The organism is Streptomyces sp. NRRL WC-3626, assembly GCF_000718785.1.
GTDB classification, from domain to species: Bacteria; Actinomycetota; Actinomycetes; order Streptomycetales; family Streptomycetaceae; genus Streptomyces; species Streptomyces edwardsiae.
Map to the genome: position 1 here is coordinate 55485 of NZ_JOCA01000003.1, position 56113 is coordinate 111597.

Here is a 56113-nt window from a genome sequence, read left to right on the forward strand (position 1 = left end):
GACAGGCTCTAGAAGGAGAGAAAGTGATCCGCACACGCGAAGTGATGTTTCCGGAGAATCGCTGAATATATTCTCCCAAGCTAGCACGGCGTCCACCAAGGCATCAGACGGATCCGTGCGCGAACTCGCCGCGGAAAGGATTCGACGCATTGCAACCCTAAGGGATCGCGGATGGTGAGAAGTCACTTGCTCGACCCAATGCGCGATTTCACCCACTCTACCGGCTTCGATCTTCAGCTCGGACGCAGTTGTATAGCTGTTTCCGTCATTCCATGAGATGGAAACGTGCCCCTGTAGCGGATTAATTGCCGCCTGTAGTACTTGGATGACTCCAGACCGATGAGTTTCTCTATCTGCGAGCATGAATGCCAACCGGTGACAGTCAACATCCCATTGCTGAGACTGTCGCCATTTTTGCATCATTTCAGAAGCTCGACGCCATACATCATCACTGTGGCCTTCGCTATCATTTGGATGCTTACCTTTATGCGCGATCTTCATCGGCGCATCCAGCACAAGCAGGGCATCTACTTTCACGTGAGGCGGAATGAATGCTTCATCCCCGGGAAGCACTTTCCTCAGCAATCCGCCAGGTAGGTCGATGGAATCAGTGCCGGAGATAGAAACGTTCGACAACCCGAGGATAGCCGGAACCTTCACCACTCGCCCAGCCGCAAGGCACCGAGCATCGGAAAGATTTTGAGCGACAGCTGCGATATAGGCCTCGAAGCTGTCATCGCCCGCAACTACACAGCGACTGTAGGCCGAGTTAAGCAGGTGAAAAGCAAACAGCGGTAGCTGAAAGCTGCCGCCCTGGCCGACCTCAAAGTAGACTAGCGATGTAACTTCACGTAGTGCATTTAGATCGAGCGCCTCCGGATTTTTATCCAACTCCTCCGGGAACAAGTATTTGAGTTGGGGGTCCCGTAGAACGGCTCTATAGAAGTCAACATTGCCACCTTGTTCGTCAGGAGTAGCGAATGAACTCCCTGGCATTCGGGCTTCTCCTGGGTGGTCAATAAGGAATGCGGGATAGACATCCCGAGCATACTCGGCGAGTACGTTGAAGACTTCGTCGCCTTCACGTCGCGGCACTTCTGTTCGTCCGCCGCACAACCCCCTGAAGAAAGAAGCGTTCGACTGCTTGTCGCTCACCATGCGTCGAGTCGCCAAAGATACCAGGTTGATCCAGCGATTCGGCGGATCCATTTCCTGAAATGCTCGATACCAGCTGTACAAAGCGCTTGCGGCATTGGATTGCTGGGTGTCGATTCTGTCTCCGACTTCCCAGGATTCGGGCAGCGCCAATACGAAACGCAAGAATCGGAATCCATAAACTTCGCCAAGTTCCGAAATGAGTTTCGCAGAGTCCGAGTGCGTGAAGTTATTACCCTGGTGTTCTTGTTGCATAGCCTCCCCTTGCCGACGTTATAGTACGTCGGCGGGAACCTGTACTCACGGTTTCTGCAGTACTCCAACCGACGAGCGCATCGTGGGCACTCCATCGGTCGGAGCTAGCAAAGGGCTTCCTGCAGACAACCGGCATCGTGAGAGCTTCAGCAACGCGCAGCGGGACAGCGCCGTCGTGGGCTACGACGACTGACAAGGCGCTGCCGTTCTGCGAAGTGACATCAGTGGATGACATCAACGTCCCCGGACAGCGACGGACCGGAACAGCCATAGGAGCGGCGGGAACTGTCAGCGTCATGAGCGCGGAGCAGGTCGCACGGCCTGGTGATCGAACTCCTAAAGCGGTGGTCACACAGCAGCACCACCGACGGCAGAAGCCCACGGCATCCGAACTGGTCGGAACCGTGGGCTTCGTCAGGCCCGCTGGTCAGCAGGAAGAGCGATCAGTAGGCCGGCTGTCCAGGCGGTGGCCGCGGCTGGTCGCCACGCGGAGCGTGTCCCTCAGGGCTCCGGTCAGGTTCTTCGCCAGAAGCCGCATGTCGTCCGGGGCCGTGTCGGTGGCGAGCATGCCGATCGCCTGGCCCAGTAGTTCGGTTGCCGTGCCGAGTTGTACTGACTCGATGTTGTCGGCCAGGCGGGACATGTAGCCGCTGCTGTCATCGGTGCTGAGGAAGCACGGCTTGCCATCGGGCCCCGTCCAGGGGAGGAGCCGCAGTTCGTTCGACGTCGTCATGTTTTCGCCGACCTCTCGTCGATCACGTGTGGTGAGTGGTGAACACCGCGTCGGCGCGGTCCCCCGGTAGCACGAGGAGAGCCGCCTCAACCACGCGTCCAGCGGCGTCGGCCGTCTGGCGTGTGATGGTGAGGACTGCCAGGGCGGAGCTGATCCGGAGGGTGGATGCTTCCTCCTGTGTCGGGAGGCGGACGCTGATCTCCTCCCGGACTTCAGCCAGTGGCGGGCGGAGTTCCATCAGTCGCGACACCAGCGCTTCGTACGGCAGTGCCTCGCGAAGTGCGGCGGCCGGCGCCAGGTCGCAGGGGACGTAGATGCGCGCCAGACTGTGAGGCCTCTCGCCCTCATGGCCGAGGCAGAGGATCTCCGTCAGAGGACTGCCGGTCGGCAGCTTCAGCAGGGCCGCGAGATACCCACGGGCCCGAACCCTGGTGGTACGGACGGTGACGCTCAGGGGCGCGAGATCCACGATGTGCGTGCCCGACGTCCGGCCCCCTCCCACGTACGTGATCCTGCGGACCGGACGGCGAACGAAGTTCCCCTTGCCGTGGACCTTCTCGACGAGGCCTTCCGCCTGGAGTGCGGCGAGGGCGTTCCGCAGCGTCGGCGTGCTCACCATGTACTGCGCGGCCAAGTGCGCCTCAGAGGGCAGGCGGTCGCCGGCCTTGAGCCGACCGGTGACGATCCGGTTCCGGAGGTCATCGGCGATGGCGTCGCGTCGCGAGGGCACGGGCGGGATCACCGCCTCTCACTCGCACGAGCCGCAGGGCGACGAGCCGGGTCCCCGTGTGGATGGTCAGCAACTCGCCTGAGTCGAACACGAGTCGTTTGGCTCCGCCGGGAAGTTGGAAGAGGTCGGTCACCCGGCACTGCTGGCCCCCGACCTGGATGACGTCGCCGAGCTGCACGCTGGTCGAGGTGATCTCGACAGGGGAAAGCACCGCGCCGCTGAGTGCCGGCCCCCTCACCGTGCTGCCTCTGTCGGTACTGGGGACTTGGCGATGGTGTGGCACGAGCAGTCGCAGGCTTCATAGATCACCGGCACGTCGACCGGTGCGGTGACCGGAGACGATTCCGCACAGGCGTGGTGTGTGCCGATGCGGCAGGAGGTCGACCGGTAGGAGTCGGGCCCGGGTTGGGTGGTGTGCGGTTGTTGGCGGGAAGGCATCAGCGGCCACCCGCCGAGGCGTACCAAGGGTCGGCGAGGGGAGCGCAGCTCACGGCCGCTGAGCGGTGCCGTGCTCGCGCCTCACTGGCCAGTACGTACGGGCGGACGAGCGCCGTCTCCTCCCCCACGAGAACGCCCGTGTGCTCGCGGTGCCGACGCAGGAACAGCACGGCGCCGTAAGCGACTTCCGAGGACACGGCCACCGGCCGCGCAGGCGTTTCGGAGCGGCGGTGCCGGCCCTTGTAGAGGTACCGCTCCCTGAGGTGCGAGGCGGTACGGCGGATACGATTGAGCACGGTGTTCAGCCCCTATCGCTGATGGCCCGGTCCCCCGACATCGCCCGTCGCGGGGACCTTTTGCGTACGACCGCCCAGAGGGTGCGGTCGTTCGAACTGGTGGCGAGGAGGCCGAAGCGGTCGGCCGTGGCCACCGCTTCCAGGACCTCCCGCCATGCCTCCGCGGAGAGTGGTTCCGGCACCTCCGCCTCGATGGCCGTGCAGTCGTCACGCTCCTTCACGCGCGTGGCGAGCCCGACGGCCGATAACCGGGCTGCGATGGCCTCCGCGCGCACCTTGGAAGCAGGCACAGGGCAGCCCTCCGGTTAGCGGCGATCACTTTGAGTGAAGCTAGTTAACTAGATTAGAGCTAGTGGACTAGATTTTCCATATGTCTGAGCAACCGCCCTATCTCCGCATCGCCGACGAGCTACGGCGGCGGATCGCGGAGCACGAGTGGGAATCGGGGGTCCGGCTCCCCTCCCGCGCCCAGATCGGCCAGGAGTACGGCGTCGGCGACAACGTGGTCCGCCGGGCACAGGAGTTGCTGATCTCCCAAGGCGTGCTCGAAGGCCGCGCCGGTTCCGGCACCTACGTCGCCGAGCCCCGGCAACGCGTTCGCGTGGTCCGGTCATCCGCGCGTGAGCAGCCCAGCGGCTCACCGTTCCGCGCGGACATGAAGGCCGTAGGCAGGCAAGGCGACTGGGAGAGCCGGACCGAGGCCAAGGTGCCGGCGCCAGCGGAGATCGCGGCGCGTCTCGGTATCGCCGAAGGTGAGATGTGCGTGCGGACCGCGTACGAGTTCCTCGCCGACGGCCGGCCGGTGCAGTTGTCGACGAGCTGGGAGCCCTACGACCTCACCGCCGGCACGCTCGTCGTCCTCCCCGAGGGCGGGCCGCACGCCGGGGCAGGGGTCGTGAACCGCATGGCGGAGATCGGCATCACTGTCAGCCACGCCGTGGAACAACCGGAGCCGAGGCAGGCGACCGCCGAGGAGGCCTCACTCCTGGGCATCCAGAAGGGCGCGCTCGTCACGCACATCCGGCGGACGTACTACAGCGACCAGGGCCGCCCCGTGGAGACCGCGGACATCGTGGTGCCCGCCGCGCTCTGCGAAATCGTCTACGAGATTCCGATCCCCCGATAGCCGTTCACGCGTGCCCCGACCCGTGCCAGGTGCGTGCCAGATCCTGCGGGAAACCACGGGGAACACCGGGGAACCAGTCGACCGCCCACCGGGCGCCGACGCCGCTTCACTGCAGGTCAGCTCCTTAACAAGCCCAAAGTGCCCCTAGCTTCCCAAGCTGAGAGCGCGAGTTCGATTCTCGTCACCCGCTCCATGCGAAACCCCCAGGTCATTGACCTGGGGGTTGCTTGTTGTCTAGTCCAATTCGGGAGCGCCGTGCCCTCCGCGTGCCCTAACCCGCAACAGCGGATCCATCCAGGCGACCCGGAGCTCCACTTCGAAGGCAGCACCACCGAAGCTTCTCAAATAGCGAGATGCATTTTATATGATCTGCACCACTCAGCGACTGGGTGGGGGCGAAGTCGCTCTCGCAATCGGGGAGTTTGCAGCGGACCAGAGATGCCGCGTCCACGTTGCCTTCCACGACCGCGGCGAGGCGGGCAGTGGTAGATAGCCAGGCGTATTTACGCAGGGTCGGCGACGTGACTATCGCGGCCAGTAACGAGGCGGCTCCTTGGCCGGGTCGACGCGATCGAATCGCTGCTTACTGCCGGGGTTCAAGCCTTTGATGTGGATGAGCTGCTGGCCGTGCGCCGTATCGAGCTCACGGACGATCAGAGGCATCGCGGCGATCACAGCGCCCATGGCCAGCCCCAGACCGGCCATGCCCTTGTGACCGTGGCTGAACCGGATGTGGTGCATGCCGGACTTCTTGATCGCGGACGTCTCCGACGGATCCTCCAGCTGACGCCCGTCCTTGGTGAGAAAGACTTCGAAGCCTCTCTTCGCAGCATCGGGGAGGAGCGCGAGATCCTTCTTCCCCGCCCACTTGATCTCACTGACGTGGCGCACGTCGTGCCCGGGCAGCAGCCGCCGGAGCATCTCCAGCATCTGTACCGGGACGTTCTCGTCGATGAGGATTCGCATCAGGCAGCGCGCGGTCCCGGGCTGTAGCTGTCCACATACAGTGCGAAGGACACCGCATCGCGGGCGGCCTCCACTGTCACGCCGGGGTAATACGCGGCGATCTCGTCAAGCGGGACGCCGTCCTCCACCAGCTCCGCGACGGCGTCGAACGGGACGCGAGTGCCGGTGATGACCGGCTGCCCCCCTTGCGTGTCCGGGTCCACACTGACGTGTTGCTTGGGCCGCAGAAGGTGTGGGACGACAACGCCGGCGCGGGGCGCGAACTCCTGGAGGATATCGTCCATGGTCGCGATGACCCGCTGCCCAGGATGCTTGACGAGATCAGTTGCGTGATCGTCCTTGCTATCGCCCACAAGGACGATCGAGTCGCCCTCGGCGACCAGGGAGTAGCTGGACAGGTGCTCGAACTCACCGAACCGCTTCAGTGTGGCCAGAGCCTTGCGGATCTTTTGCAGCGACACGTCCTGTCGAAGAATGGCGAACGCGCGCAGCGCCAGGACATCCCGGAAGGAGTACAGAGCAGGCTTGGCCGCCAGCTCAGGGCAGAGAATCGGCCCATTGCCTCGGTCCTGCCGCCACGAGCGTAGTTGTCCAGTGGTGGCTCCGGAGAGAGCCGCAGCCATGCGAGTCGAGTACGCCACGGTCCACTCCCTCCAGTCGTCGCGAAATCCTCAGTCCCCAGCATCCCAGCTGCGCGCCTCAGGACGCTACAGGAAGTACGGACCGGCAGTGCCGAAAGCGGCACAAAACCCCGTAACACGCTGATGGTCGTTGCCCAGGTCGAAAGCGCGGGCAGACGCGAAGGGGCGGATCGCCTGCCCCCCCCTCGGCCGGGGTCCGTCTGAAAGCCGGTCCCGGGGCGGGTGGCAGGCGACAATCATGCCTCGCGAGCACTTCTCCGTACGCCTGCCGGTGCTTCGCCGAGCCTCTCCCTCACCTCAGCATCAATACCTCGGGCCAGCCTCCGCTGATGCTTGGCCGTCGAGTGCTGGTAGATCAGCTGGGCCCGCTCCGAGGACTGGCCGGCGCGCACCATGAGGTCCTTCAGCTTGGCGCCGGTGTCGGCGGCAAGGGTGTTTCCGGTGTGCCGGAGGTCGTAGAAGCGGAAGTTGTCGGGCAGCCCCACCTTCGTCCTGGCCTTGCGCCATTTCCGTCCGAACGTCGAGCGGCGGAACGGGGCCCCCTTCTCCCCGATGAAGAGAAGGCCGTCCGGCTCCTTCTCGGCGAACCACTGCACGTGGCGACGCAGCTCGGGCAGGAGGAAGTCGGGCAGGTACACGGTGCGCTTGCCCGCTCGGGACTTGGGATCGCCGGTGACCCTCCTGCCGTTGGTCAGCTCCGGTGACGCATGCGTGATCCGCAGGGAGCATTCGTCGAGATCGACACTGCGGCGGCGCAGTTCGGCCAGTTCCTCGGGGCGGAGCGAGGCGAAAGCGCCGAGCAGGACCATCAGGCGCCAGCGCGGCCCCAAGGCGTCGGCGAGGTCGAAGACCTGCTCCACGGTGGCGGTCGGCCGCTCGTCGGCTTCCTCCCAACCGGCACCCTTGATCCGGCACGGGTTGGTCCGCAGGAGGTCGTCGTCGACCGCGGTCTGCAGGATGGCCTTCAGCAGCCGGTACGACTTGGCGACCGTCGTGGCACCCGTTGCCTTGAGCCGCTCGGCTCGCCAGGTGCGGACGGAAGGCGGTGTGATCTCGTCCAGGTCCTTGCCGCCGAAGGCCGGCAGGAGGTGCAGGCGTAGCAGGCCGTCGTAGCGGTCGACCGTGGTCGGAGCCAGTCCGCGCTCCTTCACCCAGCGGAGGGCGTACTTCTCGAAGTTGATCGCGCCGGCGTCCGGGTCACGCCAGTGGTCACGTTCGATGTCGGCACGGACCAGGTTCAGCCAGTCCTGCGCGCCGGTCTTCGTGCCGAACGTCTCGGGGGCCTTGTGACGCTGCCCGTCCGGGCCCAGGTAGCGGGCCTGCCACCGACCGGACGGGAGCTTGCGTACGGTGCCGAACTCCCGACGACGCTGGGGCTTGCGTGTCGGCATCAGGCGGCCCTCCCGTACCGGGTACGGGTGCGCCGGGTCGGCTCGACCGTGCGCGCCTCGATGTACTCGGTGACGGCGCTCTCGGGGACGCGCACGGGACGGCCGAGCTTGACGTAGCGAATGCGGCGCTCGGCGATCAGGCGGCGGATGAACCGTTCGCCGGTACCGAGCTGTTCGGCGGCTTCGGCCACCGTCAGAAGGCGATCAGTCATGGTCGACCGCCCCCTTTCGGCTGTGCTGCTGAGGGCGACGAGCCGGGGTTATTGCGTGTCGGTGCAACGGTGAGGCTTCCTTACCGAGGTCGGGAACTGGAGCGGGCACGGCGGACCAGGGGTGGCTTCAACAGGTCGCGGAGTCCTGGAGCAGGGCGCGGGCCGGGACGCGAAGTGCCTGCGCGAGGGCGAGCAGGTCGTCGATGTCGCAGCGGCGCTGTGCGCGTTCGATGCGGGACAGCATCGTGTTGGACATTGGCCGGCCGAGGGCGGTGACGCGAGCGGCCAGCTCTCGCTGGGAGAGGCCGCGCTCGGTGCGGAGAATTTCGATCGTACGGGCGGTCCTTATCCCGGCCGGGCCGATTTCCAGTGAACGTGCTGCCATGACTCCAATTCTCGGCTGTGTTCGCCGGTTTGGTTAACCGGCGATCGTCGGCTATGTTGCGCCGCCCTGCGCTTGTCGGGCGGGTGGCCATTTCGTCGATATGTTCCCCGTGACAGCGGCCCGAGCAGTGCCCGACAGCGTCTCTGACGTGGGATGTTGTGTTGTAGCTTCGTCACCCACCGGACGTCAACGCCTTGCCGATGTGATCCTTGTGGCTTGACGCCCAGAACAACTATTTGGTCAACCGCCGATCGTGACCTACCGTTTTCACACCGCCCTCGCCGCCCCGATTCCCGACGGCCTTTCTGCCGACAGAGATTCGACAGGTCAGGGCTGGACTTGTGCCGCTCGGGTGTGGCTATGTTGACGACACCCCCGGAAAGGCGCGACCGGCTCTCAATCAGCCCCGCGTCAACGGCCGGCCAACTCCCCCGCCTTTGCCGTCACGACCGACGGTGAGCCATGGGTGCCCGCCCATCGGCCACCGAGTGAGGAACACTCCGCTCTTGGCACGGATCCGCACCATCAAGCCCGAAGCCTTCGTCTCCGAATCCCTCGCCGTCGTCGCCCTGACCGCCGAGCGCACCTTCTTCGGTCTGCTTACCCAAGCCGACGACCAGGGCCGCTATCGCGACCACGCGGCGATCATCGCCGGTCAGCTGTGGGTTCTACGCCCGGAGCACACTCCCGCCGAGGTCGAGAAGGATCTCGCCCAGCTCGCCGACGCCGGCCTGGTCTGCCGGTACAAGGGCCCGGACGACAAGCGCTACCTGCACATCGTCACGTGGCACAAGCACCAGAAGATCAACCGGGCCAGCAAGAGCCGCATCCCGGCCTGCCCTCGCCACAGCGGACCGAACAGTGGCCCGGGCGGCACCGAGGCTGTCGCGGCCGTGGCACCCGCGCCGGCCGTAACGCACGGAGCCGTCGCGGACCATGCGCCGAACCCTCACGGAGGTGGCAGTGAAGGGGCACGGCACCCGCACGCCTCCTCGGACCAAATGAACACCACCGGCAAACCCGCAGGTCAGGAGGAATTCAGTGAGCCCTCACGTGAGCCTCAGGGACGCGTACTTGAGGCCGCAGTGACACCTCACGGTCCGGATCTAGGACCTAGGATCATGGATCTAGGATCTACCCCTTCGGGGGGCGCAAGCGCCCCCGCTGCCAACACCGTCTCGGCCAAGCAGCTCATCGCCGAATACAGTGCGGAATGTGCCCATCGCCCGCCCCAGGACGTCCTGGGCCATCTCGGCCGAGAGGTGCGCAAGCTGCTCGCCGAAGGCATCGCTCCCGACCACATCAGGGCAGGGCTCGTCCTCCACAGGACCAAGGGCAAGCACCCCAGCATCCTGCCGAGCCTGGTGCACGAGGCCATGAACGCGGCCCTCGCCCAACCCGTCATCCACAGGGCGTGGACAAACCCCGCCGACGTCGAATCCGCCTACGGAGAACAGCTCTGACCTCCACCCTCACCCGCGAACCCCAGCACGTCGGCCCGCTCGCCGACCGTCTGAACGGCATACTGGCGGGCCGTGGCATCGATCCCGGTGCCGTAGCCGCGGAGCCGCCCGTCGAGCCCGTCACCGCCCTGGAGCTGGCCGACGCCCGCATCCCGGCCCGCTACCGCCGCGCCCTCGCCGACCACCCTCAGATCATCGCCTGGGCCGACCACATCGCCCATGCCGGACGCCCCGGTCCCGGTGGGCCCGGCATCGCCGAGGGTCCCTCCCTGCTGATCGCCGGCCCCACCGGCACGGGCAAGACGCATCAGGCGTACGGCGCCGTCCGGGCGCTCCTCACCCGCGGGGTCCGCCTGCGCTGGGAAGCCGTCACCACCGCCGACCTGTACGCCCGCCTGCGTCCCCGCGCCGGCCACGATGCCGAGCGCGACCTGCGGACCCTGGCCCGCAGCCCACTGCTGCTTCTGGACGACCTCGGTGCGGCCAAGACCAGCGAGTGGACCGAGGAGCTGACCTACCGGCTCATCAACCACCGGTACGAGCACCTGCTCCCCACCCTCCTCACCACCAACCTCCCCACCGCCGAGCTGCGCACCACTCTCGGTGACCGCGTCGCCTCCCGCCTCGCGGAGATGACCGACCGCGTCATCCTCAAGGGCCCTGACCGACGACGTCGCCGCTCCTCCTGACGATCGAGGGGGACCGGATGGCGGAAGGTCAGTCCGCGAGCGCGCGTCCTTTCACCAGGAGGACCGGCCTCGTGCCGCGTCGAGGACCGAGCGAGGGTGTCGGGGACCGGTCCTCAATGGCCGGGGACCGGACGGCACATGCAGGGACCGGGCATCCCGGTCCCGGGACCGTGACCACCCGAGGTGGGGGCCGGTCCTCACCAGACACCGGGACCGGTCCCGTACGTCTCGGGGACCGGTCCCCGACGGTCCCGTCGGATACCGGAACGGATCCAGGGAAAAGCAGCAGGTCACAGCCTTCAGGTGAGCAGAAGCAACGGTCCTGCACCGCAGATGAAAGACAGTCGTGAGGGGGACCGAGTCCAGCTGGGTCCTTGTCCTGTCGAGGACCGAAGACCCGCAGAACGCGGTCCGCGGACCGCGGACCGCGAGTGTGATGCGCAGAGGAAGAGAGGACCGGCCCCCGCGGATCGCTCCAACCTGGAGCCCACCACCCCACGCGGTCCCGTAACGAGCCCGCCGGATGCCGGCCGCGTACGGCCGCCACTACGGGTTCTCGCCGTAGAAAACCCATCCAGAAAGCACCCATGCACCAACCACATCAGCACACTCCCGACGACGTGCGTCAGGATGCCACCATCTCAGCCTCCGGCGGAGCAAGTTGGTGCAAGAGCATTGCTCCCGAGGGGAGCAATGCTCTTGCGTCTCCTGCCCCGAGAGCGGCAGGAATGGATCGGCTCCTGGAGGCGCCGATCCATCCGGTTGCGACCGAGGACGGATCGCAAACCGGTGGGGAAGAGCCACACGCGAACCACAGCATCGACTGCGCGCGCAGCTCTCCGTCGCAGCCCCGCCTACAGCAGCGCGAACGCCTGCGCGACGAGAACAAGCGCCTGCACCAGCCCAGCTGCCGCATGAACGATGCCGAGTACCAACTGCTCGCCCGAGCAGCCGCCACGTGCCACATGAGCGTCGCCGGCTTCCTCGCCCGCGCCGCGCTCGACGCCGCCCGCGACCTCGGTCGCACCGCTGCGGACGTAGCGGGCGAGCGAGAGATGCTGCAGGAGCTGTTCGCGCTGCGGCGCCATCTCGGGCAACTCGGCAACAACCTCAACCAGGTGGCCAAGGCGCTGAACTCTGGCGCCGACGCACCGCAGGCAGAGGCGGTCCTCGCCGCCGTCCAGCGCACCGCCAAGCGCGTCGACGCCTTCACCCAGCACCATTTGGACAACAGGACGGCCGGGTGATCCCCCGCGTCCACACAAGAGGCACGCGCACGATCGGCCTCCTCCACTACCTGTATGGGCCCGGCACGCACGAAGAACACACAGACCCGCACCTGGTGGCCGCCTGGGACAGCCTCACCCCTGATCCAGGGCGCGATCCCGACGCCACGTACGGCGATCTCCAGCGGCTGCTCGACCAGCCGGTCAACGCCCTGCCGAAGAGCCGCCGGCCCGCCGAGCACGTGTGGCACCTGTCGGTACGCGCCGCTCCTGAGGACCCGGTCCTGTCGGACGACCAGTGGGGCGAGATTGCGCGCCGAATGGTCGCCGCCACCGGCATCGCTCCCGACGGTGACGACGCCGCCTGCCGCTGGGCAGCGATTCGGCACGCCGACGACCACATCCACATCATCGCCACCGTCGTACGAGAGGACGGCCGCCAAGCCCGTATCCGTGGGGACGGCAGGCGCTCCCAAGCCGAGGCCCGCGTGATCGAGATCGACTACGGGTTGCGCCGCCTCGCCACCGGCGATGGCACCGCGGCCCGTCGTCCGTCCAGCGCCGAACGGCACAAGGCCCAGCGGGAAGGCCGGGAGCGCACCGCGCGGGAGGAACTCCGTGAGTCCGTGCGCCGGGCAGTGGCCGGTGCTGCCTCGACGGACGAGTTCTTCGACCGCCTCGCCGCCACCAGTCTGCTGATCCGCAAGCGTCTCGCGCCCTCCGGCGATCTCCTCGGGTACAAGGTCGCCCTCCCTGATGACCGGAACAAGGACGGCGAGCCGGTCTTCTACTCAGGCTCCAGGCTGGCGCCCGACCTGTCCCTGCCCCGTGTCCGCGAACGCTGGAGCCGGCCCTCGGAGACGCCCACCGCCATCGACCGCTCATGGCCGGATCAGCCTGCACTGCCGCCCGTGACAGGCCCCGCCTTCGCGCGGCGGCGGGCCGCGGCTGCCACGTGGCAGACCCTGATGGTGATCGACCACGGCGACGACGGCACTGCAGCAGCCCAGATCGCCGCGACCGGAGAGGTCCTTGACGCGCTGGCCAAGACCTCCGCCGCCCACACCCGGGCTGAACTGCGCGATGCAGCCTCCGCGTTCGAGCGCGCGAGCCGCTCCCACGTGAAGGCAGTACGCGGGCACGACCGGGCCCTGCGACAAGCCGCCCGTGATCTCGTCCACAGCGGGCCGGTCCTGGACCGGGGCGAAGACGGCGCCTCCACGGCCATGCTCATCGACATGGCCTTCTTCGTCGTGACCGCCGCAGCGAAGTGGCACGCCAGGAAGCACCACAGCCAGCAGGCCGCCGCCGCCCGGCAAGCCGCCGAGCACCTCCGCGCCGCCTATCAGGCCGCCGCAGTCCAGCCCATGACCGCACTGAGCCAGCGAGGCCGGCGACTGACTCCACGTGTTCGGCAACAGCAGGCGAACCTGCTCCACCAAGTGCTGCCGGCGCTGGCCGACCAGATCCAAGCTGAGTCCGGCTGGCCCGCCCTGGCCGCCACACTGGACGACGCCCGAAGGGCCGGTCATGACCCGGCCGCCCTGCTGACCGAAGCCACGGCACGGCGCGAACTACGCTCCGCCGGATCCATGAGCGACGTCCTCGTCTGGCGCCTGCGCCGCAGCGCTCACCTGCCCGCTCTACCCGACGACCGCAACGCCACGGCCCTCCGAGTCAACCGGCACGCCTCGCACTCGGCGCCCACCACGCAGTCGGCGCCCGGCCCGACAGGGAACGATCCCCGCCGTGGGCGCTGACGACCGCGTCCTGATCACCTGTACCGGGCCACGGTGTACGCGGTAGGCCCGTGCAACGTGTTTGCTCCGATCCCGTCGGTGATCTGGAGGACGTCGAAGCCGGCGAGGGCCGCGTACAGCTCCAGCTCACGCGGTCCGAGGACACGTCGACGGATCACGTCCCGTGTTTCCTCGCCTGAGTCGAACACCCAGTGCCGACGCATGGTGTTCATCTGGGCCCGCAGGTCCCACTCGTAGGTGATGGCCACTTGGGCCGTGCCCGATCCGGTCTCGACCTCTGTTTCCTGCGGCTCATCACGCTCGATCGGGGCTACGGAGCAGCAGAGTACGAGGAGCGTCCCAGGACGGGCGTGCGCTGCGAAGGTCCGGAAGACCGCCCGGATGTCCTGGTTGTCGTGCACGTAGGAGAGGGAGTTTCCCAGGCAGGTCAGCACGTCAGCGGTGTGGTCGAGGCGGATGGAGCGCATGTCGCCGAGGCGGATGTCGAGGCCGGGCCGCGTGCGGCGGGCGTAGTCGACCAGGCCGGGCTGGAGCTCGACGCCCATGCAGTGGAAGTAGTGGGCCAGCAGCTCCAGGTCCCTGCCAGTCCCGCAGCCCAGGTCCAGCAGAGTGCGGGCGTCCGTGCAGTGCCGGTCGACGAGCGCCCGGCAGGTGCTCGCGCTGGTGCTGTCGGACTGCACTCTGTCGTACAGGGCGGGATCTCGGTAAAAGAGGTTGGAGGCTGCTAGGTGTCTGGGTTCGGCGATGTCCAGGCCGCTCATGCGAGGCTCCGCAGTCCGACTTCCAGGGCAAGTGTGTCGCACAGCAGGTCAGGCACCGCGGGAGTCCGCTCGGCGTGGTCGCGGGCCCGGCTGAGGGCGTCGGCATCAACGTAGCCGAGATCGATCAGCAGGGAATCGGTCAGCATCTCGTCCAGGAGAGGGAGCCCGTAGGTGCGCAGTCCCGACTCCATGACCGCAAGGAAGTTCTCCGGCTCGGTCGGAGCAGCGACGGACTCGGGCAGACCCGCCCGCCGAAGCCGGTCGCGGAACATCCTCTTGTCGCGTTTGTACTCGTGCGGCAGCTGCTCCATGAAGCGGATCATCCGGGGCTGGACGAGCGGTGCCACCGGCCAGATACCGAGTCTCACGTACGCCGGGTTGTGCAGACCGAAGGCCATGAGCGTGGGCACAGGCAGGACCGGGATGGGAGCGAGGTTCTCGTTCACCTGGGCCAGCGCCACAGTGGCCTTGTCGCCGAGCCACGGCACCGGCTCCCTCGGCGTAAGTCCGGATTCCGTACGCGAGTGGTGGGCGTTGACCTCGTCCCCGCCGCCACCGGTAAAGATCAGCTCGCAGCCATGTGCGGCCACGTGCCCGCGCACGACGTCGAACGCTTCCTGGTAGAAGGCGCCTGCCGGATCGTGCGGCCGTCTGCGTTCCCTCACGCCTCCAGGCACGAAGGGCGGGTGCTGCATCGCCGGCACGGCGGTGTCGCGCAATCCCAGGTGGTCCACCAGGGAGCGGTGCCGGTCTCGTTGGAGCTGGCCTATCCGACCGCCCATGAGCAGTCCGAAGGTGTGCACAGAGCCGAAACCGGCCGCGCCGGCGGACAGTGCCACGTTGGCCGAGTCCGCTCCGCCGGACACCTCGACGCCGATGCGGTCGGCCGTCGATCGCCACTCGGCCACGTCCTCGGTGAGCAGTGCGTCGAACGCGGTCACGGGGTCCACTCCGCTACGGAGGCTGCGGGGTTCCAGGACGTGCTGGGCGGGCTCGGGGTAGAGGATGGAGAGCCCTGCTGGCGTGAAGACCGCGGTAGCGCGTTCGGTGAGTCGGTACACGCCGTCGAAGAGGGTGTCGGTGCTGTAGCGGTGTTGGCGACTCAAGGTGCGGGCGACCGCTCGTGGATTGAGCCGGTCAGGCCGCAGGTGCGGCCGGAGGTCGACGATGTCCCACGACCCGAAGACCTCGTCGCCGACAGCGGTGAGGTACAGCGGGACGATACCCAGCACTCCCGCCGAGACCTGGATCTCGTCGGGCCGGACGAGCAGCGACGTGTAGTCGGCTTCGCCGTCTCTATCTTCCCGCACCAGCGCACAGACGCTCGATCCGTCGCCCGGTATGAGGTCCGCGAACAGGACGGTTGCGTGAGCGGGCCGGATCCAGCTCTCCCCCTTGGCCCAGCGGTCTGTGTCCCATCGCCAGCCGGCGTCCCGGGTGTCTGCCAGTCGCACACGAAACGAGAGCACTCCGCTCCCCTCCTCTACGGAGCGGCGGAGCAGGACACCAGGCCCTGCTCCGCCGCGTTCACCGGCCGGTCAGCTGCAGTGGTCCCCGTTGTTGTCGCCACCACCGGGCATCTTGTCGCGCAGCGCCGCGTCCATGCTGGGGACGCCGGTGACCAGGTCTCCCGTGAAGAGTTCGTCGATGATCATGGCGATTCCTTTCCTCCTGCGGAGTGGGTGGACGGTCCCCGCGAGCTGCGGAGCCCGGACCCGTCCCTGCCGCCGGCGTTCACGGCGAACTGGACGGGAGCGCGTTGGGTGGGGGCCCGCTCTGGCCGAGGGGGAGAGCGGCTGAGCCCTTCCCCGGTGGGGACCGGGTCTTCCTGAGGGCTCGCTCGGCCAGAGCGGGAGTCGGTAGGTCGGGAACGGACCGGTGGTCTCTCAGCCGGGGGCGAAGTGCCACAGAGCCCAGGCGACCGGGGTAGTGGAGACGATGATCAGGGCCGACAGCAGCCACTGCCGCCAGCCATAGGGGCGACCTCGCCTGCTGCGTCGCCGGCTCACCATCCCCGGGACACCGCCACCACGATCGATCCCCCGAGCGCCAGGACACACGCGATGTACATGACCTGGACCGTGGCCTGGCCTTTCACTGCACGTCCTGGCCCTCGCCACGCTGTTGCCCCACGGTCGGCGCAAGGCCGGGGCGGCCGATGAAGACGCGTCGTGCTCGTTCCTGGTCGGGCAGGGTGGCGCCAGGCGAGCGCACTGGCAGCTCGCTTGGGGGTTGGTCAGCCATCGTCCTGGTCCTTCTTCCGGGTCGCGCGGTAGACGTCGGCGAAGCGTCTGGTCAGCGCGCCGACGTCGCGCATGTACTGGTAGGCGATGAAGTGGGGGGACTGCTCCGTCGGCCGGCGCGTCAGGTCGAGGACCCGGTAGCCCTCTCGGAACAGCGCCTGGACGGCCGGGTCCTCGTCAAAGCCGAGTTCCTCGGCCATCAGCACTCTCAGGTGACCGACCAGGTCTCGGGTCGTGGCGTCGATCACCGGGCGTTCGGGCATCATCAGGCGAATGGCCAGCGCAGTGTCCACGGCCTCGTCGACCGCCTCCAGGACGATCGACACTCCAGCCGCCTCGGACGACGTGACGCTTCCTGCTGCCATATCGCACCCCTTCTCCGGTCTCCACCGTTGTCGTGCCTGACAACGTCCAGAAAAGCGGCTCGCGGTGGCGCGGACCACGGCATCCACGGGGCAGTCCTGGGACACTTCTGGGACAGCCCGGTGCCGTCGGGTTAGACGCGGGTTGATGCGTGGAAAGGGGGCGGCATGGGGCTTGCGGAGAGGCGCAGGGCGCTGGGCTACAGTCAGGAAGAGCTCGCGCACACCCTCGGCGTGGACCGACGAACCGTCGGCCGCTGGGAAGGCCGCACCACCACCCCGCAGCCGCCACTGAGACCACGGCTGGCCGAGTTGCTCCACCTCGACCTTGACGAACTCGACGCCTTGGTGGGACAGCCACGAGCAGCCCGACCGGAGTCGGCAGGGCCGCCGCCTCGCGACCACCACGGCTCAGGGGACCTCGACGACATGATCCGACGCCAGTTCCTGCGCGCCATCACCGTCACCAGTGCCCTGGTGGCCCTATCCCCCGACGAGGGCGCAGCCCTCGCGGAGGGCGCGCTGCGCGGGATGTCCGACGACTTCCTGCGCATGAACGGACACCTGTGGCAGGTCTACCAACTCGCCCGCGCCAAGCGTTCCGTCTACCCCGTCGTCCGCGACCAGCTCACCGCCCTGAACGAGACCCTTGACGGGCGGCCCGAGGCCGAAGCACAGGCTTTGTGCGGCGCGGCCGGCGATCTCTTCCAGCTCGCCGGAGAACTGGCCTTCGACGGCAACCGCTACACCGACGCCGCCGCCTCCTACACGCTCGCCGCCTCTGCCAGCCAGGAGGCGAAGTCCTACGACCTGTGGGCGTGTGCCCTCGTCCGCCACGCCTACGTCGATCTGTACGAACGCCGTTACGCCGACGCAGTCGGCACGCTGTCGGCCGCCGAGAAGGTGGCAAGGCGCGGGGACGGTTCCCTGTCCACCCGCTACTGGGTCGCTGCCGTCCAAGCCGAGGCGTACGCCGGACTCGGCGACCTCTCCGCCTGCGAACGCGCCTTGGACGAGGCGGAGAAGGTGACTGGCCTGAGCGGGGCGGCCCACAACGGTGGCTGGCTGCGTTTCGACGGCTCCCGCCTCGCAGAAGAGCGTGGCGCGCGCTATCTCCAGCTTGGACGCCTCGACCTCGCCGAGAAGGCACTCAGCAGCGCGCTCAGCCAGGACATCCTCGCTTCCGGCCAGTCCTTCCGCCGACGCGGTGCGGTACTGACCGACCTCGCGGCCATTGGCGCCCGGCGCCAGGACCCCGACCAAGTACTCGCCTACGGCGGGGAGGCGCTGCGACTCGCCCACACGACCTCCTCGGGTTACGTCGCCCATAAACTTCAGGGGCTACGAACCGACCTCGGCCCGCTCTCCCGCGACGCTCGTGTGGCGGAGCTGGGCGCCGAGATCGACGCACTGTGCACGACGTGACGAGAGGGGAAGGCATGTCGCAGTCCGAGGGCGCCCGACTGTTCCGCGAGGCTTGGATCACCGGAGTGCGCAAGCACTTCCCCGGCGAGCCCAAGCCCGGCTACGTCACCCCCTGGGAAGAGACCCCTGAGTGGGAGCGCCAGGCCGCCGGCGCCGTCCATGACCAGGTGTGCCAGTTCCTCGACCTCACCAACAGCCACGCCTCCCGCCTCACCCGCGAGCAGAAGAGCCGCTTCGTCGCCACCTGCTGGACCGCGCAGATGTACAAGCACTTCGAAGACCCGAAGCCCGGTTACGTCGCCGACTGGCCGGACTTGCCCGACTGGCAGAAAGAGACCGACGCGGACATCTTCGAGGCGATCGAGGACGCCATGAAGTAGTCGCACGCCGGGATTCCCGTTCGAGTCGGCCTGCGCAACCGCCGGGCCTCCCGCAGCGTCGGTCGGCCCCTCCCTTCGTGGCTCGTTCCGGCCGCCGCGTCGCGGCTCAGCGCCTGCTGGACCGGCGCGGCGAGGAGGCCGGTCAGCGGGCGGACCCTGCTGAGCATGCGCGCGTTCCGCGGGGTCTCTGGCTGTCCCTTTTCGGGACGGGCGTCATGTCCCGACTCGGGACAAACCTCTTGTCCCGACTCGGGACGGGCTTCCTCCCCCACGACCGCCGAGGCTTTGACTGTCATCATCGCGGCCGGCCCCACAGCCGCCGCAACACCGTCGTAATCGTGAACAGCGTGCTCGCCGTCCTGACGGTCAGCGACGACGTCTTCATCGTCTACACCAGCAACGCGTTCACCATTCTCGGCCTGTGGCCCTGTACTTCCTCCCCGTCGGCCTGCTGGACCGGTTCCGCTACCTCAGCAGGGGCCAACAGCATCCCGGAGATCCCGTCGCCTGCGACCTCGCCGTCCTCGTCACGGTCCTGGCCACGTCCGTCGTCCTGAGCATCCGACGCCCGTGCCCAGGCCGGGCCGCGCTCCTCACGGACCGGGGCGAGGACGGCGCGGGGTACGGCTCTCCGCAGACGAGCCGACCAACCGCCCGGGAGACCCGGCGTCTGGACAGACGGCGGGATGACGACTGCCCCTGGTCCGGACATACCTGGCTGGCCCGTGGGCCGTGCCCGCGCGGTGTGCGCCGACTGCCCCGGTGTCGTGCGAGCAGGACCGCGTCGGAGCACCATCGACGGGAAGGCAGCCTCTGGAGGGTCCGTGCGCGATGCGGTGGGTGATGACGTGGGGGCGTGGCCGGTGGGCGAGCCGGATTTCTGGCGGCAGGTCGTCGAGCGGCTGGGCACGGCGGTGCTGGTGCTGGACACAGCCGGACGGGTGATCGCCGCGAACCCGGCAACCGAGCGGCTGCTGGGCCGCACGACCGCGGCGATGCGGGGCGCCGACGCACACGATCTACTGCACCGGGACGCGGACGGCAACAAGGTGCCGCGTGACCGGTGCCCACTGCTCCACGCGCTGGCCGAGGGGAAGGGTGCGCAAGGGGAGGGCGGCACATACCTGCGGGCCGACGGGCGCCTGCTGGCCGTCACTTGGTCAGCGTCCCCCTTGATGGAGGACGGCTCCGTCAAGGGCATGGCACTGCTGTTCACGGATGTCACCGGGGACCGCCGCATCCACCGGGAGCGAACGGCACGCACACGCGCCCTGGAGGACCTCAACGAGCGGCTGTCCCTGGTCGCGGAGATCACGGAAGTCCTGGGGCAGACCCTGGAGACCGACGAGGCGCTGGCCCGCCTGGTCCGCCTGCTCGTGCCCCGTCTGGCCGACTGGGCGGCGGTGGACCTGCGGACCGGTTCCGGCGAGGTCCACCGGGTGGCGGTGACCGGTCCGGAGGGACGGGACGCCGGATTCCAGGGCCGGAGCGTACCCGCCGCGGAGGAGGCCGGTGAGGAGGAGGACTCGCCGCTGGGCCAGGCGCTGACCAGTGGCGAATCCGTACTCCAGGAACGGGTGGCTGCCGTCACCCCGGCCGCCGGACACCCTCCTCTGGCCGCTCTCCACCATGGCTTTCTGACCGCGGTGGGCGCCAGCTCGGCCGTCACGGTGCCACTCGGCGCCCGGGACCGGATCACCGGAGCGCTGACGGTGGTGCGCACCGACCCGGCGCACCCCTTCGACGAAGGCGACCTGGCGGCAGTGAGCGACGTCGGCCGCCGGGTCGGCGTGGTCATCGACAACACCCGCCGCTACGGCCGTCAGCGTGCCGTCGCCGAGGCCATGCAGCGCAACCTGCTCGCCCCGCTGCCCCGGCCGGGCCGCCTCCGGCTGGCCGCCCGCTACCAGCCCGCACCTGCGGGCTCCCAGGTCGGCGGAGACTGGTACGACGCCTTCATCCTGAAGGACGGCGCGCTCGCCCTGGTCATCGGTGACGTCGTGGGCCACGACCTGACCGCGGCGGCTGGCATGGCCCAACTGCACGGCATCCTGCGTTCGCTGGCCTGGGACCACACGGGACCGCCCGGCGCCGTCGTCGACCGCCTCGACGCCGCCATGCCGGTCATCACCACCGTCCCACTCGCCACCCTGATCCTCGCCCGCGTCGAGGGCGACCCGGACACGGGACCGTGGACGCTCCGATGGACCAGCGCGGGGCACCCGCCTCCGCTGCTCCTCTCCCCGGACGGCACCGCGTGCTACCTGGAAGCCGGCCAGGGACTGCTCCTCGGCACCGGGCCCGTCAGCGGCGCGGGCCGACCGGACGCCACGCATCCCCTGGAACCCGGCTCCACCCTGCTGCTGTACACGGACGGACTCGTCGAGACACCGGGCAGCGACCTCGACACGGGCCTGGAGGAGCTGCGCCGGCACGCCCTCGCGCTCGTCCACGAACCGCTGGACAGGCTGTGCGGAGACATCCTCGCCCACCTGCCGCCCGGCAGCACCGACGACGTGGCCCTGCTCGCCCTGCGCGTACCGCCGCCATGAAACGCGGTGGCCGTCGGTCCGGGCCCGCGCCGCGGAGGCGCCCACCGCCGCTCCCACGGCACCGATGACCGGCTGTCACGCCGTCTTTACGCACCGAGGAGTACGCTGACGAGGCCGAGGGCATCAGGCACGCCGGTGGCGGACCGGCTCCACCCTCGGGTATCCACCGGCGTTCACCGCGCGGGAGGGTCTCCCCCTCCACCGCGTATACGCCCGGCGACTCGCTTCCCGCGAACCCGCGTTGGTCGTCGGCGCCTTCCTTCCGGCAAGAGCGGCCAGGCACGACCTCCAGCACCCGGATCCCCCGGCCACCTCCGGCGCTGCCCCGGCAGGGCAGGCGGACCGCAGGCCGCCGTGCCCCGCCGAACAGGCGGGCAACCCACCTCGTCAGAGAGAACCCACGTGATCACCACAGTCCCCACCGCACCGCCCACCCTGCCCCTCCCCCTCCCCCTCGTCCGCCTGCGTCTCGCGCCGCACGGCGCGCTGCCGCGCCGGATCGACGGAGTGTGGTGGCCACACTCCCGCGACCTTCTGACACAGCTCCCGAAGATGCTCGCCGCGCTGCCGAGCGCGTGGGGGGACATCACGGGCGTCACCGTGAACGCCGCGGCCTGGTCGGCGGCACCGGGGCGCATGTTCGTCGCCAACCAGGTCGTACGCCTGCACAAGGCCCCCGCCTCTCCGCACGCCCCGGACCGGGTCGTCCTGCTCTCCCCCGGGCTCGGCCGTTGGGACCTGCAGGTGATCCCGCCGGATGCGACGGAGGAAGCGGCCGCTCTCCTCACGGCCGCCGCCCTGGACGACCGACGGCCCGGCGCCGGCGCAGAAGCGCGGCCCCCGTCCCCGACGACGGCGGCAGATCCGCGCGGCCGTGTGAGACCCGCCGGGCGGGGAACCCGCGCCCCTCGGTGGTAGGAGCCGCCGCGGGCACGTCCGTGTACGCCCCCGCTCCCGTGCCCGACTCGCCCTGGGGACCGACCCGAGTCATCCGCCCGCTTCTCAGAGAGACCTCCTCATGACCACGGCCACCACCACCGCCACACGTTCCGACACTCCCGGCAGCGACTTCGCCCAGCTGTCGAAGAAGATCGCGGATGCCGGACTGCTGAAACGCCGCCCCGGCTACTACACGTCACGGATCACTGCGGTGACCGGGCTCTACGCCGCCGGATGGACCGCGTTCGTCCTCGTCGGCGCCTCCTGGTGGACCTTGGCGATCGCCGCGTTCCTGGCCGTCATGTACGGACAAGTCGCTCTGGTCGCCCATGACATGGCCCACCGGCAGGTGTTCCGCCGCCGTCGGGCCAGCGAGCTGTCCGGACGGATCGCCGGCGCGTCGATCGGCATGAGCTACGGCTGGTGGCAGGACAAGCACACCCGTCACCACGCCAACCCCAACACCGAGGACCTCGACCCCGACATCGGCCCCGACCTGCTCGTCTGGTCCCCGGACCAGGCCCGTGCCGCCACCGGACTGCCCCGCCTCCTCGGCCGCTGGCAGGCGTTCCTGTTCTTTCCCCTGCTCACGCTGGAAGGCTTCAACCTGCACGTGGCGAGCGGCAGGGCCATGGCCAACCGTCGGCTCAAACACCGGACACTGGACGGCACTCTGCTCCTCGCGCACTGCGCCGTCTACCTGACAGCCCTGTTCTGGGTCCTGCCGCCCGGCATGGCGATCGCCTTCCTCGCCGTCCACCAGTGCCTGTTCGGCGTCTACCTCGGTTCGGCCTTCGCACCCAACCACAAGGGGATGCCGATCCTGACGGCCGACGACCGCCCCGACTTCCTCCGCCGCCAGGTGCTCACCTCACGCAACGTCAACGGCGGCCGGTTCACCGACCTGGTGCTCGGCGGGCTGAACCACCAGATCGAGCACCACCTGTTCCCGAGCATGCCCAGCCCCAACCTGCGCAAGGCCCGCGCCATCGTCCGGCGGTACTGCCGGGACCTGGGTGTGGACTACGCGGAGACGGGCCTGGTCGCCTCCTACCGGCTGGCGCTCACCAGCCTCCACGAAGCCGGCGCCCCGCTCCGACGGACCCGCGCCCGCGCCTAACGCGCCGATACGCCGTGGGTACGGCGCCGAGGGCGCAACCGTCCGCGTCGGCCGCCCCCACGGTCCCGGCGTTCGCCGGCGTCATTCGCGGCCGAGCCCCGTCGGCGTACGGTCGGCCCTTCGTCGGTCTTCCGGTCGGGCGCGACGACACCGCCACGGCCGTAGTGGAAGGCGGCGCCCCTGTCCCCGTGCTGAGAGTTCAGCCGGTGGATGAGGAACGCGCCTGTGGCGATCACTGCCAGCAGCACGATCACCGTCACAAGGATGTCCACGGTCCTCACGCCCTCTCCGGCAGGTCAGCCGACGCCGCGGTGACCGCCCGGTCCCGCGGGAAGAACCAGAGCACCGGCTCCGTGTCCCCCTTCGGACTCCCACACCGCTTCCCCGGTGCGGTCGGCCTCGGCGGTCACCGTCAGTCGCGCGGCCTCCGCCACCAGGCTGCTCGCGGAGGAGGTCCGGCGCGGGTCACTGGCCGCCGCCATCAGCCACATGGCCGCGGCCGGATCCGTCCGCGGGGGGACGACCAGCAGGTTCCAGCGACCCACGTGGTAGGAGAGCAACAGGAGTTCGTGCTCGTCCTGCTCGAAGCGGAACCAGCCCACCTTCACCACGTGCCCGGCGACAGCCACCTTGCGCGGGACGACCGGCCACTGGGCGGGATTCACCGTGACCCGCGTGATCCGCCCCCACAGCGGATCGAGAACGGACGCCAGGGCAGGCAGTTCGGCGGTGAGATCACGCGAACGCGGCCACCAGGCGCCGTCCAGCAGGGCGGGTGCGGAACCGGCGGGAGCGAGTGACAAACGCACAGGCGACGCGGGGCGCCGGTCTTGGGACGTCAGCGGAGGGGAGACGGTCGCAGTCATCACGCGAACCTGACCCGGGCGGGCCTGAGCCGACCCGGCGTATTCGATCACCGAGAACGGCACAGGCGCGTATGTCCGTGCGCGGAGTGTCCCCGGTGGGTTCAGCGTACTCTTCGCGGCGCCCGAGCGGGTCGTACGCCGAGGGTCGTCATGACGTCCTGGAGGCCCCCAGGCACACGTCACGTGTGGCGCACCCGGCCCGGTCGTGCTGGAGTCCAGCCGATGAGGCCGATGCCTCTTGTCCGGGCGCATCGAGGAGTAGCCTGAGACGTCGAGGGCTTTCGCGCACCGGCGCCGCCGGTCCCGCCCTCGATCACCCACCACCGGGCGCTCCGTCGGTCGACGCAGGCCCGCAGTCAGGCTTTTCATCATGACCTTGAACACCACGCCGCTCCGTCCGCACACGGCACCGTTCCGGCCACGTGCCGCGCGCCTCGTCCTCGGATCCGCCAGCTGTTTCGGCCGCCCGGACGGCGCCTGGTGGCCACGGACCCGCGACCTGGCACGGGAACTCGGCGAACTCGCCGACGTGATCGATCCGCTGTGGGGCCGGCTCACCCACGTGGCCGTCAATCCCCGCCACTGGCAGCCTGTCCCGCACGGTGGGGTCGTCGTCAATGGTTACGAGGTGGCGGTCGACCGTTTCGCCGAGCTGCTCAACCCGCACAGGATCCTGCTGCAGTCCTACACCGCGGGCCGTTGGGATCTCCTCGTGGTGCCGCCCCCGACGAGCGCGTCGTCAGCGGCCCGGCTCATGGCGGCCGTGGTGTAGAAGAGCGTGGGGGGCCTGCCCCGGGCCCACGCCTTCCGTACCGGTGTCGATGAGGATCTGTTCCGCCGGCGTCTGACTGCCGGCGCGCACGGCCGCGGCCATGGCGGCACGCGCCGCGTCGAGCGCGGTGTGCGGCGGAACCACCAGCAGCGAGAAGAGATCATTGGCGCCCCGGGTGATGAGGACGGTGTCGTCTCCGACCGGGAAGGAATCGATGTGGACGACGCGGCCGTCGATCGTCATCCGCGTCGGCAGTCCGTCCCAGGCGTCACTGTCCAGTCCGACACGTGTGATCGGCCCAAGATACTCGGACAGCGCGGAGACGAGACTGGGAAGTTCGCCGGTGATGTCGCGGGAACGGGGCCACCACGCGCCATCGAGCGCACCCTTCCGGTCACGGGTTGTCTCAAGCCGCACCACCGCGCTTCCCGGTCGTGGAACGGCCTGGTGCACGGCGTCGGGCAGGAGTCTGGTCACCCGCGGGGGGTCGGGGTCGGACATCGCACTCGCCTGCCTCCCAGGAATGGCAAACCGTCCTCCTGCTTTCACGGTACTCCTCGGCTGACAGCGGCCGGAATCCCAGAATCACCGAGGTCCTCGCCGTCACGGCCGCGTGCGCGTTGTCGCGACGTTCTATACATACCGTGTCCTTCAGCATGGACGAACACCGTCGAAACAGGTATCGCCAAGCACTCACGCCCATCGCCGCGCAACAAGACCTGCGCAGGTCAACTGTGGTGGGCCGCCTCAAGTTCCTCGCTCGCCGAGCCGAGAGCCTGAGTTCGCCCTGCGCACCCCAGCCCGCACTCGCGGGCTCGCAGGTCGGCGGGGGCTGGTACGACCTCCTGACGCAGCTCCCCGAGATGCTCGCCGCGCTGCCGAGCGCGTGGGGCGACATCACCGGTGTCATCGCGGACGCCGCGGCCTGGTCGGCGGCACCGGGGCGCATGTTCGTCGCCAACCAGGTCGTACGCCTGCACAGAGCCCCTGCCTCGCCGCACGCCCCGGAGCGGGACGCCCTGCTCTCCCCCGGTATCGGCCGCCGGGTTCTGCCCGTGGCCCCCCGGACGCGACCGAGGAAGCCGCCGCTGTCCTCATGGCCACCGCGCTGGACGACCGCGTGCCCGACAACGACGGAGAAGTCCGAAGCCCGCGCCCGACGACGGCGGCGGGACCGCGCGGACAGGTGGGGCCGATGGGCGAGGGACCCGTACCCAACGGTGACAGGTGCCGCCACAGGCACGAACCGGTGTAAGGACGGGCACACGTCCCCCCGGGGCACCGCCGTGCACGCGCCGGTCCCTGCTCGCACTGGCGCTCCGTGTCATCCGCCCACTGATGAGGAGTTTCGCCCCCGCATGACCACGTCAAACCACCTCGCGCAACGTCGACGGCGGCCAGTTCTCGGACCTCGCGTTCGGCGGCCTCGACCACCAGATCGAACACCATCTGTTCACCAGCATGCCCAGCCCCGACCTGCGCGAGGCCCGCGCCATCGTCCGGCAGTACTGTCGGGAACTGGGCGACGACTATGCCGAGACGGGCTGGTCGCCTCGTACCGGCCAGTGCTCGTCAGCCTCCACCAGGCCGGGACACCGCTGCGGGGGACACCTCTTCGGGCCTACTGGGCGGCGGCTGTGCTGTGCTCAGCGACCGCCCCCGGCCCCGGCCTCCGGTGAGATGCGGGCGCGCGGATGTGGGAGGAGGGTGGGGATAGGGGTCGCGGCTGTCCAGCCGGGGCGCAGGGCGGGGGCGCTCACGGGCCGAACGGCAAGGACGCGTGCGACCTGAACAGCATGATTCGCTGACCGTACTTGGGGCCGTTCATGGATACCGAGACGCAAGCCACGCTCGCCGCCGCCCTCGCGGCCGGATATGCGTTGGGTCGCACCAAGAAGGGCAGAGTCGCCATCGGGGTCGCCTCCGTACTCGCCGGACAAGGACTGCTGAGTCCCAAGGAGCTGATCAACCGAGCACTGCGCAAGGCATTCGGAAGTCCGCAGGCCACGCAGCTGCTGGACCAGGTGCGCGGGGAACTCAAGGACTCGGCTCGGTCCGCCCTGTCTGCGACCGCAGACCGCCGCTTGGGTGCGCTGGCCGACTCGTTGAGGCAGCGCACCGACTCTCTGGTGGGCCGGCCCGGCGACGAGGACGAGGGACCGTCCGAGGAAGCGGAACCGGACGACGAAGAAGGGCAGGAAGAGGGCACCGGAGGAGAGGAAGGGGACGACCCCCAGGTGCCGCCCCGTCGGACCCGGGCGAAGAAGAGCCCGGCGAAGGGGTCCGCATCCCGGACCCCTTCGGCGAAGAAGGCTCCCGCCGGGAGGAAGAGCGCCGCTTCGAAGCCCGCGGAGAAGAAACTCGCCTCCGGCAAGGCATCCAACCGAGGCGGCCGAAGGAGGTAGGTCATGGCCAAGACGGCGGAGAAAGCCTCCCATGCCGGCGCTTCCGGCATGGACCAGCTCAAGGAGCAGTTGTCCGCGTTCGCTGCGGCGCAGGGCCAGCGTCTGGTGGACAAGGCCGGTGACAAGATCAGCGATCTCGCGCAGGGCCTGGGGGACGTGGGCGACGGCAACAGCACGTTGCTCAACGTCGGCAAACGCGTACTCGGCGAAGGGGAGTCGCCGGTCAAGGCGTTCCTCGGCGAGAAGGCCGGCGACGTGAAGGACAAGGTGGCCGACACCGTGAAGGGCGCGTTCGGCGGCGGCGGCAAGGCGGGGAGTGTGAAGGTCACGAACATCGTCGAGGTCGTCGACGTCGGCAAGCCGCTGCGCACCGTGTACGACCGCTGGACCCAGCTGGAGGAGTTCAGCTCCTTCACCAAGGGCGTCCAGAGCGTCTCGCAGTCGGACGAGACCGAGAGTGACTGGAAGGCCAAGATCGCCTTCTCCAACCGTAGCTGGAAGGCCACCGTTCAGGAGCAGGTGCCCGACGAGCGCATCGTCTGGAACTCCGAAGGCGGCAAAGGCACCACGCGCGGGGCCGTCAGCTTCCACGAGCTGACTCCGGACCTCACACGGGTCGTCGCCGTGGTCGAGTACTACCCGTCCGGCTTCTTCGAGAAGACCGGCAACATCTGGCGCGCACAGGGCCGCCGCCTGCGCCTCGACCTCAAGCACTTCCTGCGGTACGTCACTCTCTCCGACGACGAGGACCTGGAGGGCTGGCGCGGCGAGATCCGCGACGGCGAGGTGGTCCGGTCGCACGAAGAAGGTCTTGAGGACGACGAGGAGCAAGGGGACGGGGAGCAGGACGACGAAGGCGACGCGGACGACGCCGACGCTCCGTACGAGGACGAGGACGAGGAGGACGAAGACGAGGAGGACGAGGAGCAAGGCCGGTAGGCGATACCGGACCGTACGGGACTGCGCGCCATCGGCCCCGGTCGGGCGGCCCGTGCTCGACGACGAGGAGGCCGTCCAGGAAGCATTCACCAGTGCCTGGCGACTTTCGGCCGACTGGTCATCGACCAGTTGCTGACCCGGTGCCCCGCTGATCACATCGTTGCCGCGGTGCGCAATCCCAAAGGGGTCGCCGATCTCGCCGCTCGCGGGATCGGCGTCCGCCGCGGTGACTACGATGACCCGGCAACGCTGCGCACCGCGTTCAAGGGAGCCGAACGGCTGATGCTGATCTCCTCTCCGGAGCTCGACCCCTCCCGCCGCGCCGACCAGCACAAGGCAGCCATCGACGCGGCCCGCACCGCCGGAGTCGGGGCGATCACCTACACCAGTTTTCTATGCGCCGACACTCAGGCCCACGGTGTCACCGCCGCTCATCACGCCACCGAGCGCACCCTGTTCGCAAGTGGGCTGCCCCACACGCTGTTGCGCCACCCCTACTACAGCGAGGCATTCCTCAACGCGGGCCTGCGCGCCGCCGTCACCTCGGGTGAACTGGCCAGCGGCACCGGCGGACGTGGCATCAACACCGCTTTCCGCAGCGAACTCGCCGAGGCCGTCGCCCGCGTCCTCACCGAGAACTGCCATCTCGGCCGCGCCTAGGACTTCACCGGCAACCTGTGGACATACACCCAGCTCGCCCACGCACTCAGCCGTATCTCCGGCAGACCCGTCGTCCGCCGAGACCGGCACGGCCGCGCGCCCGGTGCCCAGGGCTGGCTTGAGGACCAGGTCCGTGCCGGCGCACTGGAGCGACAGACCGACGATCTCCAGCACGTCCCCGGTCACCCAGCCGCCACCCTCGACCAGGCGGTCACCGCAATCCTCACCCACTCCGCCCCACCAGCCGCCGGGCCTGCCCCGGAGTGACATTCCGGCCCTCCGCGATGATGCCGCATGGGAGCAGGAGTGGAGGATGTGCATGCTCCGACAACCCGGCGAACCTGTGCGGTCACAGCATTGGCGGTCCCCGTCTCCCGCCATGCAGGACCGCAGGAGAACCCTGTGCGGTTCCAGGCCGCGAGGGAGCCGGTCGACGACCACCTCGTGGCGGTCGTCGATCACGAGGTCGTACGAAGCGGCGGACCAGCGGCGGGGGTTCGCTACGACGCGTGTGAGCCGAGAGTGATCCTCCGGGCCATCGTCGGCACGCCGCTCGTCCGCCTCACGGCGTCGTGCCCAGGGCGTGCGCTTCAGCGCGGACAACCGGGGTCAACAACAGTGCCGCCAGGCCCTCACACCTGCCGCAACACAACGAATCTGCCCCGGTCAGCGCCATACGGCCACGCACGCGACGTCACTTCAAGGTGTATGACGCCACCGGCGGCAGCACCCAGCAGGTCGCCGACATCTGGGCCCAGCCTGGTCAGCCGGGGCAACGCCTGCGCCGTGGCCAAGACCGTGCGGGTGGACGGGACCTGGAAGCTGGAGGTCGTCAACGAGACGGGGAAGATCAAGCAGGGCGACGAGCACACCCTGATGCGGCTCGCTGTCGGCCAGTGGCCCGGACCTCCGGGCTTCAGCCCGTCGGTGTGGAGTGTCGGCTCTCAACGGTCATTGTGTGCTGCCGCAACACCATAGTCCGCGCCGAGTTTCCCACTGCGCGTTTCGACGACCATCCGCCGCCGGAGAGAGCGATCGACCACCTCGTCGAGCGGCGTGCCCTCGGCGTGCCCATAAAGCCGGTCAGGCACGGTCAACAAGGGTGTGCCACGAACCACCGCGGCGGCCCGCAACAACCATCTCCGCAGGTCAGGAGTACTCGGCGTCCGCAAGCGCCGTCGCTTCCCAAGCTGAGAGCGCGAGTTCGATTCTCGTCACCCGCTCCAGAGAGAAACCCCAGGTCAGCGACCTGGGGTTCGTTTGTTGTCTAGACTAATTTAATGGCTCCGCGCCCTCCGCGTGCCCTAAGTCGCGGGCGAGTAACGCACAGAAGGGCCTTCGAGTGGGTCACGCGGTGCGCGAAGGTCGACCAAGTCGCGTAAGCAGAGCAGCAGTTGTCAGGTGGGCCAGTGCCGCTGCTCACGCGGTCGTCGCGCTCAGGAGCCCCTCACCGGCCAGTAGCTCTCGACTCTGGTGATGAGGAGCGCCCCCACTGCATCTGCCTCCCACACCAGCCTGACCACAAAATCGGGCGTCTCTGCCCGTTGGCAAAGTGGGTGGATGCTTCGAGCAGCTCCCTTCGGACGGGGACTACCTCCTGCCCCTGGACGAGGGTGATTCACCCTCGTCCAGGGGCACGGTCCGGCAACGGAGGCTCAGTGCACGGCGCGGCGGGCCAGCGCCCCACGCGAGCGGGTCACCAACGCGGCCAGCAGGGCGGCACCGAGGGGCACGGCCACCAGGAGAGCGGCGAGCGTCTCCCAAGGGACGATGATCGGCACGTACGGCGGGGCGTCACCGGCGCCGCCCCAGCCGTTGTCGAGGGCCTCCTGGTAGAAGCGCATCTGCTCGCGCTCCTCGGTGAGCCGCAGCCCGACCGCGGGCAGGACACCGGCCGCCGAGCCGAGGACCACACCCATCGCGGCGACCACACCGCACTGGAAGCCGCTGAGCATGCGGCGCACCCCGGGCGGGGCTCCGACCGCGGCGAGCGTCTTGAGATCGGCCTCCGCGTCGGCCTGGGCGAGACCGGTGGCGATGCCCGCCGCACCGATGGTGACCAGGCCGGCGAAGACGGTCAGCGCGAGCAGGACGAGCTCGTTCTCGTCGACCCAGCCCTGCTCCACAGTCAGCTCGACGTTGCTGCCGAGCTTGGCGATCTCGGCGTCGAGCTTCTGTCGCTCCTCGGTGCTGGGGATCCGGTCGGTGCTGAAGAAGGCGCCGAGAGGGACGGTGGTCAGTCCGGCGGCCTTGGCGGCGGCGGGGCTGAGCACGCTCTGCACTCCGTAGGAGTCGGGCGAGCCCGGCACCTGGTAGGCGGTGAAGGACTTCAGCTCGCCCGGGACCGGCTTGTTCTGCTCGGCGGCGCGGTCGGCGGCCTTCGGGTCGGTGATCAGCTTGATGCCGACGGCGCCGTCCCTGTCGACCTGGGGCTTGCGGAAGCTGAGGAGCTTTCCATCGGCGAGGGCCCTGGCCGCGCCCGGGTCGTCGATGCCGAGGACCTTCAGGAGCGGGGCGTCGGCGATGAGGAGACCGCCGTCGACGTAGATGCCGTTGCCGTCGGGCGAGAGGCAGCGCCAGTCCTTGGCGAGCGCGCGCCGCTGCTCCTTGCTGTACTTCTCCGCGGGGTCGGAGCCGTCGGGGGTGCTGACCCACAGCGGGCACTCGTTGGCCGGCGGGGTGACGACCTCGAAGCGGCCACAGCCCTCGCCCTCGTCATACGGGGCGCAGCCGGGCTTGCCGACGGCGATCCGGAACACGTCAGCGCGGACGTCGACGGGCAGCGTCCGCTGCACGGCGTCGCGGACCTCGGGGACGTCCCGGCCGCCCTCCTCGGTGACGAGCGCGGCGACGGCCCCGTACGGCAGGCTGGCCTCGTACGCGGCCAGACTCTGGGCGTCGCTGCTCGCGGCGTACGTCGAGACGGCGACGGTGCCCGCGACGGCGGCCAGGACGGCGGCGACAGCGGGTGCCGTACGGCCCCGGTTGCGGACGGCGTCCCGCAGGGCGAGGCGCGGCGAGAGCGGCAGCCAGCGGCTGGCCCGGCCGAACAGGCCGACCAGGGCGGGCGTCATGGCGACCACACCCAGCTCGGCGATGGCCGAGCCACCCGCGACCAGGACGAACTGGTCGGAGACGACCGAGCCGTACAGGGCGATGGCCGCGCCGAGCAGGACGGCGCCGAAGCCGATCAACGGCAGCACACGGTTGCTGCGGCGCACGCCGCGCCGGCCGGTGAGGGAGGCCAGGACGGTCTGCCGGGAGGCGGTGACGGCCGGGACGATCGCGGAGAGCAGGCCGGTGAGGATGGCGAGCGCGGCGATGGCGAGCAGTTCCAGCGGCCTGACGGTGAAGCCGCCGAACCGCTGCCCCATGTAGTCCTCGAGGAGCGGCCGGAGGGCGAAGGTCAGGACCAGGGCGAGGACCATGCCGACCAGGGCCGCCGCGATGCCGATGACGAGGCCGCCGCTCAGCACGATGGCCCGGATGTGGCTGCGGGCACCGCCGTTGGCGCCGACCAGGCCCAGCTGGCGGCGGGAACGACGGGCACCGACGGCGAAGGCGGGACCGGCGAGCAGGCAGATCTCCAGCATCGCCAGGCCGACGACCGTGCCCACGGCGGCGAGCGCGGCGGCGTCGGCGCCCCCGCTCTCGTAGTTGGCCCAGCCTTCCTTCTGGTAGAGCGGCACCTCGGAGTCGGCGGGCGGGTCGAGGGCCACGGCCCGCGAGGTGACCAGGACGCCCTTGGCGTTGATCGCCTGGACCGTGTTCCACGTGAAACCACCGGACTTCTTCACCAGGTAGGTGGTGGAGTCCTCGGGTTTCGGCAGTCCGGCCTTCTCGACCGCCTTGGCGTACGGCGCGAGGAAGGCCCCCGGCAGGGCGTTGACCTGCTGTGCCTTGAGGTCGCTGGGCAGCTCGTACGAGCCGCTGATCACATAGGTACGGTCGAAGCCGCGGGCGGTGAGGGTGGAGCCGACGGACAGCCCGCTGCTCTCCAGGAACCGGGTGGTCGCGGCGATCTCGTCGTCCTTCTCGGGGAAGCGGCCCTCCTGCAGCCGCATGATGCCCCGGGCGACGGGATCGGCGGCGGCCAGCTCACGGACCTCGGCCTGGAGCAGACCGTGCCTGGTGGTCAGCTTGGCGCTGCCCCTGCTGTCGGTCAGTACCGTCGAACCGGCCGGGATGCTCTTGGTGACATCGGTCGGGCCGTCAGGCCAGGACTCGCCCGGCGAGTCGTAGTCCCCGGCCGGGATGTGCTGCTCGCCCGCGGGGTCCTGCAGGATGGCCACGCCGGCCGCTCGGGCATCGGAGAACCGGGCGTCGGCGGCACCCAGGGTGCGCTCCATCCGCTGCGCGGGGGTGAGTTCGGCGCTGCGCAGGGTCAGGTCCAGGGCGCTCACGCCCAGGATCGGCAGCGCGATCATGGCGAGGACGAGGAAGCTGCGGCCCTTGTAGCGCCAGGCGTCACGGCGGGCGATGCGGACCGCGGCCCGCCAGGAGTGGAACCATGTCGTCACCGCTGGGCCGCCCGGCCGGTCAGGAGCGAGTCGGCGTCGCTGCGTACGGTCTGGTCGACGACGGCGCCGTCCCGCAGGAAGACGACCCGGTCGGCCCAGGCGGCGAACCGCGGCTCGTGGGTGACCATGACGCCGGCGGCTCCGGCGTCGCAGCGGGAGCGCAGCAGGGCCAGCACGGACTCGCCGGTCTCGGAGTCGAGGGCGCCGGTGGGCTCGTCGGCGAGGACGAGTCGGCGGTCGCCGACGAGGGCGCGGGCGATGGCCACGCGCTGCTGCTGGCCGCCGGACATCTCGTCGGGGAACCGGTCGGCGAGATGGCCGAGGTCCATCTCGGCGAGGGCGGCGAGGGCCTCGGTGCGGGCCTTGCGGGCCGATATGCCGTCCAGTTCGCGGGGCAGGGCCACGTTCTCGGCGGCGGTGAGGGCCGGGATGAGGTTGTAGTCCTGGAAGACGTAGCCGATGCTGCGGCGGCGCAGGGCGGCAAGCCCCTTGATGTTGAGGGCGGTGATGTCGGTGCCCTCGACGTAGACCTGCCCGGAGGTGGGGGTGTCGAGGCCGCCGGCGATGGTGAGCAGGGTGGACTTGCCGGAGCCCGACGGGCCCATGACGGCGACGAGTTCACCGGGGTGGACGTCGAGGTCGATGCCGCGCAGGGCGTGCACCTCGGTGGCGCCGGAGCCGTGGACGCGGGTCAGGTTCCGCAGACTCAGCGCGGGCTGCTGCTGTGTGGACATGGTTCCCCCTCGGGCGTACGCCGGCGAACGGCCGGACGTCGGTGCGACGGACGGTCGTTGGCAGCGCCGTGCGTACGGTATGGGTCTGGTCGGGTGGTTCGGAGTCTTCATGTGGGTCGGGTGGACCCGGTGGGTCGGGTGAACCCGGTGGACTCGGTCGGCCCTGTGGATCCGGTCGTTCGCGTGCTCAGGGCCGGTCGTGAGGGCGGACGTCACGGGCGGTGGCGTGCGGCCTCCTCTGCCCCGGCCCCCGCCTGCGTTCCCGTCCCCGCCGCTCCCGTTACCGTCCCCGGCGAGGCCGGCTCCGGCCCCGCCGCCGGGGCGGTCGACGAGAGACGGATCAGCCGGTACTCGCAGTGGTCGAGCCAGCGCGCCTCGGCCTCGGTCTGGAAGATCAGCTGCTCCAGGACGAGGAGCCAGGCGATGTCGTCCCGCTCCCGGGCCCCGTTCTTCTCCACGGTGGTGAGGGCCTGCGCCTTCAGCCGGGTGTAGTCCTGCATGGCCCTCACGGTGTGCCGGCGCTGGGACTGGATGACGTCACGGATGTCGACCCCGGGGGCCCCGACGGCCATGGCCAGCTTGATGGCCAGCTCGTCACGGGCCGGGCTGGTGCGGTCGACGGGGTTCTCGAACCAGCTGCGCAGTTCGACGCGACCGCTGTCGGTGATCGCGTAGAGCGGGTGGCCGGCCTCGTCCTCGCCGTCCTGCACGACCATGCCGTCGCGTTCGAGCCGACTGAGCGTCGTGTAGACCTGACCCACGTTGAGCGGCCAGGCGGAGCCGGTACGGGACTCGAACTCCGTACGGAGCTGTGAGCCGTAGCGCGGGCCGCGTTCGAGGAGGGCGAGAAGCCCGTGGCGGATGGACATACCCAGTATGTATACCGAGTAAGGCCGCGTGAGCAAGCGTCCTGAGGCGGACCCCGGCGGTCCGACTCAAGGGGGACCCGGGCCGTCGCGAGCCGCTCAGCGGCGGCGCATCCACACCCCGAGGAAGCCGATGCCGAGGCCCACCAGAGCCAGCCCCACGCCCAGTGTGAGCACGGGAATCCGCCGGTCGGAGAGATCGAGGGGGGCCTCGGCGCCGGTCCGGTGAGCGTCCGCCGGCAGCTCCGGGGGCGAGCTCTCGGCGGCCGGGGCGTCCGTCTCGAGTACCACCTCGACCCCCTCGTCCGACTCCTCGGCGGGCTCCACCGGGCTCGTGGAGAACGGCGAGCCGGAGGGGTCGGCCGGGCCGTTCCCGGCCCTCCCCCGCCGACCGCCCCGCGAGGGAGGCGGAGTCGCTGGGCGCGGGCGCGTCGGGCGGCCCCGACGGCTCGGGAACCGCCGGACGGGCGGGTCCGGCGGATCCGGAGGAGGGCGACGCCGACGGGGCGGACGGGCGATCGGGCAGGGTGGGTGCGGCGGTCGTGGCCACGGAACCCTTCGGAGCGGGGCGTGAGCGCGCGGTGCGGCGGAGGCCGTCGCCGTGGGCGGGCACGAGGGGGCCGGCGGGCGGCCCGGAGGGTCTCCGGAAAGGGAGTTCTCCTACACGGCCGGCAGCGTCGCCAACGACCTTCCTCGTTCGTCCGCAAGGCCCAAGGAGTCCTCGCCCTCCAGAGCGGACAACCACGGTCAACAACGGTGCAACCAACCCCGCGCACCTGCCTCCTGACGACGAATTTCCCCAGGTCAGAGGCCCTACCTCTACCCAAGCGCCGTCGCTTCCCAAGCTGAGAGCGCGAGTTCGATTCTCGTCGCCCGCTCCCATGCGAACCCCCAGGTCAGCGACCCGGGGGTTCTTCGGTGTCCAGGACCGGAAATCTCCGGGATCCCGGTACGCAGGGGGTTTTCCCCAGCACTGCCGTCCACCGAGTGGTGGACAGCAGGTTCAACCGAGTACCTCTGTCCGGCAGGTGACCTGTTCAACAAGGCTTTCGGGCATGAAATCAATCTCTGTGAGCATGGCTCGCTGGAGCGCGCGGCACCCCTGGCGGGCCATCGTCGGCTGGCTGGTGTTCGTGGCGCTGTGCCTGGGGGTCGGCAGCGCTGTAGGTACGAACAGCGCGAAGACCGCGGACTACCGGGTCGGTGAGGCCGGCCGCGCCGAGGCCCTGGCCGCCGAAGGACACCTGGAACGCAGATCCACCGAGCAGGTGCTGATCTCCGCCAGGTCGGGCGCTCTCGACCGGGCCGCGGCACAGGCCGCCGCGGAGGATCTCACCGCGCGGATGGAGCGGCTGCCCGATGTCGCGGGAGTGGCCGACCCGTTGCTCTCCGACGACCGCGCGATCCTCATGGTCGAGGTGACGCTGAAGGGCGAGGAGCGGGACGCGAAGGACAAGGTCGACGCGCTCGTGGAGCAGACCGCGGCAGTGCAGCGGGGCCACCCCGGCCTGCTCCTCCAGGAGACCGGAAGTCCGTCCATCAGCAAGGGAGTCGACGGGCAGCGCAGCGACGACCTGGCGCTCTCCGAGGCGATCACCCTTCCGGTCACGCTGATCACGCTGCTGGTCGTGTTCGGGTCGGTCACCATGGCGGGGGTGCCGCTGCTGCTGGCGCTGTCGTCGATCGCCGGGGCGATCGGGCTCTCCATGGTGGTCTCACACCTCTCCCCCGACGCCGGGGTCGGCACGAACGTCATCCTGATGATCGGCCTCGCGGTCGGCGTCGACTACACGCTCTTCTACCTCAAGCGCGAGCGCGAGGAGCGGGCCCGCTCCGGCGGCCGGCTCGGCCCGGAGGCCCTGGTGGAACTGGCGGCCACCACCTCGGGCCGGGCGGTCGTGGTCTCCGGCCTCGCGGTCGTCGCGTCCACCGCGACCCTGTATCTCGCCTCCGACGTGATCTTCTCCTCGCTCGCGACCGGCACCATCGTCGTCGTACTGATCTCGGTGGCCAGTTCACTGACGGCCCTGCCCGCACTCCTCGTCAAGCTCGGGAAGCGGGCGGAACGCAAGGAACTGCGGCGAGCACGGAGCGGGAAGCCCGTCCGCCGGGGGAAGGGGCGGGGAGCCGGCGGCCGGATGTGGGCCGCACTGCTGCGGCCCGCCACCCGGCATCCCCTGGTCACCCTGTGCGTCTCGGTCCTCGGTCTGCTGGCGCTCGTCACACCGCTCGCCGGACTGAAGATCACGGAGATGAGCCGGGACACACATTCCCGCGACATCCCCGCGATGCGTGTGTACGACCGGCTCAACGAGGCGTTCCCCGAGCAACGGGTCACCCACCAGGTCGTCGTACGCGCCGACGCCTCGCAGACCGCGGACGTCACCTCGGCCCTGCGCACGGTGGCCCGACGAGCCGCCGCCGACCCGCTGTTCGCCAACACTTCGCGGATACGGACGTCCGCCGACCACCGCACCAGCGTCCTGGAGCTGAAGGTGCCGTACCTCGGCAACTCCGACCAGGCGTACGACTCCCTGGACCGCCTGCGGGACGACTACCTGCCCGCCACCGTGGGCGGGATCGACGGCGCCGAGTTCGGGGTGAGCGGCGACGTCGCCCGCTACGCCGACTACCCCGCCCATCAGAACGGCAAGCTCCCCCTGGTCCTCGGCGCGCTGCTCCTGGTGACCTTCGCGATGACGGTGTACGCCTTCCGCTCGGTGGTGCTCGGCCTGATCGGTGTCGTGCTGAACCTGTTGTCCGCGGCGGCGGCGCTGGGACTGCTCGTTCTGGTCTTCCAGGGGACGTGGGCCGAGGGGCTGCTGGACTTCCACTCCACGGGATCGATCGGGTCGCGGGTCCCGCTCTTCCTCTTCGTGATCCTTTTCGGGCTCTCGATGGACTACCAGGTGTTCGTGGTGAGCCGGATCAGGGAGGCCGCGGCCGCCGGGGCTCCCACGCGTCAGGCGGTGCTCGACGGGATCCGCAGCTCGGCGAGCGTGGTGACCAGCGCCGCGGTCGTGATGACGACGGTCTTCGCGAGCTTCGTCTTCCTGCACATCATCGAGATGAAGCAGATCGGCTTCGTACTGGCGGCGGCCGTGCTGCTCGACGCCTTCGTGGTCCGGATCCTGGTGCTGCCGTCGGCGATGCTCCTGCTGGGCGAGGCGAGCTGGTGGCCCTCGCGTCCGCGACGGGTGGCGACCGCATCGGAGAAGGGGACCATCCCACGTTCAGCGGCCGGCGTACGTTGATCGGTATGACCGCTCTCGCCGGGCCCGCCGCCGACACCTTCTGGGCCATGTCGCTGCGCCGCTGGAACGCGGTGTGCTGGGTGCTGTTCGCCGTGATGGCCGTCGGTCTCGTGGCGATGGACCGGCCCGGTGGGGGCACGTACGCGGCGCTCGCGCTCCTCGGTGGTGTAGTGCTGTGTTACGCGGTCCTCGACCGCTTCCCGGACAACCCCGTCGTACGGCCGCACGTCTACCTCTCGGTGCTGGCCGTGGCGCTGGGCGGGCTCGCCTACCTGCGCGGCAACTACGCGGCGCTGTTCATGGTGACGCTGCCGCACTACTGGATGTTCGGGCGGACCCCGAGGGCCTCGATGGGCTTCCTGGGGCTCGCCACGGCCGGCACCCTGGCCGGGAGCGTCCTGCGGCAGGACGGCTGGTCGGTGGAGTTCTTCAGCGAGACGCTCGTGTCCACGCTGATCGTCGTCGCCGTGGGGGTGCTCATAGGACTGTGGGCGCACTCGGTGGTCGCACAGAGCACGGAACGGGCGCGGCTCATCGACGAGTTGGAGCGGACTCAGGCACAGCTGTCCGAGGCGCACCAGCGCCAGGGCGCGGCGGACGAGCGGGAGCGGATGGCACGGGAGATCCATGACACGCTCGCGCAGGGCTTCGCCTCGATCATCGTGCTCGCGGAGGCGGCCCGGGCGGGACTCGACGCCGACACCGCGCGTAGTGCCCAGCAGCTGCGGTCGATCGAGTCCACGGCCCGGGAGAACCTGACCGAGGCACGGGAACTGGTCGCCTCGGCGCACCGGCCGGGCCAGATGGCCGCCGGTTCGGTGGCACAGACGCTGCGCCGGACCCTGGACCGCTTCGCCGAGGACACCGCGCTCACCGTGAACGCCGACCTGGAGGACCTGGTGTGCGACCAGCAGACCCGGATCGCGCTGCTGCGCTGCACCCAGGAGTCCCTGGCCAACGTACGCAAGCACGCCCGCGCGTCCACGGTCGGCGTGGTGCTGGCACGGCAGGCGTACGGGGTGGAACTGGAGATCACCGACGACGGGACGGGATTCGTGGTCGAGGAGTCGGTGGGCTTCGGCCTGGACGGAATGCGCAAACGGCTGGCGGAGCTGGGCGGGAGGCTGACGGTGACGAGTTCGGTGGGGGACGGAACGCGGGTACTGGCGTGGGTTCCCACGGCTTCCCGGGCGCCGGGAGAGAGCGGGGCGAAGGCGTGACCGGCCGGCGGGTGGCAGGGGGGAGCGGCGGAGCGATCCGCATCGTCGTGGTGGACGACCACACCGTCATGCGGGCCGGAGTGGTGGCTCTCCTGGCCTCCGAGAGCACGATCGAGATCGTCGGCGAGGCGGGCGACGGACGGGCGGCCCTCGAACTCGTCGAGCGGTACGAGCCCGACGTCGCCCTGGTCGACCTGCGGATGCCGGTGCTCGACGGAGTGGCCACGACGACCGGGATCGTGGCGCGCTTCCCGCGTACCCGGGTGTTGATCCTCACGACGTACGACACCGACGCGGAGATCGAGCGCGGAGTGGAGGCCGGGGCCGTCGGCTACCTCCTCAAGGACACCACCCGTGAGCAGCTGGTCGACGCGATCCATGCGGCGGCCCGCGGTGAGACGGTGCTGGCGCCCCGGGTCGCCGAGAGGCTTGTCGCCCGGATGCGGCAGCCCGTCCAGGCCGCGCTCACGGACCGCGAGGCGGACGTTCTCAACGCGGTGGCGGACGGCCTGACCAACGCGGAGATCGGGCGGCGACTCGTCATCGCCGAGGCGACGGTGAAGACCCACCTGCTCCGCCTGTTCGCCAAGCTCGACGTGAACGACCGGACGAGGGCCGTGGTGGTGGCGATGGAGAGAGGGCTGCTACGGAGGTTTTCCGGCCCGGAGGGCTCCCCTTGACATCCCGGCGTGCCCAGCAGCTCACCGTGCGTTCTTCACCGCCACCGACACCGTCATCCACGGCGCCGGCCGGATCTGCGGTGACGCGGAGACCGTCACGCCCTGCGCCGAGGAATGCGTCGAGGCCGCGGCCGAGAAGGGCAGCGTCGCTGTCGCCGTCCAGGTCGAGGACGGGGTCGCCGTCACCATCGACGAGGAGCACGACTTATCGCGGACCCGAGCGGGGCAACGGGTCGACGTGCTCTCCACGACGCTCCGCGACGGCACCTTCCACGAACTCCGCGTTCCAGGCTCCGGCAATCTGCGCGGCACGTCGGTGGGCCGGTATCCACCGCGGGACGCGGGCCCCGTCCCGGATCACCGTGGCCGTCGCCGGGAACGGCCAGTACGCAGTGGCCGAGTGTCCCGAGGCGGGTGTCCGATCCTTCGGATCGGATGTCGCGCCGGTTCGGAGGCGGGCGACCGCGCGTGAGCGCCTCCTCACGGACTCGGTCCAGTTTGTCGGGCGTCCCCGGTTCCCGTACCGGGCCGTGGGGTGCAAGCTGGAAGGGAGGCCGCCTCGTCGTCCGGGCGCGGGCTCGGTACACACGCGGTCTCGCCACTCCGAGTGAGCTCCTCCTCGAGCTCGGCAGGAGGGAAGCGAGATGACGGATCACGTCACCACCGGCACACGCTGGCGTCTGGCCGGTGATTGGTTCGATGTGTGCAAGTGCGCCATACCGTGCCCCTGTACATTCGCCCAGCCTCCGACCTACGGCGACTGCGAGGGCGTGCTGGTCTGGCACGTCCGGGAAGGCGGCTTCGGCGATGTGCGGCTCGATGGTCTCAACGTCCTGATGCTCGGCTCCTTCGTCGGCAACCCCTGGACCGGCACGCACTCCGACCCGTACGCGGCGATTTTCCTCGACGAACGGGCCGACGACCGGCAGCGCGCCGCGCTCGCGGCCATCTTCGGCGGTGAGGCGGGCGGGTGGCCCGCGCAGTTCGGGGAGATGTTCCACCCCGAGATGCGCGGCATGGACTTCGCCCCCGTCCACGTCGAGATCGACGAGGATCTCGCCACCTGGCGGGCCGAGGTTCCCGGCCGGGTCACGGCCGCCGCCGAGGCACTCACCGGCCCGACGACGCCGGACGGCGCGCGCGTCCAGGTCCACAACGCCCCGGGCGCCGAGGTCGGACCGGGCCAGGTCGCCACCTGGGGACGGGCCACCACCGACCGCGCCGACGCGTTCGGCTTCTCCTGGGAACGCTCGGGGAAGTCGAGCAAACACTTCCCGTTCGACTGGAGCGGTCCCGACTGAGACAGGACGCGTTGTCGCAGGGGCAAGGCCGTAGGCCCCCCGGGCCAGCGTCAAGGCGAGCCCTGACAGCGTGGACTTCTTCGGTCACATACCGTCCATCGTCGCCCGCAGACCGGGCAGCAGCCAGTCCTGGAACGGCGCGAGCACGGCGAGTACGAGAAACGCGATGCCCACGCCCCGGGCGAGCAGCGGACCACGGGGCCACAGCTTCTCCACGAAGATCACCACGGCCAGCCCGGCCATCGCCGCCACGTTCATCACCCCGAGCGGGACCAGGACGGTCATCAGTCCCGCGCAGCAGCCGACGCAGTAGGCGCCGTGGTGGACGCCCACCCGAAGGTCGCGGGCCGGCGACCGGAACCCGGCGTAGCGCACCAGGTGGCCCATGGGGTCGCGGCAGTGCCGCAGACAGACGTTCTTGAGCGGGCCGAGCTGATACAGGCCCGCGAGCAGGAAGGCCACGGCGCCGATCCAGCGTCCGGCTGTCGGACGGTCGTCCACCAGGTCGCCGGTGAGGGCCAGGGCCGCGTAGGCGAGCAGGCCGAAGGCGGTCCACACCAGCAGATAGCCGCCCACGAACTCGACGGTGCGCACGGTCCGCGTCCAGCCGGAGGACCGCCGGCCGATCCCACGCACCCACGTGAGGGCCACCGGTGCCATGGACGGCAGCATCATGGCCGCCGTCATCGTCACCCACAGCAGCAGGAACAGCGGCAACGCCATCCCCATCGTGCCGGGACCCACCCCCATGCCCCGGGCCTGCCCGGCTGTCAGCACCCAGGCGGGTACCGCGACCAGGACGACCAGGAACCAGGCGGCGGCGAGATCCCGGGCCGGCAGCAGTCCTCCGCCCGGTCCGGTCGGCGCGGGCGGCCGGGCGGACGCGAGAGCGGAGATCCGGCTGTGGCACATCGGCATGCACTCCTGCGGCTGGTTCCATGACAGCACTCATCCCGTCGCGGCGCGACCGCGTACGGTGGCCCCGACCGGGTACGCCGGCGGAAGAGCACGACGCGAGCACCATGACGGACTCACCGCGGTCCCTGCCGCGTGCCTCGCCCTTCGGCTCACCGGATGCCGCGACCGCAGGCACCGGAACCGGCCGCGCCCACCGGGGCGACCGTGGCCGGAAAGCCGGTTCCGGTCCCGCGCGGGGGCCGTCCGGTGGTCAGCGGGAGGGCTCCCACGGGGTCGGTGCTTCCGATTGCTGCTGCGCGGGGGACATGACGGGGCACGCGTGGTCCGACTGCGTCATCGTCCATCCGTCCCCGAGCACATGGAGGCTGTCGGACAAGGCGGAACGGGGCGCGGTGCCGCCGTCGGCTTCCGCGTGGTTCACCGTGCACGTCAGCTGGAGCATGGCCCGGCGGCTCAGCGGAACCGTCTTGCCGGGGAGCTGGACGAAGAGGATGCCGTCGGCGACCACCACTCGTGGCGCGTCCGTCAGGCGGGGCAGCTCCGTGGTGGCCGTCGCGGTCTCGTTCGCGGCCGGCCCCTCGAACAGCAGGTGGATGACGGCCTCGAGGTTCCCCACGTCGTCGATCCGGCGGGGATAGGGCGTCAGGTCCCCGTCGCGCAGGAAGAACAGGGAGACGGTGGCGGGCGGCGAGGGTGGTGCCGCGCTGGGGGAGAACATGCCGCTCGCCGGCGCACCGGCCTCGATGACACCGGACGGGGGGACTCCGCACGCTGTGAGCGCGACCGCGGCCGCGGCCGTGAGCCCGGACAGCAGCGCCGCCGTCCGCGAGCCCTTCACCGGGTGCTCCCGCCGCCGGCACCCGTGTCGGTGTCGGTGTCGTCGCGGTGCAGCGGGAGTTCGACGGTGAACACCGCACCGCCGCCCCGGGGCAGGTTCGCCGCCCGGATGCGGCCGCCGTGCAGGCGCACGTTCTCCGCCGTGATGGCCAGCCCCAGCCCGCTGCTCTCGCTCCTGGCCCGCGAGGTGCTCGCCTTGTAGAACCGCTCGAAGATGTGCGGCATGACCTCCTCGGCGATCCCCGGCCCGTTGTCGGTCACCTCGATGACGGCCCACGCCATGCCCGCCCCGTCCACCCGTTCCCCCATGGTCAGCCGCACGGGCGGCTCTCCGTGCCGCAGCGCGTTGCCGATCAGATTGGCCGTCACCACGTCGAGCCTGCGCGGATCGACGCGCGCGCGGAGCTCGCCCGGTCCGGGCAGCCGGGTCTCCACCTGCTCCGGCCGCCACCGGGAGGCGACGGTGCGCCGTACGGACTCGGCCAGGTCGATCTCGTCCCGGTTGAGTTCGGCCGCCCCCGCGTCGAAACGGGAGATCTCCATCAGGTCGTTCACCAGTCCGCTCAGCCGGTTCGTTCCCTCGCTGATGAGCCGCAGCGCTTCACCGGTCTCCCCTTCCCCGTCCAGGTCCAGCACGTCGGTGACCGCCGACATCGCCGCAAGCGGCGTGCGCAGTTCGTGGGAGACGTCCGCCACGAAGCGGCGCCCCTGGGCCTCCAGGCGGCGCAGCTCCCCTACGGTTCGCTCCAGTTCGGCCGCCGTCTCGTTGAAGGACTGGGAGAGGTCGGCCAGTTCGTCGGAGCCGGTGACGTCCAGCCGGACGTCGAGATGCCCCGCGGCCATCCGGCGCGTCGCCCGGCGCAGCGCCCGTACGGGACGCAGTACGCCGCTCGCGGCGAGCAGCGCCAGGACGACGGCGAGGCACAGGGCCACCAGGGTGGCCCGTTCGATGCCGTGGACCATGGCCTCGACGTACCCCTCTTCGGTGGTCTGCGGGACCTCCAGGTACATCACGAGCCCGGAGAGCCTGGTCTCCGGGCCCTCGCCCGAGGTGTACGTGACGGGCATGCCGACGACGAGACGAGGGCGCCCGTCGACGTTCATCCGCTGGAACACCGCGACACGTCGGTCCCGGACGGACCGGAGCATTTCTGGGCTCGGCTCGACGAAACCGGGGCTCGGCGCATAGGCGCGGTGGCCGCCGTACGTGGCCATGATCCGCCAGCCCGACGAACGGTTCGCGTACAGCACCTGGTCCACCGCGAACTGGAGGTCCGACTGGTCCGGGGCAAGGGGGACGGAGGGCGCGACGGCGTCGACGCTCGTACGGAACCGGTTGATGACGGAGTCCTGGCTCTGCTGGAGCACCCCCGTGCGCGCCTCGCGGAAGGCGAGGGCTCCGGTGCCCAGGGAGCTGGCCATGGCCACCAGGACGAAGGACGTCAGCAGGCGGGGGCGCAGGCCGCGCAGGGGGAGCGGGATGCGCGCCAGTGCCGCCCGGAGGAACCACCGGGGGCCGGCGCCCGGTACGGCGGCGGACTTCCGGTCGCTCATGAGGTGCCGAAGCGGTAACCGAATCCGCGTACGGTCTGCACGTAGCGGGGATTCCTGCCCTCGCCGAGCTTGTTGCGCAGTCGCTTCACACAGGCGTCCACGAGCCGTATGTCGCCGTGGTAGCTGTGCTCCCAGACCGCTTCCAGCAGCTGCTGGCGGCTGAACACCTGGCCGGGCTGGGCCGACAGGGTCAGCAGCAGCCGCAGTTCGGAGGGGGCGAGGGTGACGGGTTCGCCGCGGTGCGTCACCACGAGCCCGGCGCGGTCGACGACCAGTTCGCCGTGCGTCTCCGCCCGGGGGCGGGTGCCGTCCGGCAGCGACGCGTCCTGTCTGCGCAGTACGGCCCGTATCCGTGCGTCGAGCACCCGGGCCTGCACGGGCTTGACCACGTAGTCGTCCGCACCGGTCTCCAGTCCCACGACCACGTCGACGTCGTCCCCCCGGGCCGTCACCATGATGATCGGCACCTGGTCGCGGTCCCTGATCCGGCGGCACACGTCCAGGCCGGACATGCCGGGCAGCATGAGATCGAGGACGACGACGTCCGGCCGGAAGGGGCGGAGCTGTTCCAGCCCCTCCTCCCCCGTTTCCACGGCGAGAACCTCATGCCCCTGGTGCCGCAGACCCAGTTGGACGGCCCTGCGGACATCCAGGTCGTCTTCGACGATCAGAACCCGTGGCATTTCGGCAGTGTAGGCAGACCGGACGAGGTGGCCGTCCCGGGGAAAGTCCCTCTCCGACCGCCGTTACACAACGATCACATGGGCCGGGAACGCGGGGCGTCGTTATCCTTCCGTGACGGTACCGGCTCATCGCGATCATCTGGGATCACCAGATTGAGCTGCCATGCATTCGGCACGACAGCGGCGATCCGCATCCCCCACCGGCAGCACCGCGGCCGGTCACCGCGCCGGCCGCCGGCGCCCGTCCTCCCGTCGCCGGGGACGGCCGCGCCGCCGGGGCCGGAACCTGCTGACCAGCCTGCTGGTGACCGCCGGCCTGCTGGGTTCGGCGGCGTACTTGTTGCTGGAGGGCGGGCGGAGCGACGCGTCGGGCGGAGCGCCGCACCCGCGGCGCACGCACGACGCCCCCACTCCCACACCGCCCCCGTCCTCCTCCCCCTCGCAATCGCCCTCTCCCAGCGCGAGCCGGACCGAGATCGACGTTCCCCCGACGGGCAGCGGGACGTTCGTCACCGCGCAGGCCAGCGGGGAGAAGGTGGGCCGCGGCTCCCGCCCGGTGCGCTACGTCGTGGAGGTCGAGACCGGCCTCGACATCTCGCCGTCCCAGGCGGCGAACGAGATCGCCCGGATACTCGCCGCCCCGCGGGGCTGGACCCACGACCCGGGCAACGCGTTCCAGCTGGTGGGCGCGGGATCGCCGCACGACATCACGATAAAGATCGCGACACCGGGGACGGCGGACGCCTTGTGCTGGGCCGGCATCCATCAGGACACCGGAGGCGAGTACAACTGCGAGGTTCCCGGAGGGGTGGTGGTGAACCTCAAGCGCTGGGTCGAGGGCTCGCCCACCTTCGACGGGCCGATCCACGACTACCGGGCGCTGATCATCAACCACGAGGTGGGGCACTTCCTCGGCCACTCGCACGTGACCTGCGGGGGCGCCGGGCAACTGGCCCCCGTGATGATGCAGCAGATCAAGGGCCTGCACGGGTGCGTCGCCAACGCCTGGCCCTACGACGAGGACGGTGACTTCGTCACCGGGCCGCCCGTATGACCGGCGAGGGCTCCGCGGCCGGCGGTCACGGCGAACGGCCGTCACAGCCCGTTCCTGTACCGGCCCCGGGGCCATGAACTGTGTGCATCAAGCGGTCGTGCCGGGAACAGCGGGTGCGGGCGGCGCTGTTGCATCGACCGAGGCACCGGCGCCGCGGGCGGGGGACACAAGGACCACGAGGTCCTTCGTCCGCCCCATCAGGATCCGGGCCCCGGAGCTGCGGTACGCCCGCCGCGCCGCTTGGACCAGGACGTATCTCAGCAGGAGGACCGTTTCATGACTGGCCGACCCTTGACGCTCATGGCAGTACACGCCCACCCCGACGACGAGGCCACGGGCACCGGAGGGGTCCTCGCGCGGTACGCGGCGGAAGGCATCCGCACGGTTCTCGTGACGTGTACCGACGGCGGTTGCGGTGACGGACCGGGAGGTGTCAAGCCGGGCGACCCCGGGCACGATCCGGCCGCCGTCGCCCTGATGCGCCGCCAGGAACTCGAGGCGAGCTGTGACGTTCTGAAGGTCGGCGATCTGGAGACGCTGGACTACGCCGACTCCGGGATGATGGGCTGGCCCAGCAACGACTCCCCCGGGTCGTTCTGGCGGACCCCGGTCGAGGAAGGCGCCGCCCGGCTCGCGGAACTCATGCGGCACTACCGACCCGATGTGGTCGTCACCTATGACGAGAACGGTTTCTACGGCCACCCCGACCACATCCAGGCCCACCGCATCACGATGGCGGCGCTGGAGATGACCGAGCTGACACCGAAGGTGTACTGGACCACGATGCCCCGCTCGGGAATGCGGCGGTTCGGCGAGATCATGCGCGAGTTCGGTGAGGACATGCCGGAGCCGGATCCCGCCGAGGCCGCCGCGCTGGCCGAGATCGGTCTCCCCGACGATGAGATCACCACGTGGGTGGACACCACCGCCTTCAGCGGTCAGAAGTTCGACGCGCTGGCCGCGCACGCCAGTCAGGGCGAGAACATCTTCTTCCTCAAGATGGGCAAGGAGAGGTTCGGCGAGTTGATGGGCACGGAGACCTTCGTACGCGTCCAGGACACCACCGGCGCCCCCGTACCCGAGAACGATCTCTTCGCCGGACTGCGCTGATCCACCCGCCCGACCGGCGGCCGGGAGATCCCCTGGCCGCCAACACCGCACGGCGCGATCGAGCGTGACACCCAGAGTCGCCGACCGTCGCGAGCGTTCCACCACGGTCGATCTCGGTGACCGGCCACTCGTATGCGACGCCACATCAACAGCCGCTCCCCGTACGAAGCATCCCCCTGTGCCGTTGCACCGTCGGCAACGCCGGCCTCTCCCTCCCGAGTTCCGTGACCTCCGCGTGCGGTGCGATCCGACCCACGGCCCCGCCGAGCACCAAGCATCCGCGCCGGCCAGAGCCATGCAGCCCGCCCAGACGCCATCGCTTCCCCAACTGAGAGCGCGAGCTCGATTCTGGACCCGGGTCAGAGCGGGAGATCGTCGGGGAGCACCCGGAACGCCTTGTGGTGACCCAAGGGGCGTACGGCTCGGAAGTCACGTCGGTCGAGGGTGAGAATCGCGTCCGTGTCGTAGTCGGCGGCGAGCGCCACGTTGACCGCGTCAGCGAGGTCGAGGTCCAGCGCACGGTAGCGGATACGGACGGACTGGGCGGCGCCCAGGTGGTCCTCCGTGATCTCCGGCATGACGACACGGCCCCGGCCCATCCAGCGCCGAAGGTCGTCGACCGCACCCAGGGCGGCCTCCCTGCCCAGCTCACGCGTGGCGACGTGATCCAGTTCGGCCAGCAGCAGCGGGGACATGACCAGAAGGCCGGCCGCCATGATCGTCTCGTTCGCCGCCCGGTGTTCCGGGTGAGCCGAGTCCAGGGCCGCCAGGAGGCCGGACGTATCGGCGATGACGATGATCACGCGGCCGTTCCGGAATCCGGGTCGGCCTCACGGCGGACAGCGTCGGCGACCGTGTCACGGACCTCCGACCTGGAGGGCGTGCGGCCCTTCCCCTCGAAGGTGCGCGAGAACAGCGGCTCGTCCCAGACCCTGTTCGCCATGGCCGCGAGGTGGATGCCGTGGCGGATGATCTCGGCCTCGCTTATCCCCCGACGCTTCGCGGCCTCCTTGATGATCGCCAGGTCTTCGGGGTCGGCGTAGACGTTCGTGCGCTTCATGGACATGTACCAAGAGTAGTCCATGTACCGAATTGACACACGCGGCTGCCTCGCCCGTCGGCTCAACGGATGCCGCGACCGCAGACACCGGAACCGGCCTCGCCCCCCAGAAGCAAGCCGGGGCGAGGGCCCGGCAGCCGTGCCACAGGACGCCCTCGGCTACCACAGCACTCGAGACCACGCGGGTCAGCGGTCGTCTGGCTCGCGCGAGTGCCGTCGTTCCCGGGCCGAGGGTGCGCGTCCGAATGAGTTGGCGCCCCTTCAGGGCGCATGCCGCCCGAGCCGCTCAGGCGGGCCAGGCGTCGGACATCACGAAGGACACCACCGTTCCTCCGGTGTGGCTGGGGCCGGCGTGCCAGGCGGCGGCGATGGAATCGACCAGGAGCAGTCCGCGTCCGTGCGCATCGTCCGCGTCCGGCCGGCGGAGGCGAACGTTTGCGGGAAAGCCGGGGTTGTGGACTTCGACGCGCAGCGAACTTCCTTCACGGAAGCACTCGACCCGGACGACCCACTCCGCGTCCGATCGTCCGTACAGAACGGCGTTGGTGACCAGCTCCGAGAGCATCAGCACGCAGTCGTCGACCGAACACGTCGGGCGGTAGGGGGCGATGAATCTACGGAACCAGCGCCTGGCCCGGGGGACGGACTCCGGAACCGGCTGCAACTCCATCATCCCGATCCGCGGTGACTCCGCACAGGCCCACCGGTCGACCACAAACGTCATCTGCGCCCCACTTCCAGCCGTCGACAGTCGATCGGCACCTACAGCCCCAGGGACGGCGTCACCGTCACTCCGGCCTTCGAGGGAGGCGTCGAGCCCGGCACGCACACAGGGACCGCAACCTCTCTAGACATCTAGGGTCCGGAATATCTCTAGAGATGTCAATCACCCACATGGGTCGGCTACACGCAGCGAGCAGGGACCGAACCTATGACCTAAGGTGTCTAGAGATGCGAGGAGGGTTCTGGAATGGCGACTACCGACGAGGACCGTCGGCCCAAGTACCAGCGGATCGCGGACTCCCTACGTGAGGCGATCCAGTCGGGCGAGTACGGTCCCGGTGATCGGCTTCCGGGGGAGAACGACCTCATGGCCGCGCACGGCGTGGCCCGTATGACCGCTCGCCAGGCTCTTGGCGTCCTCCGGGACGAAGGCGTCGCCGAAGCCCGCAAGGGGGCGGGCGTGTTCGTCCGGGACTTCCGCCCGATCCGGCGCCGGAGCATCGAGCGGCTGGCCCATGACCAGTGGGGCAGCGGCCGTTCCATCTGGTCTGCGGACATCGGGAACCGGGTACTTGAAGTCGACCGCGTCTCCGTGTCCGAAGAGACGGCGCCCGAACGCGTGGGCGCGGTACTGGACCTGTCCGCCAACCAGGCGACGTGCGTACGACGCCGGCGCTTCGTTCTCGACGGCAAACCGGTCCTGCTCGCGACGAGCTACCTGCCCATGCACCTGGTCGCCGGATCCGCAATCACCGAAAAGGACACGGGGCCAGGCGGAACCTACGCGAGGCTCGCCGAGCTCGGCCACGAGCCGGCCCACTTCCGCGAGGAGATCCGCTCCCGCATGCCCTCGAAGGACGAGGCGGCACAGCTGGGCATGTCGTCGGGCATCCCCGTCATCCTCATCTGCCGCACCGCCTTCACAGAGGACGGCAGCCCCGTCGAGGTCAACGAGATGACACTGGACGCCGCCTCGTACGTCCTGGAGTACGACTTCGACGCAAGCCCGAGAACCCCACCTACCGACAGCTGAATCACGCTCTGTTCACCGGTTCGAGGCATCCGACCCGTCAGGCGGTGCGCCGGAAGACGTACGGGTCAACGCCTCTTGAATTCCACTGGTCCCGCGTTCATCTCGATGGTCCCGTCCCCATGAAGAACCGGGCGACGCTCGGTCATACGGGCGCTGTAAGCCTCGATGTGGCGGATCTCCGCTCCGTCGGCGGCAGTGAAGTCGACGAGGGCAATGGCCACCCAATAGCGGGTCTTGGCGTTCTCGAAAAGCGGGACGGTGACGGTGGAGCCACGCCCGTCGGTGACGACGACTTTCGCACCGAAGCTGCGGAACGATCCCATGCCATTGCTGAGCGCGGAATAAGCGCAGAGGAGAACGTAACCCTGCTCGTCGGGGCGAACGATACGCAGTGACTCGCGACCCGGAACCCGTGAATCACCGTCGAGGCGAATGTAGGGCCGGTTCTTCACCGATCCGAGGCGCTTGTAGTAGACGACGTCTGCGCCCTTACCCTTTTTCGCTGTTGCCGGAGCAGTCGCGCGACCAGCCCCTCCGGGCCGCAGCGGCTCACCTTGTGCGACGTGACCGGATCCGACGAGGGTGCCGGGCGACTTCCTCCCGCGCAAGGCCTTCGAGGTGGGCACGAACAAGGCGTACAGGTCGAGATCGGCGCCCAGCCTGCGCCGCCTCGCGCTGCCGCCGTCCCACTCCAGCGATGCGGTGACCACCAACCCGCGGTCCTTCTTGTCCAAGCCGATGGAGACCTGGCCGCCTTTGTCGAGGCTGACCTTGCCGAGCGGGGGCTTGAGCAGGTTCATCGGGCTCGCGGTGCTGATCGCCGATGGGTTGTGCGCCGGAGGCACGGCCCCCGTCGGGGTGTCGGGCGGGAGCTCACTTTCCTGCGTGTCGGGTTGCTCTGCAACGGCGGCTTCCTGTGGCTCCTCGACTTGGATCCCGAAGTCGGTGGCGAGGCCGGCCAGACCGTTGGCGTAGCCCTGGCCGATGGCGCGAAGCTTCCAGCCCGGCCCTCGGCGGTAGATCTCCATCAGGAGCACCGCACGCTCACCGTCGATGAGAGCGGGCGAACGGAAACGGACTGGATCGGCACCATGCTGGGCGGCACGTACGAGCACGTCCTTGACATCACGGAATGTGCGGGTCACATCGTCGGGATCACAACTGCCTACCAGGACAACCCGGTCAACATCCGCGGGAAGAGCGGCCGGGTCCACCTCGATGCGCTCGGGCCCGTCGGCGTCGGCTGCAAGGTGCCGAACGGACCCGGATGCGTCGGAAGGCTGGTTGTAGAAGACCAAGTCGTCGTCAGATCTGACCTTGCCGTCCACAGCGACCAGCAGGGCGCTGAGGTCGACGGGATCACCCACGGCATGCAGTTCGGCGGTCATGCACACGCCGCTCACTGCCGTGTTCTCGCCCTTACGGAGCTCTGGCATGCCGCCCACCCCCACAAAGTCTCCCCATCACTTTCATGGCACTTTGTCACACCCGGTCCAGTGCAGAAGGGGTTTCACGCAAGTACCCCTTCCGCGGCGGCGCTGGCCGGCGCGCGCGTTCGGTGGAGTGGGCGCACCATGAAGCCAGTGACGTGAGGAGGGCGCGGCATGGGTAGACGACAGCGCGCTCAGAAGCCGGAATGGGGGCCGCGTGCCGCGCAGCACCGAGAGGGGCCGCCGCGGAAGCGGCGGCGTGTCTTTCTGTGGGTCTTTCCGGCCGTTCAGATTCTGTTTCTGGTGTGGGTGATCTCGGGCGCCACGAGCGGGAGCCGGACGCCTGAGGAGTGCCGGGGGATGACGGGTGACTCCCTGAAGGCGTGCGAGAACGCGGGGGAGGTCGGGACCACCATCGGCGTGGGGCTCGTCGTCGGGCTGTGGGTGGCGGTCGACGTCATTCTCGGCTTTACGTACGTCGTTTATCGGCTGGCCGGTCGGCGTACCTGACAGGTGCGGGCAGGGGCAGGGTTTCCGGTTGGTTCGGGGGTCGGGCAGGTGTGGGCGTCGTTCTCGGCGCGCACGGCCTGCTGCTCGGCCGGTGCCGGACGCTCGGCTGCAACGTCATGTCCGGCACCTTCCGGGGGGCGGGTGCGCTGCTGGTGGCGTGCGTCGGCTTCACGCACCCGTCGGTGTCGGCGTCGGCCTCATGGCCCTGGGGCGCGCCGAGCGCCGGTGCCGTGGCCACGAGAAAGCCCGGGGCGCTGACCCCGGGACCTCTCGAGCGGGGTCAGGGTTCCAGGGTGTAGAGGTTGAACTCCTGCCAGCCGGCGATCTCCGTGGAGCGGGCGCGCAGGGCGTACTGGAGGGAGCCGGTGTGGTTGTTCTCCATGGTGACGAACATGCCGTTCAGGGTGGACTGGAGTGCCCAGCGGTCCAGGTCCTCGTGGTGGTAGAGGACGAACCGCTCCCAGCCGCCCACGGACGTGGAGCGGGCGCGGAGTTCGTTCTTCGCGTCGCCGGTGAAGTTCTTCTCGACCGCCACATAGCGGTCGTTGGCCAGGGACTTCAGCGCGTAGGTGCCGGTGGCCTCGTCGAACTCGAAGGCGAAGCCCTCCCAGGAGCCGGTGTACTGGGCCGTACGGGCCCTCAGCACGCCGGTGTCGGGGGCCGGGTACGTCTTCTCCGTCGAGACGAACCTGTTGTTGCGCAGCGACTGCATGGCCAGCAGCTCGGGCTCCTCGGCCTGCGCGGAGACATCGGCGGGCGGGGCCTTCCGGGCGGCCGAGTCCCCGGTCATGTCGGCCAGTTCGGCCAGTTCGGCCGCGTCGACCTTGTCCCATCCGGCCGGGACCGACTGCGGGGTGGCGCCGGCCGCGGGCGCGGTCCAGGCGGAGGCCGCCAGCAGTGCGCTGAGGGACAGAAGAACGGGGGTCATGCGTCTCACGGCTATTCCTCACCCTTCACGGAACGGATTCCGGGCGTGACGAGACGATGGACCCACAAGGGGTTCCCCGTTGCTTCCCGCCCCCCGACGACTGCCGTCGGCGCCCCTCCCCGGGCACTTCGGCAGCGGCCGCGCCATGGGGCGCGACGGGGCTCACAGTAAGTGGCGGGGCGGGAGTTCCCGCGGTGGTTCACCATGAGTTACGCGAGGGTTCATCACCATGCGCGAGCACGTGACGGGGAGGCCGTCGGCTTGCGGGCACCGGCGAGCCGACCCGTGCTTCTTGTGCGGTGAGGACGTCGCGTGGCACCGTGCGGCGTGACAGGAGAGGCATGGGATCACCACCGGACGAGACGCACGGCGTGAACGAGCAGGATTTCGACGCCTTCTACGCCGCGAGCGTCGGGCGGCTCATCGGGCAGCTGTACGCCATGACCGGTGACCTCGCCGAGGCGCAGGACGTCGTGCAGGAGGCCTTCGCACGGGCCTGGGAACGGCGGGCCGAGCTGGATCTGGGCGGTGCCCCCGAGGCGTGGGTGCGCACGGTGGCCTGGCGGCTGGCGGTCAGCCGGTGGCGGCGGGTGCGTACGGCGCTGGCGTTCGCGCGACGGCAGGGGCCGCCGGCCACGGTGCCACCGCCGGAACCGCACCATGTGCTGCTCGTCGAGGCGCTGCGGCGGATCCCGGAGGCGCAGCGACGCGCCGTGGTGCTCCATCATCTGTGCGACCTCACGGTCGAGCAGGTGGCCGCCGAGGCCGACTGTCCCGTCGGTACGGTCAAGGCCCATCTGAGCCGGGGCCGTACGGCGCTGGCCCGGCTGCTCACCGACACCGAACTCGATCCGCGGACCACGACCCGCCTGTCGGAGGTACGTCATGACTGACGAGACCGGGCTGAAGGAGCACCTGACCGACCTCGCCGCATCGGGTGTACGGCTCACCACACCGCTGACCGCGGAACGGGTCCGGGCGCGCGGTGAGCAGCGGCTGCGCCGCAAGCGGGCCGCGGTGACGGGCGGCGGCGTGCTGCTCGTCGCGGTGCTGGCCGTGGGCGGTCTCGCGCTGACACGGACTCCCCGGGCGTCCGATCCGCCGGCCGTCCTTCCGGCACCGACCGCCTCGGCCTTCGTACCGCCCACGCCCGCCCCCGGGGAGGAGTACGGCAGCGAACTCGGCCTCGTGTACGGGGCGGTGGCGGAGGGGGACACGGTGCGGGTCACCGTCGAGCAGCGAGGGACCGGCGTGGTGCACACACTGATCCTGCCGCGCGGCACGCTGGTCGAGGTGCGGCAGCTGGCGGGCGGCAGCCCCGCCGACGTACAACTCGGCGACCTTGTCGACCGGTTGGCGGGCGGGCCCCGATGGATGTTCGCCATCGACTACGACGGCGAGGGCCGGGTGCAGTCGCTGCGGGAGGCGTACTGGCTCGGCGGGTGAGCGGCCCGGAAAAGAAAACCGGAAGGGGGTGTAACCACGGGCGTGGGGTGGCGCGTAGAGACCTCGTATCCCGAACACACCTGATCCATGGGGGACCTTGACCATGCGCGTCACACACCGGCTCACCGCTCTCGCCTTCGGCCTCGTCGTCCTGACCGGCTGCGACAGCGGGGACGACGGCCAGGCGGCCGCCACCACCGCACCCGCCACCTCGGCAGCGCCTTCCGCGACGACCGCCGGGGCGGACCCGATCACCGCCCCCGCGACCTCGGCGGCACCCTCCGCGACGACCGCCGGGGCGGACCCGACCACCGGGGCGGAACCGACCACCGCCCCGGCCACCACCGCTCCCTGGGCCGGGACCAAGCAGTTCGTGCAGATCAAGAGCGCCCGGACCGGCGACGGACGCACGTATCTGTCGGTGCGGCCCGCCCAGAAGAAGGCCCACCCCCAGTTCGAGGCATGGGTGATCATTCCGGGCAAGGGCGCCTACACCGAGGTCCCGATGACCAAGGACGCCACGATCCTGCTCTCGGTCCCGCTCGGCGACGGCAAGCACCCCGCGTCGTACTCCCAGGCGGAGTTGGTCACCCGCGTCACGGCCCAGTCGTCGTCCCCGGCACTCGTCGGCTACGACCTGAGCTTCGACGCGGAAGGACGGGTGACCCGGCTGCAGTCGCTGTACACGCCCTGACGCGCCGCGGGCCCTGCCCCTGCCGGGGCGGGGCCCGGAGCAGGTGTGGCCGAGAATGTCCCTCATGGCACAAGGCGGAAGCACCATGGCCGAGGAGCCGACGTGGGGTGAGCTGCTGCTCACGCTCTTCCTCATCGCGGCCGTCCCCACCGTCGTCGGAGGGGCGATCGTGCTGTCCCTCGTCGCTCTGTTCATGTGGGTCACGGCACCGCTGCGGCAAAGACGCAGGCGGGACGAGGCCGCCTAGGGAGGCGCCCCAATGTCCGCGGGACTGCCCGGAATTGTGCGCGATCCGTAACGGGCGGATCCTCTCGCCGTTGAACCTCGTCATGGCAGGTGGTCGCAAGGTCACCGGGGACCGGGCGGGCAACTGAGCGAAGGCGGGGCGGACATGGCGCGGCACGGCGGCGGGCGGGGCTGGTACGGGAAGATGGTCGGGGCGGCGCTCGGAGTGACCGTGCTCGCCGTCGGCGCCTCGGTGTGGACCGCGCAGGCCGACGCCGTGAACGGCTCGACGCCGAAGGCGTCCGCCCCGGCCACCCCCGGCGCGGACGTCAAGCCGGTCGGCGTGAGCATCGTGCACGCCTCGGACAAGGGGCCGCGCGGCGTCAACATCACCATCGACGACGGCCCCGACCCCGCGTGGACCCCCCAGGTGCTGGACCTGC

At 69.7% G+C, this 56113-nt stretch carries 54 protein-coding genes and 5 pseudogenes (2 of these 59 only partly in view); 31 read left to right on the plus strand and 28 right to left on the minus strand.

Annotated elements, in window-relative coordinates; all coding sequences use genetic code 11:
• The 5 genes and pseudogenes from IF28_RS39130 to IF28_RS39760 all read right to left on the minus strand — a co-directional run.
• A protein-coding gene (locus tag IF28_RS39130) for a HEPN domain-containing protein (RefSeq protein WP_158713664.1) crosses the window boundary here: on the minus strand, positions 1–1410 show its 5' portion. 243 nt of this gene lie to the left of the window's left edge; the window shows 1410 of its 1653 coding nt (coding positions 1–1410); the start codon lies at positions 1408–1410; its stop codon lies beyond the left edge, outside the window.
• Positions 1411–1837: 427 nt separating this feature from the next.
• Positions 1838–2143 carry a hypothetical protein gene (locus IF28_RS0105840; RefSeq protein ID WP_030214942.1) on the minus strand — a complete coding sequence of 102 codons (306 nt, stop codon included), beginning with the start codon at positions 2141–2143 and terminating at the stop codon, positions 1838–1840.
• Between the two features lie 22 nt (positions 2144–2165).
• Positions 2166–2885 (minus strand): GntR family transcriptional regulator, encoded by a 720-nt coding sequence (locus IF28_RS0105845; RefSeq protein ID WP_234324957.1) that lies wholly within the window; start codon positions 2883–2885, stop codon positions 2166–2168.
• 425 nt (positions 2886–3310) lie between these two features.
• Positions 3311–3607 (minus strand): hypothetical protein, encoded by a 297-nt coding sequence (locus IF28_RS0105855; RefSeq protein WP_030214951.1) that lies wholly within the window; start codon positions 3605–3607, stop codon positions 3311–3313.
• 12 nt (positions 3608–3619) lie between these two features.
• Positions 3620–3897: pseudogene (locus IF28_RS39760) on the minus strand (hypothetical protein).
• A gap of 80 nt (positions 3898–3977) precedes the next feature.
• Here IF28_RS39760 and IF28_RS0105865 point away from each other — a divergent pair.
• The gene (locus tag IF28_RS0105865) at positions 3978–4733 is read left to right on the plus strand and encodes a GntR family transcriptional regulator (RefSeq protein ID WP_030214954.1); all 756 of its coding nucleotides are present in this window, start codon (positions 3978–3980) and stop codon (positions 4731–4733) included.
• Between the two features lie 525 nt (positions 4734–5258).
• On the opposite strand, the gene IF28_RS0105870 is transcribed toward IF28_RS0105865, so the two are convergent.
• From IF28_RS0105870 to IF28_RS0105890, 5 genes are all read right to left on the minus strand, one after another.
• On the minus strand, positions 5259–5699 hold the full coding sequence (locus IF28_RS0105870) for a DUF5615 family PIN-like protein (protein ID WP_030214956.1): 441 nt from the start codon (positions 5697–5699) through the stop codon (positions 5259–5261).
• On the minus strand, positions 5699–6340 hold the full coding sequence (locus IF28_RS0105875; RefSeq protein ID WP_051713654.1) for a DUF433 domain-containing protein: 642 nt from the start codon (positions 6338–6340) through the stop codon (positions 5699–5701). The genes IF28_RS0105870 and IF28_RS0105875 overlap by 1 nt, the downstream gene beginning before the upstream one ends.
• Before the next feature lie 236 nt (positions 6341–6576).
• Entirely contained in the window at positions 6577–7731 is a 1155-nt protein-coding gene (locus tag IF28_RS0105880) for a tyrosine-type recombinase/integrase (protein WP_030214962.1), read from the minus strand.
• Positions 7731–7943, minus strand: a complete 213-nt coding sequence (locus tag IF28_RS0105885) for an excisionase family DNA-binding protein (protein ID WP_030214964.1) — start codon at positions 7941–7943, stop codon at positions 7731–7733. Before IF28_RS0105885 ends, IF28_RS0105880 begins: the two co-directional genes overlap by 1 nt.
• 127 nt (positions 7944–8070) lie before the next feature.
• Positions 8071–8328: a helix-turn-helix domain-containing protein gene (locus tag IF28_RS0105890; RefSeq protein ID WP_030214966.1), complete on the minus strand. Its 258-nt coding sequence runs from the start codon at positions 8326–8328 to the stop codon at positions 8071–8073.
• Positions 8329–8834: 506 nt separating this feature from the next.
• Here IF28_RS0105890 and IF28_RS0105895 point away from each other — a divergent pair.
• The 4 genes from IF28_RS0105895 (at position 8835) to IF28_RS0105910 (ending at position 13466) form a co-directional block, all read left to right on the plus strand.
• Complete coding sequence (locus tag IF28_RS0105895) at positions 8835–9791, plus strand: hypothetical protein (protein WP_030214970.1); 957 nt, start codon at positions 8835–8837, stop codon at positions 9789–9791.
• Positions 9788–10480: an ATP-binding protein gene (locus IF28_RS0105900; RefSeq protein WP_030214973.1), complete on the plus strand. Its 693-nt coding sequence runs from the start codon at positions 9788–9790 to the stop codon at positions 10478–10480. Before IF28_RS0105895 ends, IF28_RS0105900 begins: the two co-directional genes overlap by 4 nt.
• A gap of 728 nt (positions 10481–11208) precedes the next feature.
• Entirely contained in the window at positions 11209–11727 is a 519-nt protein-coding gene (locus IF28_RS39765; RefSeq protein ID WP_078620888.1) for a plasmid mobilization protein, read from the plus strand.
• Complete coding sequence (locus IF28_RS0105910) at positions 11724–13466, plus strand: relaxase/mobilization nuclease domain-containing protein (protein ID WP_030214980.1); 1743 nt, start codon at positions 11724–11726, stop codon at positions 13464–13466. Before IF28_RS39765 ends, IF28_RS0105910 begins: the two co-directional genes overlap by 4 nt.
• Positions 13467–13480: 14 nt before the next feature.
• Here the strand turns inward: IF28_RS0105910 and IF28_RS0105915 are convergent, their stop codons facing one another.
• The 3 genes from IF28_RS0105915 to IF28_RS36985 form a co-directional block, all read right to left on the minus strand.
• A complete protein-coding gene (locus tag IF28_RS0105915) occupies positions 13481–14227 on the minus strand; it encodes a class I SAM-dependent methyltransferase (protein ID WP_030214982.1) in 747 nt (248 codons plus the stop codon).
• Positions 14224–15681: an asparagine synthase gene (locus tag IF28_RS0105920; protein WP_234324965.1), complete on the minus strand. Its 1458-nt coding sequence runs from the start codon at positions 15679–15681 to the stop codon at positions 14224–14226. Before IF28_RS0105920 ends, IF28_RS0105915 begins: the two co-directional genes overlap by 4 nt.
• Before the next feature lie 782 nt (positions 15682–16463).
• Positions 16464–16835: a hypothetical protein gene (locus IF28_RS36985; RefSeq protein ID WP_063829307.1), complete on the minus strand. Its 372-nt coding sequence runs from the start codon at positions 16833–16835 to the stop codon at positions 16464–16466.
• A 165-nt stretch (positions 16836–17000) separates the two neighbouring features.
• Here IF28_RS36985 and IF28_RS0105940 point away from each other — a divergent pair, with 165 nt between their 5' ends.
• From IF28_RS0105940 to IF28_RS0105965, 6 genes and pseudogenes are all read left to right on the plus strand, one after another.
• A complete protein-coding gene (locus IF28_RS0105940; protein ID WP_030214989.1) occupies positions 17001–18257 on the plus strand; it encodes a helix-turn-helix transcriptional regulator in 1257 nt (418 codons plus the stop codon).
• 14 nt (positions 18258–18271) lie between these two features.
• On the plus strand, positions 18272–18637 hold the full coding sequence (locus tag IF28_RS0105945) for a hypothetical protein (RefSeq protein ID WP_030214991.1): 366 nt from the start codon (positions 18272–18274) through the stop codon (positions 18635–18637).
• 329 nt (positions 18638–18966) lie between these two features.
• Positions 18967–19118: pseudogene (locus tag IF28_RS40360) on the plus strand (TerC family protein); the annotation flags it as partial.
• 343 nt (positions 19119–19461) lie between these two features.
• Complete coding sequence (locus IF28_RS0105955) at positions 19462–21189, plus strand: SpoIIE family protein phosphatase (protein ID WP_030214993.1); 1728 nt, start codon at positions 19462–19464, stop codon at positions 21187–21189.
• Between the two features lie 402 nt (positions 21190–21591).
• Complete coding sequence (locus IF28_RS0105960) at positions 21592–22107, plus strand: DUF5994 family protein (protein ID WP_051713656.1); 516 nt, start codon at positions 21592–21594, stop codon at positions 22105–22107.
• 100 nt (positions 22108–22207) lie between these two features.
• The gene (locus tag IF28_RS0105965) at positions 22208–23248 is read left to right on the plus strand and encodes a fatty acid desaturase family protein (protein ID WP_030215006.1); all 1041 of its coding nucleotides are present in this window, start codon (positions 22208–22210) and stop codon (positions 23246–23248) included.
• A 296-nt stretch (positions 23249–23544) separates the two neighbouring features.
• Here IF28_RS0105965 and IF28_RS0105975 read toward each other — a convergent pair whose 3' ends face one another.
• Positions 23545–24114, minus strand: coding sequence for a DUF5994 family protein (locus IF28_RS0105975; RefSeq protein WP_051713657.1), 570 nt, complete (start codon positions 24112–24114; stop codon positions 23545–23547).
• Between the two features lie 370 nt (positions 24115–24484).
• Here IF28_RS0105975 and IF28_RS0105980 point away from each other — a divergent pair, with 370 nt between their 5' ends.
• Positions 24485–24886, plus strand: a complete 402-nt coding sequence (locus IF28_RS0105980; RefSeq protein ID WP_030215015.1) for a DUF5994 family protein — start codon at positions 24485–24487, stop codon at positions 24884–24886.
• On the opposite strand, the gene IF28_RS0105985 is transcribed toward IF28_RS0105980, so the two are convergent.
• Positions 24854–25387 (minus strand): DUF5994 family protein, encoded by a 534-nt coding sequence (locus IF28_RS0105985; protein ID WP_030215019.1) that lies wholly within the window; start codon positions 25385–25387, stop codon positions 24854–24856. The two genes, IF28_RS0105980 and IF28_RS0105985, sit on opposite strands and share 33 nt — an antisense overlap.
• Before the next feature lie 362 nt (positions 25388–25749).
• Between IF28_RS0105985 and IF28_RS39770 the strand changes: the two are divergent.
• From IF28_RS39770 to IF28_RS37535, 6 genes and pseudogenes are all read left to right on the plus strand, one after another.
• Positions 25750–25830 (plus strand): annotated as a pseudogene (locus IF28_RS39770) (hypothetical protein); the annotation flags it as partial.
• Between the two features lie 430 nt (positions 25831–26260).
• Positions 26261–26565: pseudogene (locus IF28_RS37530) on the plus strand (fatty acid desaturase family protein); the annotation flags it as partial.
• 147 nt (positions 26566–26712) lie between these two features.
• Entirely contained in the window at positions 26713–27291 is a 579-nt protein-coding gene (locus tag IF28_RS0105995; protein ID WP_030215022.1) for a hypothetical protein, read from the plus strand.
• Positions 27292–27294: 3 nt separating this feature from the next.
• On the plus strand, positions 27295–28230 hold the full coding sequence (locus IF28_RS0106000; RefSeq protein WP_030215025.1) for an SRPBCC family protein: 936 nt from the start codon (positions 27295–27297) through the stop codon (positions 28228–28230).
• A gap of 120 nt (positions 28231–28350) precedes the next feature.
• Complete coding sequence (locus tag IF28_RS39775; protein ID WP_267883050.1) at positions 28351–28890, plus strand: NAD(P)H-binding protein; 540 nt, start codon at positions 28351–28353, stop codon at positions 28888–28890.
• A 698-nt stretch (positions 28891–29588) separates the two neighbouring features.
• A pseudogene (locus IF28_RS37535) lies at positions 29589–29787 on the plus strand (stress protein); the annotation flags it as partial.
• A 758-nt stretch (positions 29788–30545) separates the two neighbouring features.
• On the opposite strand, the gene IF28_RS0106015 reads toward IF28_RS37535, so the two are convergent.
• From IF28_RS0106015 to IF28_RS0106030, 4 genes are all read right to left on the minus strand, one after another.
• The gene (locus tag IF28_RS0106015; RefSeq protein WP_030215031.1) at positions 30546–33410 is read right to left on the minus strand and encodes an ABC transporter permease; all 2865 of its coding nucleotides are present in this window, start codon (positions 33408–33410) and stop codon (positions 30546–30548) included.
• Positions 33407–34144 carry an ABC transporter ATP-binding protein gene (locus IF28_RS0106020; protein ID WP_030215034.1) on the minus strand — a complete coding sequence of 246 codons (738 nt, stop codon included), beginning with the start codon at positions 34142–34144 and terminating at the stop codon, positions 33407–33409. Before IF28_RS0106020 ends, IF28_RS0106015 begins: the two co-directional genes overlap by 4 nt.
• 212 nt (positions 34145–34356) lie before the next feature.
• Positions 34357–35013 (minus strand): PadR family transcriptional regulator, encoded by a 657-nt coding sequence (locus tag IF28_RS0106025; protein ID WP_030215037.1) that lies wholly within the window; start codon positions 35011–35013, stop codon positions 34357–34359.
• A gap of 96 nt (positions 35014–35109) precedes the next feature.
• Positions 35110–35337 carry a hypothetical protein gene (locus IF28_RS0106030; protein WP_234324968.1) on the minus strand — a complete coding sequence of 76 codons (228 nt, stop codon included), beginning with the start codon at positions 35335–35337 and terminating at the stop codon, positions 35110–35112.
• 728 nt (positions 35338–36065) lie between these two features.
• Between IF28_RS0106030 and IF28_RS0106035 the strand changes: the two genes are divergently transcribed.
• From IF28_RS0106035 to IF28_RS0106055, 4 genes are all read left to right on the plus strand, one after another.
• On the plus strand, positions 36066–38264 hold the full coding sequence (locus IF28_RS0106035; protein WP_051713658.1) for an MMPL family transporter: 2199 nt from the start codon (positions 36066–36068) through the stop codon (positions 38262–38264).
• Between the two features lie 5 nt (positions 38265–38269).
• Complete coding sequence (locus tag IF28_RS0106040) at positions 38270–39484, plus strand: sensor histidine kinase (protein WP_199808956.1); 1215 nt, start codon at positions 38270–38272, stop codon at positions 39482–39484.
• Between the two features lie 11 nt (positions 39485–39495).
• Positions 39496–40164, plus strand: a complete 669-nt coding sequence (locus IF28_RS0106045) for a response regulator (protein ID WP_030215053.1) — start codon at positions 39496–39498, stop codon at positions 40162–40164.
• A gap of 644 nt (positions 40165–40808) precedes the next feature.
• Positions 40809–41465 (plus strand): DUF1326 domain-containing protein, encoded by a 657-nt coding sequence (locus tag IF28_RS0106055; protein ID WP_030215055.1) that lies wholly within the window; start codon positions 40809–40811, stop codon positions 41463–41465.
• Between the two features lie 84 nt (positions 41466–41549).
• Here the strand turns inward: IF28_RS0106055 and IF28_RS0106060 are convergent, their stop codons facing one another.
• From IF28_RS0106060 to IF28_RS0106075, 4 genes are all read right to left on the minus strand, one after another.
• Positions 41550–42377 carry a DUF2182 domain-containing protein gene (locus tag IF28_RS0106060; RefSeq protein WP_030215059.1) on the minus strand — a complete coding sequence of 276 codons (828 nt, stop codon included), beginning with the start codon at positions 42375–42377 and terminating at the stop codon, positions 41550–41552.
• 256 nt (positions 42378–42633) lie between these two features.
• Positions 42634–43221, minus strand: a complete 588-nt coding sequence (locus IF28_RS0106065; RefSeq protein WP_030215062.1) for a hypothetical protein — start codon at positions 43219–43221, stop codon at positions 42634–42636.
• The gene (locus tag IF28_RS0106070; RefSeq protein ID WP_078620890.1) at positions 43218–44774 is read right to left on the minus strand and encodes a sensor histidine kinase; all 1557 of its coding nucleotides are present in this window, start codon (positions 44772–44774) and stop codon (positions 43218–43220) included. Before IF28_RS0106070 ends, IF28_RS0106065 begins: the two co-directional genes overlap by 4 nt.
• Entirely contained in the window at positions 44771–45457 is a 687-nt protein-coding gene (locus tag IF28_RS0106075; RefSeq protein ID WP_030215067.1) for a response regulator transcription factor, read from the minus strand. Before IF28_RS0106075 ends, IF28_RS0106070 begins: the two co-directional genes overlap by 4 nt.
• 163 nt (positions 45458–45620) lie before the next feature.
• Here IF28_RS0106075 and IF28_RS0106080 point away from each other — a divergent pair, with 163 nt between their 5' ends.
• Complete coding sequence (locus tag IF28_RS0106080) at positions 45621–46511, plus strand: DUF3152 domain-containing protein (RefSeq protein WP_030215070.1); 891 nt, start codon at positions 45621–45623, stop codon at positions 46509–46511.
• A gap of 276 nt (positions 46512–46787) precedes the next feature.
• Positions 46788–47621, plus strand: coding sequence for a PIG-L family deacetylase (locus IF28_RS0106085; RefSeq protein ID WP_030215073.1), 834 nt, complete (start codon positions 46788–46790; stop codon positions 47619–47621).
• A 359-nt stretch (positions 47622–47980) separates the two neighbouring features.
• Here IF28_RS0106085 and IF28_RS0106090 read toward each other — a convergent pair whose 3' ends face one another.
• From IF28_RS0106090 to IF28_RS0106100, 3 genes are all read right to left on the minus strand, one after another.
• Positions 47981–48424: a PIN domain-containing protein gene (locus IF28_RS0106090; protein ID WP_030215076.1), complete on the minus strand. Its 444-nt coding sequence runs from the start codon at positions 48422–48424 to the stop codon at positions 47981–47983.
• Positions 48421–48687 (minus strand): CopG family transcriptional regulator, encoded by a 267-nt coding sequence (locus IF28_RS0106095; protein WP_030215079.1) that lies wholly within the window; start codon positions 48685–48687, stop codon positions 48421–48423. The genes IF28_RS0106090 and IF28_RS0106095 overlap by 4 nt, the downstream gene beginning before the upstream one ends.
• Positions 48688–48967: 280 nt before the next feature.
• A complete protein-coding gene (locus tag IF28_RS0106100) occupies positions 48968–49405 on the minus strand; it encodes an ATP-binding protein (RefSeq protein WP_030215084.1) in 438 nt (145 codons plus the stop codon).
• 246 nt (positions 49406–49651) lie between these two features.
• Between IF28_RS0106100 and IF28_RS0106105 the strand changes: the two genes are divergently transcribed.
• Positions 49652–50437, plus strand: a complete 786-nt coding sequence (locus IF28_RS0106105; protein ID WP_030215087.1) for a GntR family transcriptional regulator — start codon at positions 49652–49654, stop codon at positions 50435–50437.
• A gap of 65 nt (positions 50438–50502) precedes the next feature.
• Here the strand turns inward: IF28_RS0106105 and IF28_RS0106110 are convergent, their stop codons facing one another.
• Positions 50503–51825, minus strand: a complete 1323-nt coding sequence (locus IF28_RS0106110; RefSeq protein WP_234324969.1) for a TerD family protein — start codon at positions 51823–51825, stop codon at positions 50503–50505.
• 402 nt (positions 51826–52227) lie between these two features.
• Between IF28_RS0106110 and IF28_RS39140 the strand changes: the two genes are divergently transcribed.
• Positions 52228–52377, plus strand: coding sequence for a hypothetical protein (locus IF28_RS39140; RefSeq protein ID WP_158713666.1), 150 nt, complete (start codon positions 52228–52230; stop codon positions 52375–52377).
• A 280-nt stretch (positions 52378–52657) separates the two neighbouring features.
• Here the strand turns inward: IF28_RS39140 and IF28_RS0106125 are convergent, their stop codons facing one another.
• Positions 52658–53305 (minus strand): fascin domain-containing protein, encoded by a 648-nt coding sequence (locus IF28_RS0106125; RefSeq protein WP_030215100.1) that lies wholly within the window; start codon positions 53303–53305, stop codon positions 52658–52660.
• Positions 53306–53646: 341 nt separating this feature from the next.
• Between IF28_RS0106125 and IF28_RS0106130 the strand changes: the two genes are divergently transcribed.
• From IF28_RS0106130 to IF28_RS0106150, 5 genes are all read left to right on the plus strand, one after another.
• Positions 53647–54198 (plus strand): SigE family RNA polymerase sigma factor, encoded by a 552-nt coding sequence (locus IF28_RS0106130; RefSeq protein ID WP_030215102.1) that lies wholly within the window; start codon positions 53647–53649, stop codon positions 54196–54198.
• Positions 54191–54751 (plus strand): hypothetical protein, encoded by a 561-nt coding sequence (locus tag IF28_RS0106135; protein ID WP_030215105.1) that lies wholly within the window; start codon positions 54191–54193, stop codon positions 54749–54751. The genes IF28_RS0106130 and IF28_RS0106135 overlap by 8 nt, the downstream gene beginning before the upstream one ends.
• 103 nt (positions 54752–54854) lie before the next feature.
• Entirely contained in the window at positions 54855–55445 is a 591-nt protein-coding gene (locus IF28_RS0106140) for a hypothetical protein (protein ID WP_030215107.1), read from the plus strand.
• A 64-nt stretch (positions 55446–55509) separates the two neighbouring features.
• Entirely contained in the window at positions 55510–55692 is a 183-nt protein-coding gene (locus tag IF28_RS0106145; protein ID WP_234324974.1) for a hypothetical protein, read from the plus strand.
• Between the two features lie 144 nt (positions 55693–55836).
• Positions 55837–56113, plus strand: the beginning of a protein-coding gene (locus IF28_RS0106150) for a polysaccharide deacetylase family protein (protein WP_030215112.1). Its footprint extends 497 nt past the window's final position; only the first 277 of its 774 coding nucleotides appear in the window; its start codon is at positions 55837–55839; its stop codon lies off the right edge, out of view.

Bases quoted from the DNA above. Each gene is read 5' to 3' on its own strand.
- IF28_RS0106020 (WP_030215034.1), bottom strand. From the start codon at position 34,144: ATGTCCACACAGCAGCAGCCCGCGCTGAGTCTGCGGAACCTGACCCGC.
- IF28_RS0105915 (WP_030214982.1), bottom strand. From the start codon at position 14,227: ATGAGCGGCCTGGACATCGCCGAACCCAGACACCTAGCAGCCTCCAAC.
- IF28_RS0106055 (WP_030215055.1), top strand. From the start codon at position 40,809: ATGACGGATCACGTCACCACCGGCACACGCTGGCGTCTGGCCGGTGAT.
- IF28_RS0106140 (WP_030215107.1), top strand. From the start codon at position 54,855: ATGCGCGTCACACACCGGCTCACCGCTCTCGCCTTCGGCCTCGTCGTC.
- IF28_RS0105965 (WP_030215006.1), top strand. From the start codon at position 22,208: ATGACCACGGCCACCACCACCGCCACACGTTCCGACACTCCCGGCAGC.
- IF28_RS0106070 (WP_078620890.1), bottom strand. From the start codon at position 44,774: ATGAGCGACCGGAAGTCCGCCGCCGTACCGGGCGCCGGCCCCCGGTGG.
- IF28_RS0106095 (WP_030215079.1), bottom strand. From the start codon at position 48,687: ATGTCCATGAAGCGCACGAACGTCTACGCCGACCCCGAAGACCTGGCG.
- IF28_RS39765 (WP_078620888.1), top strand. From the start codon at position 11,209: ATGGATCGGCTCCTGGAGGCGCCGATCCATCCGGTTGCGACCGAGGAC.
- IF28_RS0105995 (WP_030215022.1), top strand. From the start codon at position 26,713: ATGGATACCGAGACGCAAGCCACGCTCGCCGCCGCCCTCGCGGCCGGA.
- IF28_RS0106035 (WP_051713658.1), top strand. From the start codon at position 36,066: ATGAAATCAATCTCTGTGAGCATGGCTCGCTGGAGCGCGCGGCACCCC.
- IF28_RS0105865 (WP_030214954.1), top strand. From the start codon at position 3,978: ATGTCTGAGCAACCGCCCTATCTCCGCATCGCCGACGAGCTACGGCGG.
- IF28_RS0105890 (WP_030214966.1), bottom strand. From the start codon at position 8,328: ATGGCAGCACGTTCACTGGAAATCGGCCCGGCCGGGATAAGGACCGCC.
- IF28_RS0105885 (WP_030214964.1), bottom strand. From the start codon at position 7,943: ATGACTGATCGCCTTCTGACGGTGGCCGAAGCCGCCGAACAGCTCGGT.
- IF28_RS0106105 (WP_030215087.1), top strand. From the start codon at position 49,652: ATGGCGACTACCGACGAGGACCGTCGGCCCAAGTACCAGCGGATCGCG.
- IF28_RS0106125 (WP_030215100.1), bottom strand. From the start codon at position 53,305: ATGACCCCCGTTCTTCTGTCCCTCAGCGCACTGCTGGCGGCCTCCGCC.
- IF28_RS0105870 (WP_030214956.1), bottom strand. From the start codon at position 5,699: ATGCGAATCCTCATCGACGAGAACGTCCCGGTACAGATGCTGGAGATG.
- IF28_RS0105945 (WP_030214991.1), top strand. From the start codon at position 18,272: ATGTCGCAGTCCGAGGGCGCCCGACTGTTCCGCGAGGCTTGGATCACC.
- IF28_RS0106100 (WP_030215084.1), bottom strand. From the start codon at position 49,405: ATGACGTTTGTGGTCGACCGGTGGGCCTGTGCGGAGTCACCGCGGATC.
- IF28_RS0106145 (WP_234324974.1), top strand. From the start codon at position 55,510: ATGGCACAAGGCGGAAGCACCATGGCCGAGGAGCCGACGTGGGGTGAG.
- IF28_RS0105975 (WP_051713657.1), bottom strand. From the start codon at position 24,114: ATGACTGCGACCGTCTCCCCTCCGCTGACGTCCCAAGACCGGCGCCCC.
- IF28_RS0105980 (WP_030215015.1), top strand. From the start codon at position 24,485: ATGACCTTGAACACCACGCCGCTCCGTCCGCACACGGCACCGTTCCGG.
- IF28_RS0105880 (WP_030214962.1), bottom strand. From the start codon at position 7,731: ATGCCGACACGCAAGCCCCAGCGTCGTCGGGAGTTCGGCACCGTACGC.
- IF28_RS36985 (WP_063829307.1), bottom strand. From the start codon at position 16,835: ATGGCAGCAGGAAGCGTCACGTCGTCCGAGGCGGCTGGAGTGTCGATC.
- IF28_RS0106040 (WP_199808956.1), top strand. From the start codon at position 38,270: ATGACCGCTCTCGCCGGGCCCGCCGCCGACACCTTCTGGGCCATGTCG.
- IF28_RS0106075 (WP_030215067.1), bottom strand. From the start codon at position 45,457: ATGCCACGGGTTCTGATCGTCGAAGACGACCTGGATGTCCGCAGGGCC.
- IF28_RS0106110 (WP_234324969.1), bottom strand. From the start codon at position 51,825: ATGACCGCCGAACTGCATGCCGTGGGTGATCCCGTCGACCTCAGCGCC.
- IF28_RS0105940 (WP_030214989.1), top strand. From the start codon at position 17,001: ATGGGGCTTGCGGAGAGGCGCAGGGCGCTGGGCTACAGTCAGGAAGAG.
- IF28_RS0105985 (WP_030215019.1), bottom strand. From the start codon at position 25,387: ATGTCCGACCCCGACCCCCCGCGGGTGACCAGACTCCTGCCCGACGCC.
- IF28_RS0106130 (WP_030215102.1), top strand. From the start codon at position 53,647: ATGGGATCACCACCGGACGAGACGCACGGCGTGAACGAGCAGGATTTC.
- IF28_RS39140 (WP_158713666.1), top strand. From the start codon at position 52,228: ATGACGGGTGACTCCCTGAAGGCGTGCGAGAACGCGGGGGAGGTCGGG.
- IF28_RS0105840 (WP_030214942.1), bottom strand. From the start codon at position 2,143: ATGACGACGTCGAACGAACTGCGGCTCCTCCCCTGGACGGGGCCCGAT.
- IF28_RS0106135 (WP_030215105.1), top strand. From the start codon at position 54,191: ATGACTGACGAGACCGGGCTGAAGGAGCACCTGACCGACCTCGCCGCA.
- IF28_RS0106085 (WP_030215073.1), top strand. From the start codon at position 46,788: ATGACTGGCCGACCCTTGACGCTCATGGCAGTACACGCCCACCCCGAC.
- IF28_RS0106000 (WP_030215025.1), top strand. From the start codon at position 27,295: ATGGCCAAGACGGCGGAGAAAGCCTCCCATGCCGGCGCTTCCGGCATG.
- IF28_RS0106025 (WP_030215037.1), bottom strand. From the start codon at position 35,013: ATGTCCATCCGCCACGGGCTTCTCGCCCTCCTCGAACGCGGCCCGCGC.
- IF28_RS0106080 (WP_030215070.1), top strand. From the start codon at position 45,621: ATGCATTCGGCACGACAGCGGCGATCCGCATCCCCCACCGGCAGCACC.
- IF28_RS0106060 (WP_030215059.1), bottom strand. From the start codon at position 42,377: ATGTGCCACAGCCGGATCTCCGCTCTCGCGTCCGCCCGGCCGCCCGCG.